This is a genomic window from Demequina ureilytica, from assembly GCF_048553575.1.
Classification (GTDB): Bacteria; Actinomycetota; Actinomycetes; order Actinomycetales; family Demequinaceae; genus Demequina.
Genome location: NZ_JBLZIE010000001.1, coordinates 1312250 through 1367662, shown reverse-complemented (window position 1 = coordinate 1367662; position 55413 = coordinate 1312250). Strand labels below are relative to the sequence as shown.

The following is a 55413-nucleotide window of genomic DNA, read 5'->3' as shown; positions in this document are numbered from 1 at the left end:
GCCCTCTGCATGCAGGCGGTCGGCTGCGAGGCGACCCGGCTCACATCGACACACAAACGCCAGAGCCGCGCGGCGTGGTGGTAGCGCTCACGCCGTGGAACGACCCCATTGCGATCGCGGCGGGACTCGTGGGCGCCGCGCTCGTCACCGGCAACACCGTGATCCACAAGCCCTCCGAGCGGTGTCCACATCTGGGCCGGCGGTGGGGCGAGCTCGTGTCTCAGGTGCTCCCTCCGCACGTATGCCAGACAGTCACCGGCGGGCCAGTGCTGGGCGACGCCCTCACCCGGGCACCGGGTGCGGACGTGATCGCGCACGTCGGCTCATCGCTCACCGGAGAACGCATCGCTCGTGCTGCGGCTCTCACGGGAGTGCACGTGGTCCGCGAGAACGGGGGCAACGACCCGCTGCTCATCGATGAGGACGTGGACCCCCGCTGGGCCGCTGCTCAGACGGCGCTCGGCGCGCTGATCAACGGCGGCCAACTCTGCACCGCCGTCGAGCGCGTGTTCGTCCATCAGGCCATCGAGGAGCCCTACCTCGACGCGCTCGCTGACGAGGCCGAGGCCTTCGCGCGCGGCGAGATGTGGGGGCCACTGGTCGATGAGCGCTTGCGTGACACGGTCCATGAGCATGTCGCTGATGCTCTCGCAGCCGGGGCGCGCGCACTCACAGGCGCAGAGGTGCCCGAGGGTGCGGGCACGTACTATCCGCCCACGGTCCTCGCCAACTGCGAGCCGAGCATGCGCGTCATGACCGAGGAGACATTTGGGCCCGTCGTTCCGGTCATGGCGGTGCACGACCTCGATCATGCCGTGGCGTTGGCCAATGACGACGAGTACGGCCTGGCGGCGACCATACTCAGCGGCTCCCTTCAGCGGACGCTGACCGCCGCGCATGCACTCGAGTTCGGCACGGTGAAGGTGAACGACGTGTTCGGCGGGGCGCCCGGCGGCTCCGCAGAGCCCCGACGGCGCAGCGGCACCGGGCTTGGATACGGCCCAGGCCTGCTCGAGGAGTTCACTGCCCAGAAGGTGCTGCACGTCGAGCCGCTGCCAGCCACCGGCACGCCCGGCCCGCGCGACACGAGCGGAGCGTGAGGATCATGACTCATACGCCCGCGCGCCCCGTATGGCCCACGGCGGGCAACGACCTTGCAGGAAGGATTCGCCGCCGCGCGCCGCTGGTCACCGTGATCGGCGACCCGATGATGGACGGTTGGGTGACCGGCACCAGCGACAGACTCGCGCGCGAGGCCCCGGCTCCCGTGGTCCGCGTGGGCGCTGAGCAGCGTTCCCCCGGCGGTGCGGCCAACACCGCGCTGAACCTTCGGGCTCTCGGCGCGCGGGTGAGGTTCGTGGGCGTCGCGGGCGACGACGACGCCGGTGCCGCGCTGCGCGCAGCTCTCGAGGACGCGGACATTGACGTCTCCGGCCTCATCCTTGACGCCGGCTCCACCACGGTCGTCAAGGACCGGGTAGTCGCAGGAGGGCAGATCCTGGTCCGACTTGACCGCGGAACCACGCAGGCCAGCGAGTCCATGGCGCGCCGTGTCCGCGAGGCAGCGGCCCGGGCGATCGAAGGCGCCGATGCGATGGTGGTGTGCGACTACGGTGGCGCAGCCATGGGCCCCGTGCGTGCCGGGCTGAAGCGGGCAGGCGCGCGCCCACCGCTCACGGTGGTCGATGCGCATCGACCTGAATCGTGGCGGGCTCTCCGGCCCGACATGGTCACGCCCAACCTTCGCGAAGCCGCGGCGCTGGTGCCCGAACTGGACCGTGAAGGCACGGATCCTGCTGAAGCCGTCAGCCGTGCTGCGCCTCGCCTGCTCGCCGCGATGGGTGCGAGGGCTGCAGTCGTCACGCTCGCCACCCGTGGGGCCATCCTCATCGAATCCGGTCGCCCCGTGCACCGCACTTTCGCGCATGCCGCGCCCGAACAGCACGCCTCGGGCGCAGGAGACACGTTCACCGCGGCCCTCACCGCCGCGCGCGCGACCGGCGTGCCGTGGGTCACCGCCATGGAGGCGGCGCAGTGTGCGGCCGAGGTGGCGGTGTCGCGGCCCGGGACCGCCATCTGCACCTCTGCTGAGCTGAGCGCTCGGATGGCCGGCACGGCTGCGCTATGCGTCACCCCGGAGGAACTCGCTGCGCGACTCCGGGACGAGCGGGCGGCCGGCCGGCGGATCGTGTTCACCAACGGCTGCTTCGACGTGCTCCACCCCGGGCACGCACGCTGCCTCCAACAGGCCTCCGCCCATGGAGATGTGCTGGTCGTCGCCCTCAACGGTGACGAGTCTGTGCGTCGTCTCAAGGGCGACGGCCGACCGGTGAACCCGCTGGCCGACCGCATCGGCGTCGTGGGGGCGCTGCACTACGTCGACTACGTCACGTCCTTCGAAGGCGACACTCCCCTGCCAATGATCGAGAGCCTGCAGCCCGATGTGTTTGTCCGGGGCACCCGGCTCGACGCCCGAGCCCGGATCGAAGCCCGCGCGGTTGAAGGCTTTGGCGGGGAGGTCGTGGTGCTTGACGAGGCTCCTCAGCACTCGACGACCGCAGTGGTCGAACGGATCCGCTCCTCGCCCGCGCCCGCCTCGGAGGCCTGATGCGGGGATCGCGACGGGAGAGCGCCGAGTGGGCGACTTCCCACCCACCGTCCGTCGCGGCAGTCGACGTCCTGATTCCCACCGCAGGACGACGAGCCGAGCTCGCCGCCACGCTCGCGGGGCTCGCGGCGCAGGACGATCCCGGCTTTCGCGTAGTGATCTCGGACCAGTCGCTCGCAGACAGCATCGAGGAGTGCGCTGCCGTGAACCAGATGGTGCGGCTGCTGCGAGCCCAGGGGCGCGAGGTGATCGTGGACCGTCACCTCCCGCGCCGCGGCCTCGCCGAACAGCGCCAGCACCTGCTCAGCATGGCGGTATCCCCGCGTGCGCTGTTCTTGGACGACGACGTTTGGCTCGAGCCTGGGTGCATCGCCCGGATGGCCGATGCGCTCGACACCTTGGGCTGTGGGTTCGTGGGTTCCGCGGTACAGGGTTTGTCATATCTCGACGACGAACGACCGGAACAGCGGCACGCATTCGAGCCGTGGGGCGACGCCGTGGAACCCGAGCGCCTGGGGCCCGACCACCCGGCAATGGCGCGCGTGCATCTGCATTCGGCGGCGAACGTGACTCACCTGGCGGCCGAAGTGACCGTCCCGTCGCGGGGATGGCTCGCCTACAAGGTCGCTTGGGTCGGGGCGTGCGTGATGTTCCGACGAGAGATGCTCGTCACGTGCGGCGGCTTCGACTTCTGGTCCGACCTGCCGCCGGTCCACAGCGGCGAGGATGTCGCCGCCCAGTGGCGCGTCATGGAGCGATACGGCGGAGCGGGCATCCTTCCCAGTGGTGCCGTGCACCTGGAATCCCCCACCACCGTGCCGGTACGCGACGTCGACGTGGCCACCCGCCTCAGAGGCGCCGAGCAGCGCGGGGAGCCGACGACCTAGACTCGCAGCATGTCCCGTCCGATCGTGGTCTTCGATGGCGATTGTGGCCTGTGCAACGGGTTCATCGCGTGGTTGATCCGGCACGACCGCGACCGCCGGTTCCTGATCACCGGTAGCGACGGACCTGTGGGACGCGCGGCGCTCGGGGCCATGGGGCTGCCGCCCGAGATCGCGGCATCGACTCTGGTGGTCGCCACCTGCGATGGAGCTCGGCTTCGGTCCGATGCGGTCGCTGAGGTGGCAGCCGGGCTCGGGTGGCCGTGGCGTGCCGCCGCGTCGATGCGGATCGTTCCGCGCGGACTGCGAGACGGCGTCTACCGCGCCATCGCGTCGCGCCGTCCCCGGCGCCCCGCCATCGACCCCTCGTGCGGCACTCCGCCGCCAGGACTGGTCGGGGAATGGCGTGCCCGTCTTGCCACTCGTGAGGACGTGGCGGCTCTCGTTGCAGCCTGACTAGGGCTTGCCGGCACTCTCCGGCTTGCCACCCTGGCCCGAAGCGCCCGGGGCCTCGGGCGTGCCCTTATCCGCAGGGGGCCCAGCGTTCTCGGGCGTGCCCTCTTCCCCAGGCTCGCCAGTGTCAGCTGGCTTGCCATCATCGGCGGGCTTGTCAGCATCGGCCGGCTGGCCCGCATCTGCCGGCTTGCCAGCGTCGGCCGGCTTGCCAGCGTCGGCCGGCTTGCCAGCGTCCGCCGGCTTGCCACCATCCGCGGGCCTCCCCGCATCGGCGGGCTTGTCAGCATCGGCCGGCTGGCCCGCCTCCGCAGGCTTGCCAGCATCGGCCGGCTTGCCTGCGCCGGCAGGCGGGCCGGTCAGGTCCGTCGCACGGACCTGACCGGTCGCGCCGTCGTGCCCCTCGCTGATCGCACGTGCACGTTCCGCAACACCCTGCCCAAACTCCCTACCTTCGAGCTCGGTCTGTGCCATCCAGGTCAGCATCGCGGCGACCCTCTCGCGCACCTCCACTGATTCCTGAGACCCGGCTGAGGCCACGGCCTCTGCAGCGCTTCTCAGGACATCCGTCGACTCGGGATCCAGCTCGTCCGTCGCCTCCTCGGCATGGGTGAGCGCCCCATCAACATCACCGCGGTCCAGCAGCGCGCTCACCTCATGCAAGCGCTCCCGAGCACCGCCATCGTTGACGCCCACCGCCTCGAGTGCTCGGTCGAGCCCGTAGAACGCGTCGCCAGGAGCGGAGTCGTCCGCCGCTGCGGCCCCGGCGAAGCCCACACCCAGGAGTCCAGCGCCAGCCACAATCGCGGCCAGTCGGCGCGTAAGCACCGCCGTGCGCGCCGGAACGGCCCGCGCTCCGGCGACGCCACCATCGGCCGTCGTCGGAACTGCGCGAGACATGGCGAGAGCCATCCCGGTCACCCGCTCATCTGATGGTGCCGCGTTGGCTGTTGCACGCAACGCCGCAAGCGCTGGGGCGAGCTCGGCCAGGCGGTCATCACGTACCGCACGGCCAGAGAACAGCGCGTCAAGGTCGCGGTCGGAGAACTTGTGTTCGGTAGTCATCTCACCCTGGTCATCGCTCCGCGAGCCCCACACGTTACGCACCATCGCGAGATTCTTCTGCGGGTCTTTCCGAGTGTTGCTGGCCAAGCGCTACTCGGAGGGCGCGAACGGCCCGGTTCTGGAGCACTCGGATGGCGCCCTCGGACTTGTGGAGGACCTGCGCAGTGTCCTTCACCGACATGTCGGCAACCACGCGAAGCATGAGTACTTCGCGCTGGTTTGCCGACAGGCCCCGGATCACCGCACGCAGCTCCATCATCGATAGATCGCTGAGCGCCTCGGACTCGACATCGCCAAGAAAGCGTTCGTCCGCGACAGTGGAGGGGTCGGCACCGTCAGCAATAGCCACGGTGCGGCCGCGAGCCCGCCATGCGTCCTGGATCCGTCGACGCGCAATGGTGAACGCCCACGCGCGGAACCTGTCCTCATCGCCTTCGAAGCGGTGGATGTCGCGGGCGATGTTCAGAAAGGTCTCCGACAGCAGGTCCTCGAGGTCGTCGCCGAGTCCAAATCCCCGTGCATAGCCGTGGAGGGGGCCGTAGAGGTCGCGATAGATCGACTCCCATGCCCAGGTGACTCCTTGGCGCGCCGCGGCGAGAGTCGCGGGGAAGTACTCTCCCAAGGTCATCGCCCCACCACCTCCCTGCACGTTGACTGATCACACGCGGGGGGACGCGGCATGCACTTCAGTGTGCACCCGCTGCACAACAAGAAAAACTCCCCACAACGTGTGTGAGGAGTATTCAGAGTAGCCCCGACGGGATTCGAACCCGCGCTACCGCCGTGAGAGGGCGGCGTGCTAGGCCGCTACACAACGGGGCCCTAGCGGTCCGCCGAACCTGCGGCGAACACGAGACACGATGATAGCGGATGATTCGGCGGTTGTGCTAATCGACGCCAGCCGCCATCTCTCGGTGCGGTGATCACGCCACCGGCGGGCCTGCGGGACTCGTGCGTCGCAGTTGTTCATCCCCTCGCCGCGCGCCAGGCCACCACGAGACATAGCCTGATCGATGAGGGGACAAATGGACGTGAAAGCCGCAATTCGAACGGAGCACGTGACGCATGTACTTTCACCGCCAAGAACTCCAGCATGACTCCACTCCCGAACGGCCCGATGCCGTATACGCCCGCAAGCTGCAGGAGGTGCTGGGGGGCCAGTACGGCGAGATCACCATCGCGATGCAGTACAACTTCCAGGCGTGGAACGCCCACATCCCCGGCAAGTATCGCGACCTCCTCTTTGGCATCGCTGCGGAGGAGTTCGGCCACGTCGAGATGCTCGCCACGATGATCTCGCAGCTGCTCGAGAAGCAGCCGCTCGGCATCACCGATGATGACGTCCAGAGCGACCCCACTATCGCCGCTGTCGTCGGCGGAACCGACGTGCAGGCCGCGATCGTCGCCGGCGCGGGTGCGCGCCCTGTCGACAGCATGGGCAACCCCTGGAGCGGCAGCTACATCACGGCCAGCGGCAACCTGCTTGCCGACTTCACCGCCAATGCTCACGCGGAGATGCAGGGTCGCCTGCAGGCAGCCCGGCTGTTCCACATGACCGACGACTCGGGAGTGCGCGATCTGCTCGGCTTCCTCATCGCGCGCGACACCATGCACCAGAACCAGTGGATCGCCGCCGCCAGAGAGCTGCAGGAGGAGGGACTCGAGGAGATGCCCGTGCCCAGCAACTTCCCGCAGCGCAAGGAGGATCAAGAGGTCTCGTACGAGTACATGAACTTCTCAGACGGAGCTCATGCGTCGGCGGGCAGCTGGGCCAGCGGGCCCGCCCCCGATGGCAACGGCGAGTTCAGCTACCGGAACGCGCCCGCCCCCGGGGATGGAGTGCCGATGCCCTCCCCCACTCGGCCGGATCCTCGCCTGTACGGCACCACCGACCTTCCGAACGCCGTGGAGAAGGCAGAGGGAACGGTGAAGGACAAGTTCAACAAGGAGTAGCCATTACGTAGCTTCCTGAGCGGTCGGGTGGCGGGTGACCTGCGTTTGCCGCAGGCGCCTGCCGCCCCTCCCGCGTCGCGCTGCCCACTTGTCCTTCTCGGAGTCATTATGTAAACTTGAGCGCAGGCGGCTCAACTCTGAGCCACAGCGACAAGACCGGGAGGTTTGCCATGACCGCCACGCCACACACCGAGCAGCACGAGCAGCAACCGAGCGCCCTCGAGCAGTTCGGCCAGGACTTCACCGCGCTCGCGGAATCGGGGGCACTTGACCCCGTCATCGGGCGCGACGAGGAGATTCGCCGCGTCATGCAGGTGCTGACGCGCCGCACCAAGAACAACGCCGTGCTCATCGGCGAGCCCGGAGTGGGCAAGACGGCGATCGTCGAGGGACTTGCCCAGCGCATCGTCGCCGGAGACGTCCCCTCCTCCCTCAAGGATCGACGCGTCATCGAGATCGCTATGAGCTCGGTGGTCGCGGGCGCGGCCTACCGCGGCCAGTTCGAGGAGCGCCTGAAGGCGATCCTCACCGAGGTCGAGCAAGCCGAGGGGCGCATCCTGCTGTTCGTCGACGAGTTGCACACGATCGTGGGGGCAGGCAAGGCGGACGGCAGCGTGGACGCCGGCAACATCCTCAAGCCGATGCTCGCTCGCGGCAAGCTGCGCATGATCGGTGCGACCACGCTGGGCGAGTACCGGGAGCACATCGAGACCGACTCGGCGCTCGAACGGCGCTTCCAGCCCGTCTACGTGGGCGAGCCGTCCATCGAGGACACCGTCGCGATCCTGCGCGGACTGCAGGAGAAGTACGAGGTGCACCACGGCGTGAAGATTACCGACGAGGCGATCGTGGCCTCGGCGCGGTTGTCCGATCGCTATATCTCGGACCGGTTCCTGCCGGACAAGGCTGTCGACCTGATCGACGAGGCGACCAGCGCGCTCAAGATGCAGCTCGACTCGATGCCCATCGAGCTCGACCGTGCGCGACGGCGCATCATGCAGCTCGAGATCGAGCGCACCCAGGTCGCCAAGGACAAGTCACCTGCCGCCCGCGCGCGCCGCGACGAGATCGACGCGGACATCGCGCGACTCAAGGCAGAGTCGGACGAGCTGAACATGCGCTGGGCGCGCGAGAAGGACCTCATCGTCCGCGTCTCCTCCGCGACCGAACGGCTCGAGTCGCTGCGCGGGGATCTGGATCGCGCGGAGCGCTACGGCGAGCTCGAACGGGCGGGCCGCATCCGCTACGGCGAGATCCCGGCGGCGGACAAGGAGATGGCCGATGCGCGGGCTGAGTTGGAGGCGATTCCCACCGAGGAGCGCATGCTCCGTGAGGAGGTGACCGGCGAGGACATCGCCGGCGTCGTCGCGAAGTGGACGGGCGTGCCCGTCGAGAAGCTGCTGACCGACGAGTCTGCCAAGCTCGGCCAGCTCGAGGACCGCTTGCACGAGCGGGTCGTCGGTCAGCACCGCGCCATTGCGAGCGTGGCCGATGCGATTCGACGCGCCCGCGCGGGCCTCGCCGACGAGCACCGACCCATCGGCTCGTTCCTGTTCCTGGGTCCCACCGGCGTGGGTAAGACCGAGCTGGCCCGGGCGCTCGCCGAGCAGCTGTTCGACGACGAGCGGGCGATGATCCGCATCGACATGTCGGAGTACATGGAGAGCCACGCGGTGTCGCGCCTGATCGGCGCTCCCCCCGGCTACGTGGGCTACGACCAGGGCGGACAGCTCACCGAGACCGTGAGGCGCCGCCCGTACAGCATCGTGCTGTTCGACGAGGTGGAGAAGGCGCACCCCGACGTGTGGAACGTGCTGCTCCAGGTGCTCGACGACGGACGCCTCACCGATGGTCGCGGCCGCACGGTCAACTTCACCAACACGATCTTGATCATGACGTCGAACCTCGGCTCCGACATCGTGCTCGGCTGGGATGGTGTTCACCGCGAGGCGCTCGAATCAGACCTGCAGACGGTGCTCCGCGCGGCCTTCCGGCCGGAGTTCCTGAACCGGCTCGACGACGTGGTGATCTTCGACCGGATCGACCCATCAGCGATGGGCGACATCGTCGAGTCCGAGCTCGCGAAGGCGGTCGCGCGAATCGCGACGCAGAAGGACATCGCGCTGACGGTCACGGACGCGCTGCGCGAGTCGCTGGCGCGGGACGGATTCGACCCTGCGTTCGGTGCCCGCCCCTTGCGCCGGCTCATTCAGACCCGCGTGCTGAATGCCCTCGCCAAGGAGATCGTCGACGGCACAGTCGGCGAGGGTGATCAGGTGAGCGCCGATTGGGACGGCGAGCAGGTGGTACTCGAGACGGCCTGATGTGGGGACTCGCCGCCCCGCCGGGCGAGCGCGCGGCGGCGGGCATAGGCTGAAAGAGGTCCCCCTGACACGAGGAGGCGCGCCATGACGAGGTCGTACGTGGTGACGGGATCGGCATCGGGCATTGGAGCATCCACCGCCCAGCTGTTGACGGAACGCGGGCACACGGTGATCGGTGTGGACCTGCACGATGCGGACATCACCGCAGACCTCACGCGGGCCGAGGATCGCGACGGCCTTGCCGATGCGGTCCGGGACAGGGCGAGCGACGGCATCGACGGGATCATCGCGGTAGCGGGCCTCGCCGAGCCAGTTCCCGCCACGGTTGGCGTGAACTACTTCGGCATGATCGCCACGCTCGAGAATCTCCGGCCGCTGCTGACCGGTTCTCCCGCGCCTCGGGCGGTCGGCGTGGGTTCGATGGCGAGCCTCATGGATCACGACGACGAGCTCGTGGATCACTTGCTCGCCTGGGACGAGGAGGCGGCGCTGCACAGGGCCCAGACGCTCGCGGCGGATGAGCAGACCGGGCAGCTCATCTACCCCTCCACGAAGGTGGCGTTCGCTCGGTGGATCCGGCGGCATGCCGCCACAGAGGAGTGGGCCGGGGCATCGATCCCGCTCAACGCGGTGGCACCGGGTGTGATCCTCACGCCGATGGTCGAGCCCTTCCTCGCGACAGAGCAGGGACGCGAGCAGATCGCCAAGGGCGTGCCCATGCCGCTCAATGGCTTCGCCGAGCCCATCGCGGTCGCGACCTTGCTCGCCTGGATGGCGGGCGAGGAGAACACGCACCTCTGCGGCCAGGTCGTGTTCGTCGACGGCGGCTCGGACGTGGTCATCCGCGGCGACTCGACGTTCTGACGGCGCCGGACATGAGAAAAGCCCGCCGTAGCGGGCCTTTTTCTCTGGCTGGGGTACCAGGACTCGAACCTAGACTAAATGAACCAGAATCACTCGTGCTGCCAATTACACCATACCCCAACGGCCTCGACCGGAGCCGAGACAAAGCCGAGCAAGAAGCCCGGCCGACGAACCACTCTACCGTGCCCCGGCCGCCGGGCAAAACCCGCTCTCGCATCGGCCCCACGCGGCCCCGTCAGTCAAAGTAGACGTCCGCGAGGCTCTCTCCGTCGACGATTCTCTCCCGGATCAACGCGTTGCACGCCGGACCCAGGGCGGCCATGATGTCCGCGAGCTCCTCGGCACTCCCCCACGGCTCCTTGACGCCCGCGCTAATCGTGACCGTACCGCATTGGATGGCGGCGGTGCGCGTCAGGTACGTGCCGCGGTTGAGCGCAGCCGATTCGTCGCCCACGCGCACGGCTACCGCACCCCCACTGTCGGTCAGCCCCACCTCCTGCGAGAACAGTTCCTGAGACTCGGTCACGACTGGCACCCACACGACGCCATCCTGCGCCGTCTCGACGACCACCTCTGCGGCGTCGCTCCATGACGGCGCGTCGTCGGCGCTCGCTTCGGCAGAGCGGTCGTGGCGCAGCAACGAGATCGCGTGCGTGACCTGCGCAGGATGCTGGTCCACCCATACCTGCTCGGCAACGGTCGCGAGGAATAGATCGTCGGCTCGCGCAGCCGCCACCATGCCCGCGACTGCCTCCTCGTCGCGCACCGGTACAGAGGTGCGCGGCATCGTGCATGCCGAGCCGCCGCGGGTGCGCTCGGCCATCGCCTCCCCGCCCCGCCCAAGGTAGAGGTCCGGCTGGCGCAGGAGCGGCACGGGGGCCTCGGAATCGACCGCCACGGGTTCGAGCTCGAGGAACTGCGCCACCGTCTCGAGGGACTCGGCGTGTTCCACGATCCGCACCTCGTAAGGGAAGCCGCGCTCAGTCATGCATTCCACGAGGACGGTGCGGTCGAGCCACTCCTGGTACACCGCAGCAGTCGTCCGCGCTGCGGTGGCCGGCAGGTCGTCCAGTTCGGGGGCAGGCTCGGGATCATCGTCTGGCCAAGCGAGCAACGCTGCGGCGCCCATGCAGGCCAACGCGGCGGCGACCACCGCGGTGCGGCGCAGGCGGGACCCGGCCGACGGCGGGCCGTGCTCCCCGCGCTCATGAGAGGCATGGGGGTCCTCGACGACGATGTATTCGTGGGTCACGGTTCACCTCGCCTCACTGCGCCCTCAGTTCGACGATACGCCTGGGAGGTGAGCACCGCTGGCGATCAAGGCTGGCAGCAGAGCCGGCCTCTCCCGCGCCTCAGTGGGACGGACTACTCCATCTGCGCGGCACTGCATGCGGCGGGCAGCGCGGAGGCATCGAAGGGGCCGTCTGCGCCGACGCTCACGGCGATCTCGCCGCACGACTGGTCCCAGTTGCGTCCCCAGGAGTTGGCGAGGTCCTCGCCTGGACCCGAGACTCGCACGATGATGACGCCGCCCCCAACTCCGAGCCCGGCTGCCTGCGCATATTGATCCGTCGTGGTGCTGGCCACGACCACCATCTGGTCCTCAAACGCGGCGGTCACCCGAGCGAGCCTGTCGGCCCATCGCTGTTGGCCGTCCGCATCGGTCGCAGTCACCTCGAAAGGGTCCTGCACCTCGGCCACCGCGAGCGCGACCGGAGCGGGGTTCTCTGCCACCCAGGCGTACTCCGCCAACGTGTCGAGGAACGCATCGTCGGTCCGGGCCTCGGCCACGAGGTCGCCCGCTGCCGAGCCGCCTGGCAGCTGCAGCGCGGGAGCATCCGGCAGGCAGCTGTCGGGCGAGCCAGGCTCGGTGAGCCGCCGGGCGGGCGGGGATTCGGGGCCCCCGGGTCCATGCTCGTCAGCCCATCGCAGGTCGGGGCTGGGCAGCGAGGGATCCTCGACGGCGGCCTCGACACCGAGGAAGGCCGCCACGCGCGGCACCCGTGCGAGCTCGTATCGCAGGAACGGCTCGCGGGGGAATCCGGCTGCGGTGAAGCACTCCGCGACGTGGCGCCATCGCAGCCAGTCGTAGTAGACCAAAGCCGTCTCCTGAGCGGCGGTGGGACCGGTGTCCTCGGAGACCGTTGGTGTGGGCGAAGGATCGGGTTCCTGATCGTCGTGCGGCGAGGCCCACCACGCGAATGCCACGATCGCCGTAAGGCCGACCGCGGCAATCACCACGATCGCCGTCGCACGCCCACGCCTGGACTGGCGCGGCGGCCCGACGTCGATACTCATAAGTTCACCGTAACGAGGCGAGCGTGCGGCTCAGGGCAGGAGTGCGATGTCCGCCGTCTCGACCAGCAGGAAATCCTTCGCTTCCGCAAACACGCTGATCATCGCGACCTTCTCGGCGTCCGGCGCGCCCGCCTCCTGAATTGCCAGCACCGCCTCGTAGCACGCGTGTGCCGTCGCGGAACCTAGATGCGTCTCGGGTCGGGAGATGATCGCCTGCACGGCCTCGTCGACTGTCATGCCGCCAACGTTAACGGCGCACTCCGACATCACCGCCGGGCTCAAACCCATACGTTCGGACCGCAGTCGATCTCCGTGCCCAGTACTCAACGCAGCGACGCGAGCACCTCGTCGAGCCCCGCGACGCTCACCACGTGCGGGTATGAGACCGAGCGCTCAGACTCAAGACCCCGCCGCGCACCAGGGCGGTCGAGCCATACCCCGGTGAGGCCCGCATCGGCCGCCGCTACCGCGTCGATGTCCGGCTCGTCGCCCACGTAGGCGACCTCGCCGGCCGCGAGGCCAAGGCGACGCACGCCCTCGTCAAAGACCCGGTGGTCCGGCTTGCCGATGCCAAAAAGATCGACTCCGACGAAGACCTCGACCCGCTCAAGACCGCAGGCCTCGAGCTTGAGCCGCTGGTACTCCGACTGGGCGTTGGTCACGGCGCCGTAGGGGATGCCGGCCTCGTCGAGCGCATCGAGGAAGGGCACAGCGTCGTCGAACGCCCGCCAACCCTCGCGGAAGTACCTCTCGAAGCCCGCGTCCCAGATGTCGTATGCCTCGTCATCCATGGGGTCGCCGCCGAACTCGGCATGCAGCTCGTTCGCGCGCCTCATGCGTTGCTCGCGATGAGTCATCTCGCCGCGCGTGTGAGCGCGGTACCAGCCTGAGCCGTCCGCACGCCAGAACTGCACGAGCACCTCGGGATCGATTCCTTCGCGCAGGTACTCCTGCGCGACGGCGATCAGCGCGTGCCGGAACGCTCCGCGCGTGTCGACCAGAGTGTCGTCGACGTCGAGCAGCAGGCCTCGGATTGGGCCGTCCGTCACAGCGTGGAGCGCAGGCGGCGCAGGCGTGCCAGCGCGTGGTCCTTGCCGAGTATCTCCATCGACTCGAACAGCGGAGGGGACACGAGCCGGCCAGTGATCGCGACGCGGAGCGGTCCATACGCAAAGCGCGGCTTGATCCCCATCTGCTCGACGAGCACCGCCTGCAGCGCCTCTTGCTGCTTCTCGGCGCTGAAGTCCTCAAGGCCCTCGAGAACGCCCATCGCGGCGTCGAGCACCTCGGCGGCGTTCTCCGGAAGCTTGGCCAGCGCGCCCTCGTCGTACGGCAGCTCGTCGTCGCCCACGAAGAGGAACCCGAGCATCCCGGGCGCCTCCCCGAGCAGCGTCATGCGAGTCTGCACCAGTGGCGCGGCCTCGGCGAGGATCTGCTCCTCGTGGGGCTGCAGCTCGCGTGTGTCCGCCGTGGACACGTGGCCGCTGGCGTGCAGGTACGGGACCATGCGCGCCACGAACTCGCCGACGGGGAGCATGCGGATGTGCTCCGCGTTGATCGCCTCCGCCTTCTTGAGGTCGAACCGCGCGGGGTTGGGGTTGACGTCGCGGATGTCGAACGCCTCCACCAGCTCGTCAGGTGTGAACACGTCACGGTCGGGCGCGATGCTCCAGCCCAGCAGCGACAGGTAGTTCAAGAGACCTTCGCGCGTGAAGCCGCGGTCGCGGTGCAGGAACAGGTTGGACTCGGGAGCGCGCTTGGACAGCTTCTTGTTGCCCTCGCCCGTCACCATGGGCATGTGGCCGTACTCGGGCACGCGCTCGGCGAGCCCCAGCGACACCATTGCGCGGAACAGCGCGATCTGGCGCGGGGTGGAGGACATGAGGTCCTCACCGCGCAACACGTGAGTGATGCGCATCAGGGCGTCGTCCACCGGGTTGACCAGCGTGTACAGCGGCTGGCCGTTGCCTCGCACGATCACGAAGTCGGGGATGCTCCCTGCCGGGAACGTCACGTCGCCGCGGATCAGGTCCGTGAAGGTGATGTCCTCGTCCGGCATGCGCACGCGGATCACGGGCTGACGGCCCTCGGCGCGGTACGCGGCCTTCTGCTCCTCGGTGAGGTCGCGGTCGAAGTTGTCGTAGCCGCGCTTGGGATCGCGGCCGGCCTCGCGGTGGCGCGCCTCCACCTCCTCGGGCGTCGAGAACGACTCGTACGCGAAGCCGCCCTCGAGCAGCTGGCGCGCGACGTCCATGTGCATGGCGTGCCGCTCCGACTGCCGGTACGGCGCGTACGGCCCACCGACGTCGGGGCCCTCGTCCCACGTCAGGCCCAGCCAGGTCAGCGCCTCGAGGAGCTGCTCGTAGGACTCCTGCGAGTCGCGCTCGGCATCCGTGTCCTCGATGCGGAACACGAACGTGCCGCCGTGGCGGCGCGCGTGCGCCCAGTTGAACAGCGCCGTGCGGATCAGGCCCACGTGAGGCGTACCCGTAGGCGACGGGCAGAACCGCACTCTGACCGCATCGGCCGTCGTGGCGCCTGTCGGCTGGAGAGTCGTGTCGGTCATCGGCGGATCACCGGGTTGCGCAGCACCCCGAGCCCTTCGATCTCGACCTCCACGATGTCCGCGTGGTTCAGCTTGGTCACTCCCGAGGGCGTGCCGGTGAGGATCACGTCGCCGGGCAGCAGAGTCGTCACCTCGGAGACCATCGCCACCGCCTGTGCGATGTTGCGGATCATGTCGCGGGTGTTGCCGTGCTGCGCGGTCTCGCCGTTGATGCGCGAGGTGATCTCCGCGCTATCCGTCGCGAGATCGGTCTCGATCCACGGGCCGAGCGGCAGCGAGGTGTCGAACGCCTTCGCGCGGAACCACTGGTCCTCCGCGCGCTGCAGGTCACGGGCAGTGACGTCGTTGGCGCACGTGTAGCCGTAGATGAAGTCCTCGGCGCGCTCCGCGGTCACGTCCTTGCAGACGCGCCCGATGACGACCGCGAGCTCTGCCTCGAGTTGCACGTCGTCGCTGTAGTGCGGCAGCACGATGGGATCGTCCGGGCCGATCACGGCGGTGTTGGGCTTGAGGAACAGGATCGGCACCTCGGAGGCGGGCCCGCGGTGCGGGATCTCCTTCGCATGGGCCTCGTAGTTCTTCCCTAGGCAGATCGCCTTCGAGCGCGGGATCACCGGGGCGAGCAGTCGTACGTCGTCGGTGAGCGGGATCCGCTCGTTGGTCACCTCCCCCGGCGTGTACATCGGGTCGCCGGTGAGGACGATCAGTTCTTCCTTGCCTGCCTCGCCATCGACGATCGCGTAACGCGGCTCGCCTCCGGTCGTAAATCTTGCAATACGCATGCGATCCAGCCTAGCCGGGCGTCACCGCGCCGCACGCGAGGCGCGGGGGCTTTGGCCGATGCGCTCTCTGGCCTGCGTACGATGCCAGGTATGCATCCGAGCACGGCCGATGCGATGGGCTCGGCAGACGCGGGCGAGCCACGCCGGCGCATCGACGGCCTCGACGTGGCGCGCGCCGTCGCGATCCTCGGAATGGTCGGCTCGCACACGGGCGACGAGGGCATCCGGGGTGCCGATAGTGACGGCTGGGGTTGGCTGGCGGTGACGCATGGTCACCCTTCGGCCCTGTTCGCGGTGCTGGCGGGCGTCTCCATGACACTCATGGTCACGCGCCGCGGCACTCTCCCCGTCACCGCACTCCCCCGCGACGACCTGTCGGGGGCGCGCGTGCGCATCGCCGTGCGCGCCGCCATCCTGATCATCCTCGGCTTCTTCATGTCAGCCCTCGGGACCCCGGTGGCGGTGATCCTTGGGAACTTGGGGCTCATGTTCCTGCTGGCGCTGCCCATGTTGCGATGGCGATCAGGAGTGCTGCTCGCGGGTGCCGGAGCATTCGCCGTCGGGGGCCGCTGGCTCGCCCGCATCGCCTCAGAGTGGGCGGGCGATTCCGGGATGGAGCTCGTTCCCGTGGTGGGAGCGCTGTGGTCAGAGCACTATCCGGCGCTGGCCTGGATGGCCTACATCATGGTGGGACTGGCGCTGGGACGGATGGACCTGAGGGCGACTGGTACTGCGGTGGGGCTGCTCGTCGGCGGCGGGGCCACCGCCGCTGCGGCGTGGACGGTCGGATGGGCACTCCGGATGGAGCTCAGCGGCGCGTCCGATAGCACCATCGAGAACTGGCTCACCGACGAGGACCACTCGTACACCCCGGTCGAGATGGTCCTGAACATTGGCGTCGCATGCGCCGTGATCGGACTCGCGCTGCTGCTCGCGGCGCGGTGGCCGCGAGCGCTGTGGCCTCTTGCCTCCGCCGGGTCGATGGCGCTCACTCTCTATGTGGCGCACCTGATCGTCATCGCGATCGTCGGCGCCGAGATGGTGTGGGAGCCCTCCAACGTCTCTTTCGTGGCGCTCGCGCTGGGTCTGGTGGCGTTTGCGTGCGTGTGGCGCGCCGCCGTGGGACAGGGTCCGCTCGAGCGCGTGCTGACGTCCACGTCCACTGCGCTGGCTGCGCCGCGTCCGTAGAGCCTCGACGCGCGCGTGCCTGGCGCGCCGCCTACGCTCGGCACATGAACTCATCGCGGGACGACGTCGTCACGTGGTTGCTCGACAGCGACCCGGCCATTCGCTGGCAGGTCATGCGCGACCTTGCCGGAGCCGATGCTGCGGCCGTCGCCTCCGAGCGCGCCCGCGTTGCGCACGAGGGCTGGGGCGCACGGCTGCTCGATCTCCAGTGGGAGGACGGCAGTTGGGATGGCGGCGCGTGCTTCCCCAATCCGGTCTCCGAGACCCCCTACGAGCGGGAGGGCCAGCCGTGGACGGCCACCTACCCCACCCTTTCGCTGCTGATCGAGCTCGGCGCGGACCCGGCCGACCCCAAGGTTGCGCAGGCATTCGCGCGGGCCGGTGAGGGCGTGCGTTGGGAGGAGGGCGGCCAGGCGTTCTTCGATGGCGAGGTCGAGCCGTGCATCAACGGCCGCACGCTCGCGATCGCCACCTACGCCGGGCACGACGCGTCCCCCATCGCCGAGCGCCTGCTCACTGAGCGCCTGACCGACGGGGGGTGGAACTGTGAGGCTCCGCACGCATCGGCCGTCTCCAGCTTCGACACCACCGTCAACGTGCTCGAGGGCCTCGCCGCGTATGCCGCGGCCGGCGGACACGTGCCGGTCGATGCCGCGCTGCGCGGGGGCGAGGAGTATCTGCTCGAGCGGCGGATGTTCCGGCGGCGCACCACCGGAGAGGTGGCCAATCCCGGCTACGTCCGGCTCGCGTTCCCTTTTCAATGGCACTACGACATCCTGCGCGGCCTCGACCACCTGCGCGTGGCCGGCAGGGCGCCCGATGCCCGTGCGGCCGAGGCGATCGACCTGCTGCGCTCCAAGCAACGCGAGGACGGACGCTGGAACCTGGACCGCGCGCACGCCGGCCGCGTGCACTTCTCGCTCGAGGAGGTGGGCGAGCCGAGCCGGTGGATTACTCTCCGGGCGTTGCGCGTTCTTGATTGGTGGGACTCGTCAACGAGGAGGCAGGGATGAACAGCACCGACAGTTCTGCGCTGGCAACCGAGTGGACCGATCCGCGCGACGAGATCGAAATCGGCGTGCTCATGGCGAACGGGCGCCTGGCGCCGCGCCGCTTCTCCTCTCATGCCGAGGCGCAGGCCTGGGCTCACGAGGACGAGGGTGAGCGCGTGGTCGAGATGAACGCCGTGTGCAGCTGCGACTCCTGAGCAGCATGCGGGGCTGAGACAATGGCTGTCATGCCCGCCGCCCTCGCCCACGACGCTGTTCGCGGCGACGCTGTTCAGAACACGGTGCTCGCTGCCGCGGATTGGCGTGAGCGTGCCGCGGCGCACCAAGAGCGGGCCGATGCGCTGACGGCGGACCACCGCGCTCGCCGCGCTCGGAACGAGCGGCATGCGATCGAGGACTTCCTGTTCGAGTACTACTCGACCAAGCCGGGGCGGTTGCGCCGATGGCACCCCGGCATCGGCGTGGCTCTTGCGGACGCCGACGAGCACGCGGGCTGGCGCTGGTACGGGACCGACGGCGCTGTGACAGCGCTCGACCTCGGTGCCTTCCGTAGCGAGCGAGGCGAGGCGGCCGGTCACATCCGGCGGCTGTTGGCCGCGACGGCCGGCCGCTCCGCAGTCCTGGGCTGCTTTGGGATGCACGAGTGGGCCATGGTCTACCGCGCCTCCGATGCCGGGCGTCGCCACGGACTGCCGCTGCGCCTGGGCGGCGACGGCACGGACGCCGTGGTCGAATCCCACCCGCTTCAATGCACACACTTCGACGCGTTCCGGTTCTTCACCGCCGAGGCGGCGCCGCGCAATGCGCACGCGCTGACCCGCGCGGGGCAGGTCGACTCGGAGCAGCCCGGTTGCCTCCACGCAACCATGGACCTGTACAAGTGGAGCCTCAAACTGGAGCCGGCCGTGCCCGGCGAGTTGGTGCTCGACTGCTTCGAGCTCGCGCGCGACGTGAGGCGTGTGGACATGCAGGCGTCCCCGTATGACGTCAGCTCATACGGGCTGGCGGCGATCCCCGTCGAGACTGCGGCCGGGAAGTCTGAGTACGCCCGCCGTCAGCGCGATTTCGCGGCGCGAGTGGCGCCGCTGCGCCAGCGGCTGATCGACATCTGCGACCAGATCCTCGCCGCCTGACCCCTACCCGCGCCCTTCTAGGAAGGTCATGCACACGCTTTGCGGTGGGCGAGCGCCCCGTAGGCAAGCCATGACTGACCGCGCGACATCGCGTGACAGAGACAGGAACGTCGAATGGCTACGTCTTCACCGATGTGTTGGGCGCGTCGCGACGAGACCGGCGGCCGGGCCCCCGGGTCCGATCCGCCGGTCTCGTCCGGTGGCGAAGAGCTCGACTACGAGCAGAAGAGCGCTTTGGCCGCCGAGTTCTTGCCCTGGCCACCCAAGGCCTTGACGAGATCCCCGACATTGGAGATTCCGTCTGCCGCCAAGGCTCCGCTGTTGACGGCCTTGTGGACCTGGCCAAAGCAGGCGGCATCCGCAGGCGCGGCATTCGCAGTCCCCGTGAGGCCGACCATGGCGATGGCGGTGATGAATCCTGTGGCGATGATGCGCTTCATTGAGCTTCCCTTCCACGGGCGGGCGCCCGATGCGACCGCTTCAACGACTACTTCCGGCGAAAGAGGTCGCGCGGATGCTGCGTCACGCGAATTTCGCTGTCAGCGAACAGGAGTCGCTCAGGAAGTGCGCTGCGACGCACGTGCCTCAACTCGCTCCTTGAAGACAAGGGGGCCGTTGCGACGCCGTCTTCGGCACCTCCCAATGAGCCCCTTTGTAGGAACGTCAGGACTCGTTGCGCGGGCTCACTCGGCCAGGATGTGCCACGCGACCAATTCGATGAGATAGCGGTCGGCGGAGGCGCTGTAGCCCACGAGAAGCAAAGTGGCGTCGTCACCAATCGGAATGCTCAATTGCATCGACGGTGTCCGCGCGCTTCCCGGTTCGGCGATCTCGGTGAGCGTCGCCCCTGTGATGGGCAGTTGCGTTTTGACCTGCACAGCGTCTGGCGACAGTGCCGCAGTCTCATCGCCGGGCACGATCCTCGCCGAGATCGACGGCAGGTCCTCGCCGATGGGATAGTCGGCAGGCACGAACACCAACGGGTCCGCGAGGTCGGCATCGGTCCCTATGACCGACGCCGAGGGGTCGATCTGAAAGCCATCCGGGGCGTCCGCTTCACTCGCCACCGCTGCGAACCGATCCTCCAGTGCAGCCGTGTCGCTGAGGAGCCGGTCGGAGATCGCCGTCGCACCTTCTTCGGCGGTGCCAAACGTCTCGGGGACCTCGTGAACCGAAAGGACCTCGCCCGAGCGCGCGTCGATCAGCACCAGGACGTTCTCAGGCCAGTCCGGGTCAGGATCCGGCACCTTGAAGTCCGGCCCCAGGTCTGAGTAGGGACCGAGCGCGTCGATGCTGGTGCGGTAGTACGCCTCGACCATCGTGTTGTCGCCCGTGTAGATGAGCACGGTGTCGGGATGATCGAGGATCTGCTGGTCCCACTCGCTGCACGGGGCAACCGGCGTTCCGTTGAACCACCCCTCCAGCCCTCCGAGGTTGCCCACCGGCTTGCCGGCGACGACCACCGCGTCCGAGCACCCGGCGAGGTCCGTCCCTTGCGAGACCCCCGCATCGGGCGTGGGTGTCGCCGTCGCGGTCACAGGGGCCTCGAGAGAGCTCGCCGGCAACGGCTCCGCCGCGCGCGTTGCGTTCGCCCCAACTGCCACGGCCGCCACCACCGCGATGCTCGCTGCGGACGTGACCGCCATGCGCACGCCGCGCCATCTGGCGACGCGCCGCTCCACTCGATCGGGACCGTGGGCGATCTCAGAGGCATCGAAGCCTCCCCCGGCGAGACCGTGGAGATCGTGGAACGCCTGCCGTGCATCGCTCATCGCGTCCCCCTCTCATGGGCATCGACGGGTACGGTTCCGGGCTCGCCGAAGTTCATCTCGGGCATTGCGATCCGGAGCCGCGCTAAACCGTCAGACACGTACCGCTTGACGGATCCCACCGCGATCCCGAGCGTCGCGGCGACATCTGCCGTGGGCATGTCCTCGAGGTACCGCAGCACCACGCATGCCCGCTCCCGCGGAGACAAGGTGAGCAAGGCTGCCCGCAGGTCGAGCGCATCGTCCATGCGAGCGGTGAGATCCGCCGAGCTTGGGTGCTGGCGGGCCCACGTCTCGAAGGCGTCGCCGCGCGGATCGTTCACCGGTCGCGCGGCCGCTCGCCGGCCGGAATCAACGAACGATGTCGCGATGGACCGCTTCACATAGACATGTGCCGCATCGAGCGATCGAGCGTGACGGCCACTGCGGAACGCCTTCACGAGGGCGTCTTGCAGCAGATCCTCGGCGGCTACAGCGTCGCCGGTCAGCATGTAGGCGTATCCGAACAGCGCGCGGCCGCGCAGGCGCACGAGCTCGTCGAGCGTCTCGCGCCAACCGCTCACTCGGTGGTCCCCCTGCCTCTCATGCCAGCAAGAACGTACCGCGCGCTGATCCGGTTGGGGGCGCGCTCTGTAGGAACGTCAGGACTCATCGGACGCCGCGCGAGACGCAGTGATGACGGCGGACACCCCCGACTGGGGCACCCGCCGCCATCTCTGGTGGCAGTCGTCAGGCCAGTTGCATGGTGGTGATGCAGGTGGCGTCCTCGGCGTCCGAGGTGGACAGCGTGGTGGTCGCGCTGAGCCCGTCCTGCTCGATGGTCACCTCGGCGTCGATGTCCCGCGGCAACCACACACCGACGAAGCCGTTGTCGAAGGTCGTCATCTCCTCGTCGACAATCACGTCACCGGTGGCAGCGTCAGTGATGCTCACCTGAATCTGCTCACCCTGCATCTCACCCACGCACGTGGTGAGCGAGTGGAAGTAGCACTCGTGAGTCGTCTCGATGAACGGCGCGAACGACACGTAGAACGCGTCATCGGGCATCGGCAGTGAGGCCTCGGTGCCGTCTGCATCGGTGAGCAGCAGCTCATCGGGGCGGACGGACGCCACGAAGGCATCGGTTCGGTCGCCGAGCGCCGTCGCATCGAGCGTGTCGACGACGGTGCGAGCGTCGACTCCGTCGAGGCCTTCAGGCGCGAGCATGGCGTCCGCCGTGGCGTTGGCGGGCGACGCGGAGGACGTGGCAGCGGGGGTCTCGGCCTGGGGAGTCGGCGCTTCCTCCGGTGTCGTAGAGCAGGCTGCGACGCCAAGAGAGATGGCCGCTGTCGCGGCGATGATTGCGACGGTGCGTCGCGCGGTGCGGGAAAGCGTGCGGTTCATGATGAGTCCTTCTGTCGTGATGAGAGTGAGAGAGGTGCGCGGCCCGAACCGTGACGAGCCACAGCGGTTGAGACGCGAGCGCGACTGCGGGTGACTTCCCGGCCTGCTCGCACACCCCTCACGTCCGACAGATACAGAGCACCTCAAGCCGCGGTGTGGAGGGTCGCTCAAGCAACCTCGGTGCCCATTGGTAGACGCGCGGAGGGACCCTGGTCTGCCACGAGGTGGGGGCGCTGCGGCGCACCGCCATCATCACGGCCACCACGAGCACCATGAGGCAGGCGGCTATCGCGCCCTCTTCGTGCCCCGCACAGGAGGGGCAACCCGCCTCGGAATGCGACGCATCCGCCACTGCGTGAACGCCTACGACCGCTATGGAGGCCTCCAGCGCGGAGGTGCCGGGGGCGGTGGTGTGCTGGGCCCCAAACCCGAGCGCGGCGGCAATCGCGAGGAGGCTGATGAGCGCGATCACCCGCGCCGTGACCGCGCTGTGGCGGCGGCGTGTGGAAGGCAGTCGTGGCATCATCACCACCAAGATTACGCCGCCTGCTGAGCGTGCTCTCCAGGACGATGGGCCTCTCGCTCCGCAGCCCTGCACGAAGGTTGTGTACACACTTCGCGTTGGGCACACGCCCTGGAGGAACGTCAGCGCGCGGGCCGGTCGACGATCGCCGTCTCCCCCACGGTCGTCACGATGCCTCCGCCGGTGAGCGCCGCGAGCTCCGCCCCCAGCACCGGCACGAGTTCGGGCGCTACGTGCACGGAGAGACTCACGGCCCTGCCGTAGCGGGGCTCGTCAAGCACCGCGCCATGTGTCTCGGACCACTGATGAAGGAACGCGACGATACGGCCCGCCTCAGCCTGGGGCGCATCGGCCGTGATCTGGGTGAGGCGCACGCGCTCGACCAACCGAGCGTGGTCCAGTGCCCCCGTCACCGCTCCGCTGTAAGCGCGGACCAGCCCCCCGGCTCCCAACAGCGTGCCGCCGAACCACCGCGTCACGACCGCGACGACATCCGTAACGCCGCGGTGCCGCAGCACCTCGAGCATCGGTGCGCCTGCGGTGCCAGCGGGCTCACCGTCATCATTCGAGCGCTGGCGATCCGCGTGTGGCCCGATCACCAGCGCAGTGCAATGGTGACGCGCATCCCAGTGGTCCTTGCGCACTTGGGCGACGACCGCATCGGCCGCCTCGATGGACTGTGCGGGTTCGAGCCGGGCGAGAAAGACGGACTTCTTGACCTCGATTCTGTGCTCGACCGGTGCCGCGATGGTCGACGGGAGCGGGTGGGTGGTCACTCGGGCAGGGTATCGGCGCGCCATGAGTCCTGGCGTTCCTACAGGAGACGGGCGGGGCCGAAAAGGAGTCCTGAGCTTCCTAGTTCGAGGGGGCGCGGCTGGTGCCCGGCGGGGGTGACGCGAGGCACTTGGACATGAGTTGCCTCCACAGCGCTTGTTGCGGCTCACCGTGAGCATGAGTTGCCTAGTTCGCGGGCGCGGGGCGGGAGTGCGCGAGGGCGGGGGGGCGGGAGTGTGTCAGGGGTCAGGCGCGGCGGGCCACTTCGACGCCCTTGTTCGCCAGCATGTCGGCGCGTTCGTTGCCCACGTCGCCCGTGTGGCCCCTGACCCATACCCACTTGATCTCGTGCCGCGCGACCTGCTCGTCGAGCGCGATCCACAGCTCCTTGTTCTTGACCGGCTTCTTGTCACCGGTCTTCCAGCCGTTGCGCTTCCAGCCGTGGATCCACTTGGTGACGCCGTTCATGACGTACTGCGAGTCGACGTGCAGCGTGACCACGCACGGGCGGTTGAGAGCCTTCAGGCCCTCGATCACCGCGGTGAGCTCCATGCGGTTGTTGGTGGTCTGCGCCTCGCCGCCGAACAGCTCGCGCTCCTTGCCGCCGGCGCGCATCCACGCACCCCAGCCGCCTACGCCCGGGTTGCCCTTGCAGGCGCCGTCGGTCCACATGTCCACGAGGGTCGGGCTGTCGCTGGTCACCCCGAGAGCGTAGGCCATCCGCGGCACTCGACACATGCGGCACACTGGTGCCCATGGCCAGCCAGGACAGCGCGAGCACGCCCGCCGTCGCCGCTCTCATCGCCGCAGATGTTCCGTACACGCTCCACCCCTACGAGCACGATCCGTCCTCGGAGCTCTCGTACGGCGAGGAGGCCGCAGCGGCTCTGCGCGCGGCTCCGGAGCGCGTCTTCAAGACGCTGTGCGTCAAAGCGGGCGATGAGCTGCTCATGGCGATCGTGCCCGTCGCCGGGTCGCTGGACCTGAAGGCGGTGGCCCGCACGATCGGCGTCAAGAGGGTCATCATGGCTGACCCCGAGGAGGCCGAGCGCGTCACCGGCTACGTGCTGGGCGGGATCTCGCCCGTGGGTGGCCGCAAGAAGCTGCGGGCGATCCTCGATGCGACCGCCTTCGACCATGATCAGATCTACATCTCGGGCGGGCAGCGCGGCCTCGACATCGAACTCGCGCCCGCCGACCTGGTGAGCGTCACCGACGCCACCACCGCGCCGATCGCCAAGCCCGCATGAGCGCGCTCACCGCGGCCCTCGAAGGCTGGGACTATGCCGGGCGTATCGCCGAGATCAAGGCACGCATGCACATCGCGCAGGCTCAGTGCGGCCGCGCGGGCGCAGGCGTCCAGCTGCTCGTGGCGACCAAGACCTGGGATGCCGATGCGGCGGTGGCGGTGGTCTCCGCCGGCGGCAGGCTCGTGGGCGAGTCGCGCATGCAGGAGCTCGCCGAGAAGGGCGACGCGCTGCGGAAGGCGGGGGCGCGCGTGCACGTGATCGGCCAACTGCAGCGCAACAAGGCCGCGATCGCGGTGGAGCATGCGACCTCCGTCCAGACTGTCGATTCGATGAAGCTTGCCGAGCGGCTGTCGCGACTGTGCGTCGAGGCGGAACGCGAGCTGGACGTGATGATCCAGGTCAACGTCTCGGGTGAGGAGTCCAAGGCGGGCGTCGACCCCGACCAGGCGCTGACGCTCGCGAGCAACGTGCAGGCCCTCCCGGCGCTCACGGTCACGGGGTTCATGACCATCGGCCTCAACTCTCGCGATGAAGAAAGAGTGCGTGCGGGCTACCGGCGCCTGCGCGAGATTCGCGACGCGGCGCTGATCCATTCGGAGAGTGGCTCGCTGCCGCTGACCGACGCTTGGCATCTGTCCATGGGCATGTCTCGGGATCTCGAGTGGGCCATCGCCGAGGGCTCCACGATGGTGCGAGTGGGCTCGGCAGTCATGGGCTCACGCCCCGGCCCATGAAGTAGGAACGTCGGGACTCGTTTCCCGGCTCCGCTGCATCCTGGAGGAACGCCAGGACTCATGTCGGCCACAATGGTCACGATGACCTCCTCCGACGCCCCGCTGCTGACCCGCCTGCCAGAGACCGCGCCTGGCGCTGAGCCCGACCCGGATGCCCTCTACGAAGCGTTCAGCGAGTGGGCCGTCGATCAGCACCTGCCGCTGTACCCGCACCAGGACGAGGCGCTGATCGAGATCGTCTCCGGCGCGCACGTGATCCTCGCGACGCCCACGGGATCCGGCAAGACGCTCGTGGCCGCCGGGGCGCACTTCGCCGCGCTCGCCGCGCACCGCGCCGGGACAGGTGGCCGGACGTACTACACGGCGCCGCTCAAGGCCCTGGTGAGCGAGAAGTTCTTCTCCCTGATCGAGATGTTCGGCACCGAGAATGTGGGAATGATGACCGGCGACTCGGCGGTCAACCCAGACGCGCCGATCATCTGCTGCACCGCCGAGATCCTGGCGAACCTCGCCCTCCGAGATGGCGCGGCCACCGATGCGTCGCTGGTGGTGATGGATGAGTTCCACTTCTACTCCGACCCGCAGCGCGGGTGGGCATGGCAAGTCCCGCTGATCGAACTGCCGGACACCCAGTTCGTGCTCATGTCCGCGACGCTCGGGGACACCACCTGGCTGGTCGAGGCGCTGAATGAACGCAGCGACCGCTCCGTGGCCGAAGTGACGACCCTCGAGCGCCCGGTTCCGCTCGCGTTCGACTACAGCGTGGAGCCGCTACCCGAGGTGGTCGAGCGGCTCGTGCAGACCGGCCGCGCGCCCGTCTACATCGTGCACTTCACGCAGAAGGACGCTGTCGACCGCGCGCAGGCGCTGCTGAGCACGCAGGTCGCGACCAAGACGGAGCGCCAGGCCATCGCCGATGCGCTTGGGGACACGCGCTTCTCCACCGGCTTTGGCAAGACGCTGAGCAAGTTCCTGCGCGCCGGGATCGGCGTGCACCACGCGGGCATGCTGCCCAAGTACCGGCGCACCGTCGAGCGGCTCACGCAACAGGGCCTACTCAAGGTCGTGTGCGGCACGGACACGCTCGGGGTGGGCATCAACGTGCCGATCCGCACGGTGCTGCTCACCTCGCTCGTGAAGTACGACGGCGAGCGCATGCGTCACCTCTCCGCGCGCGAGTTCCATCAGATCGCGGGGCGCGCGGGCCGTGCCGGGTTCGACACCGAGGGCGAGGTCCTCGTGATGGCTCCCGAGCACGTGATCGAGAACCGCAAGTCGCTGGCCAAGGCCGGCGACGATCCCAAGAAGCTCAAGAAGATCGTCCGCAAGGGCGCTCCCGCTGGGTCCGTGAACTGGACCGATGCGACCTTCGAGCGCCTGCGCGACGCACCTCCCGAGCCCCTCACCAGCCGCTTCGCGGTGACGCACGCGATGGTCCTCAACGTGCTGTCGCGCGGCGTGGCCAATCCCTCCCTGGGCCGTGACTCCGAAGATCCGGTGCTCGCGATGCGCAACCTGCTCGAGGCCGTCCATGACACCCCGGCGCAGCGCTCCGCTCATATGCGCCAGGCGCTCAGGATCTACCGCTCGCTCAGGATCGCCGGCGTGGTCGAGCACCTGCGCGTGCCAGACCCGACTCATCCCCGTGGAGAGCGCCCCACGGTGCGCCTGACAGTGGATGTGCCGCGCAACTTCGCGCTCAACCAGCCGCTGTCGCCTTTCGCCCTCGCCGCGATGGACCTCCTGAACGTCGACGCGCGGGACCACGCCTTGGACGTCGTGTCTGTCATCGAAGCGACGCTGTCCGACCCGCGCCAGATCCTCATGGCGCAGCAGCACGAGGCCAGGGGTGTCGCCGTCGCGGCAATGAAGGCCGACGGCATCGAGTACGACGAGCGCATGGAGCTGCTCGAGGAGGTCACGTGGCCCAAGCCCCTGGCTGACTTGCTCGAGCCCGCCTTCATCGCCTACCGCCGTACCAACCCGTGGATCCTCGGCGCCGAGCTCTCGCCCAAGTCCGTGGTGCGGGACATGCTCGAGAAGGCCATGTCGTTCGGAGACCTGGTGTCCGTCTATGGCCTCGAGCGCACCGAGGGCGTGGTACTGCGCTACTTGGCGGAGGGCTACCGGGCGCTGCGACAGACCGTTCCCGAGGAACACCGCACCGAAGAGGTCGAGGCGATCACCCGGTGGCTCGGCGAGATCGTCCGCAGCACGGACTCCTCGCTACTGGACGAGTGGGAGCGCCTGCTGAACCCCGAGGTCGTGCTCGGCGACGACGTGGACCCGGCCTCAGTTGCCACGTCGAGCACCGTCGCGGGACCGGCACGCCCAATGTCCGGCAACCCCCGCGTGCTGCGCCGCCTGGTGCGCAACGCGATGTTCCGCCGGGTGGAGCTCGCTGCGCGCGAGGACTACGCGGCACTCGGCGCGCTCGACGCGCCCGCAGGCTGGAACGCGCAAGCATGGCGGGACGCCCTGGACCCGTTGTTCGAGGCGCAGGGCAACGGTGCGATCGGCATCGGCCCGGATGCGCGGTCGGCAGCCCTGATCACGTTCGTCGAGCCCAGTGGCGACCACGACGAGGGCCATGCACGAGCGGCGCTTGCTGCGATCCCGGACGGGGCGCTCCCGGAAGGCTCCTGGGTGGTGCGGCAGGTGATCGACGACCCGGCGGGAGATCACGACTGGGCGATCACGGCGGCGGTGAACCTGGAGGCGTCCGACGAGGCGGGCTCGCCGGTGATCGAGCTGCTCGACGTCGGCGCGCAGCACTCGAGCCTGTAGCAAAGCCGCACCGAAAGGGCGACTTAACCGCACCCCTACCAGGGGTTTCGGTGCTCCCAAGTCAGGTTCACCTTGCTAGCGCTCTCCCGCATCGGCGCCTAATCTGGCCGCATGAGCACGCGCGCGGAGCCTGACGAGAATCGCATCACCGGTCGGTTGAACGGACTGCGCGCCGGCGTGCTCGGCGCCAACGACGGCATCGTGTCGATCGCCGCGCTCGTGGTGGGCGTCGCCGCCGCGACACCTGACAACCACGCAGCCATCCTCGCTGCCGGCGCGGCAGGCCTCGCGGCGGGTGCGTTGTCGATGGGGGTCGGCGAGTTCGTGTCCGTGTCCTCGCAAAAGGACGCCGAGAAGGCTCAGCTCGCGCGCGAGCAGCGCTGGCACGACGAGCGACCCGAGTGGGAGCTCGAACAGCTCGCGCGCCTCAACATGCGCACGGGCATGTCCGAGCCGACCGCCCACGTCGCGGCGAAGGAGCAGACGGCGCACGATGCGCTCGCCATTCACGCGCTCATGCACCTCGGCATCGACCCCAAGCAGCTGGTGAGCCCCATGCAGGCAGGGATCGCCTCTCTCGCCGCGTTCACGCTCGGCGGCATCATCCCGTTGCTCACCATCCTGCTCGCCTCGCCGCCTCTGCAGGTCCCCCTCACCTTCGCCGCGGTGATCATGGCGCTCGCGCTCACGGGCACCATGTCCGCGTGGATCGCCCACTCGCCGTACCCGCGCGCCATCCTGCGCAACGTCATCGGCGGCACGCTCGCCATGGCGATCACCTACGGCATCGGCCACTTGGTGGGCGTCGCCGTGTAGGCACCCGACCAGCAACTGCTCTCGCCGAGCCATTTCCACAGGTCGATCGAGTGTTGGTATGGTCCACCATGGCGACGATGCAGAAATCGATACCGCCACGGGTGCTCGCATTGGCTGCCGCAATCGCGGCGGTCACCGCAGGAATCGTGGCCGTGATCGCAATGACGACCGGCCAGCCGAGTGTAATTGCGGTTCTCGCGGCCGTCGCGATGATCGTCGCGCTGGTCATTGCCGCAGTATCGGCGCGTTCCGGCCGCGCGACCGCCGCCCTCTCCCCCGCTAGCGATACCGGAGCCTTTGGGGCTGTCGACACCGCAAACCCGTTGAGCAGAATCGGCACCTGGTCCTACGCGTACGACGACGGTCACATCGTTTGGTCGGATGAGGTCGCCGCGATCCACGGACGGCCTGCAGGACACCGCCCCCGGCTCGAAGAGGTTCTTTCCGACTTCGTCGGTGGGGACCGCCAGAGGTTGGATGACGCCATCGCGCACGCGGTCACTCTCGGTGAGCCATTCTTCGAGGAGTGCCAGATCGATGCTCCTGACGGGGTGCGACGATCGATCCTTATCATCGGCGAGCCACAGGTGGACGACGAGGGTCACCCGGTGCGCTTACACGGCACCATTCAGGACCTCACACCGTGGCGCGAAGCGGAACGGTCCGCCGAGGCACAACGGCGCAGGTTCACGCAGCTCACGAGTGCACTTCCCCTCGCTGTCTGGAGCGCGAACGCCGACGGCCAGATCGACTACATCAGCGAGGCGCTCGCAGAGTACTCAGGGAGAGAACTCGACGACCTCATGGGCGAAGGCTGGCTGACTCTCCTCCACCCCGACGATGTACCGATGATGACGGAGCGTTGGACGGCGGCGCTCGCGGGAGGCCTGCCGTACGAAGCGACCTTCCGTATAGGCCACCATTCTGGCGAGTACCGCTGGCACCGCGTGGGCGCGAAACCTGAGTACGACGACCAAGGCCACGCCACGCGTTGGTGGGGAAGTGCCATCGACGTCCACCACGCGCACACCGTAGAGGAGCGGGCCAAGCAGCTCGCCCACGATCGCGACGTGATTCTCGATAGCATCTCCGATGGTGTGCTCGCCATCGGTCGAGACTGGCGCATCGCCTACATGAACGACCGTGTCCAAGAAATGTCGGGGCGCCCCCGGGAGTCCCTGGTTGGCAAGGAGTGGTGGGCCGAGTACCCCGATGTTCTCGGCACGCCAGTACAGGAGGCCTATGAGACCGCGATGGCGAGCGGTGTATCGCAGTTCCTGACGTTCTACGACCAGGCACGTTCGCGATGGCTTGAGATCACCGCCACGCCCAGCTCGCTGGGCATCACGGTGTTCTTCCGCGACATCACAGACGCGCGAGAGCTGGGCGAACGGCTTGAGCAAGCGCAGCGGCTGGAATCCGTGGGGCGGCTCACCGGCGGGATCGCGCACGACTTCAACAACCTCCTCACGGTGGTAATCGGCGGCGCAGACGCGGTGTCGCGCGACGACGGAATCTCTGCCGGTTCTCGCGACATGATCGGGCTCGTCCGCCAGGCCGCCGGGCGGGGCGCGGAACTCACGGGCCGGTTGCTCGCCTTCGCACGGCGCCAGCCCCTCGCTCCCCAGCACACGGACGTCAACCGCCTGATCGAAGGCTTCGAGTCGCTACTTCATCGCACGCTCGGCGACGACATCACCGTCGAAACCGTGCTCACGCCGGACCTTCCTGCGGCCCATGTGGACCCGAGCCAGTTCGAGAGTGCCGTGCTGAACCTGGCGATCAACGCCCGGGACGCGATGCCCGATGGCGGCACGCTGACGGTGGAGACCGAGCTCAAGCACCTGGACGAGTCCTATGTGACGTCGCATGCAGAAGTGAAACCCGGATCTTACGTGGTCGTGACCGTCACCGATTCGGGTATGGGGATCGCACCCGAGGTGCTCGATCAACTCTTCGATCCCTTCTTCACTACCAAAGATGTAGGACACGGCTTCGGAATGGGCCTCGCGATGGTGTGGGGCTTCGCACGCCAGACCGGCGGGCATGTCACGGTGTACTCGGAGGTAGGCCACGGGTCCTCGTTCCGCCTGTACCTACCTTTGGCGCCTGATGGAGCGCGCCCGCAAGAAGCGAAGCCGTCGTCGGACTCCTTGCCCACCCAGGGATCTGGAGTGATTCTTCTCGCTGAGGACGATGCACTGGTGAGGGCTTTCGCGACGAAGCACCTGCGGTCGCTGGGCTACGACGTCACGCCCGCCGCGACCGGGCCGCAGGCCCTCGAGCAGCTTGCGCAGATGGACACCGTCGACCTCCTCTTCACCGACGTGATCATGCCCGGCGGAATGACTGGCAGGGACCTCGCTGAGCGCGTGGTGGCCTCCCGGCCGGGCACACCGGTCCTGTACGCTTCGGGCTACACCGAGAACGTGATCATGCACAACGGCAAGCTCGACGAAGGAGTCGCATTGCTCGCCAAGCCGTACTCCGCCAAAGAGTTGGCCATTCGCGTGCACGAGAAGATCTCCGAGTCGGTCCGCGCGGACACATGACCGAGTCGCCTGGCACCGGACGCGTGCTCATCATCGACGACGATCCTTTGGTCGGTCAGATGCTGCGAGCCCATGTCCAAGCCGCGGGATTCGCATGCGAGTTGACCGATGACCCGGACACGTTCTTCCAGACCGAACGCCAGTGGCGCCCCACACACGTGTTCGTCGACCTCGTCATGGACCAGATGGACGGTCTCGCCGTAGTCGCGCACCTGGCCGAGGTGGGGTCCGAGGCGGCCGTCGTGATCTCGAGCGGCATGGGTGCACGCGTCATCGACGCCGCGCACGAGGTCACCGCCGCGCACGGGCTCACCTATGCAGGGGCGCTTGCCAAGCCGTGCACCGCCGCGGACGTCGAGGCAGTGCTGCGAGGTCGAACGGGGGCTCGCCCTCAGCCCCCTCAGCCGGGCGACTACGAGCCCCTCTCCGAGTGGGACGACCAGGAGTTCGCGCAGCGCTTTCGCGAAGCGCTGGACAGCAACGCGGTGAGGTTCGCGCTCCAGCCGAAGGTATCGTGCCGCACCCGCGCCGTCGTCGGCTACGAGGTGCTCTCTCGCTGGCAGGTCGACGGAGTCGCGGTTCCGCCATCGACGTTCGTCACCCGCGCCGAGGACACCGGCTTGGCGGCCGCGCTGACTGATCGGGTGCTCTCGAACGCGCTCGAATGGTTCACGGACGTGGTGGGCCCGGGCGACGTGCACCTGTCGCTCAACATCTCCGCGAGCGAGTTCAGCACCCCCGGCCTGGACCAACGCCTGGTGAGTGCCTGCAAGGAGCGCGGCGTCGACCCAGGGCGCATCATCCTGGAGCTGACGGAGACGAGCCGGATCGAGGACGCTCGCCTGTCGCTGCAGCTCCTCACACGACTCCGGCTCCAGGGGTTCCGGTTGTCGATCGACGACTTTGGCGTGGGCTACTCATCGATGCGCCAATTGGCGGCGCTGCCGTTCAGCGAGGTCAAGATCGATCAGTCGTTCGTGATGGAGATCGCCGAGGCACGGGAAGCGGAGATCTTCGTCCGCTCGATGCTCGACCTCGCCAAGGCTCTCGGTCTCGAATGCACCGCCGAGGGGGTCGAGTGCTCCGGCGTGCTGGACCTGCTCACGGAGTTCGGGTGCGACTACGCGCAGGGGTATCACATCGCGCGGCCGATGTTCCCCGAGGACCTCGCCTCGTGGTCCCCCGCCACGCATAAGCCGTAGCCCGACCGCCGGTCAGCGCCGCTCGACGCCCGCCTTGAGAAGCCCGTAGACCAGCGAGTCGGCGAGCGCCTCCCACGAAGCCTCGATGACGTTCGGGCCCACTCCGACGGTGCGCCACATGGCGCCCGTCTCGCGATGCACCGTCGTGATCAGCACACGCGTCACCGCGTCCGTGCCGTGCGAGGCCTCCATGATGCGCACCTTGAAGTCCGTGAGCTCGAACTCCTCGATCTCCGGGTACACGCCGCACAGCGCGTCGCGCAGTGCGTGGTCGAGTGCGTTCACGGGTCCATTGCCCTCGCCCAGCGCGACGATCCGCTCCGACCCTGCGTGCAACTTCACCACGGCCTCGGCGTCCGCGTCCGTCGGGTCGCCTAGCTTGGAAGAGACCCGCACGCGCCATGTCTCGACGTCCCAGAAGGCCGGCGTCTCGCCCAGCTCGTTGCGCAGCAGCAGCTCGAAGGACGCATCGGCCGCATCGAACGTGTAGCCGGCGGCCTCCGCGTGCTTGACACGGTCCGTGACGCGGCCCAGCAGTTCATTCTGGCCGGCGAGGTCGAAGCCCAGTTCTTTGCCCTTGAGCTCGATCGAGGCGCGGCCCGCCATCTCCGACACCAGCATGCGCATGTCGTTGCCCACGAGCGCGGGGTCCAGGTGCTGGTACAGGTCGGGGTCCACGCGGATGGCCGATGCGTGCAGGCCGGCTTTGTGCGCGAAGGCCGAGGCACCGACGTAGGGCTGGCGCGCGAACGGTGCGATGTTGGTGATCTCCGCGACCGCGTGGGCAATCCTCGTGGCCTCGGCGAGCCCGTCGCGCTTGAGTGCGGTGATGCCGCGCTTGAGCTCGAGGTTCGCGACCACGGCGACGATGTCGGCATTGCCGGTGCGCTCGCCGTAGCCGTTGACGCAGCCCTGCACGTGAGTGGCGCCCGCGGCGACCGCGGCCATCGAGTTTGCGACCGCGCACCCCGAGTCGTTGTGCGCGTGCATGCCGAGCACGGCGTCCACGCGAGCGCCGACCGCAGCGACGATCTCGCTCACGTCGTCGGGCAGCATGCCGCCGTTGGTGTCGCACAGGCACAGCACATCCGCCCCGCCCGCGACCCCGGCCTGTAGCGCACGGATCGCGTACTCCGCGTCGTAGCGGTAGCCGTCGAAGAAGTGCTCGGCGTCGAGGATCACGCGGCGCCCCTCATCCGCCAGGAACGCGACGGTCTCCTCGATCATGCGCAAGTTCTCGTCCGGCTCGACGCGCAGCGCGCGCTCGGCGTGGCGGATGTCCGACTTCGCGACCAGCGTCACGATGGGCGCCTCGGAGTCCAGCAGCGCGCGCACCTGGGGGTCGCCTGCGGCGGTGGTGCCGGCCTTGCGCGTCATCCCGAATGCCGCGAGCTGGGCGTTCGTGAACGTCAGCTCCTTGGCCGCGAGCGCGAAGAACTCGGTGTCCTTGGGAACCGCACCGGGCCAGCCGCCTTCGATGACGCCCACGCCCAGTTCGTCGAGCAGCGGCGCGATTGCCATCTTGTCGCCGACCGACAGGTTCATGCCCTCCTGCTGCGCACCATCGCGCAGAGTGGTGTCGTAGACCTCGACGGTGAGATCCGTCATGGTGTTCTCCTCGGGTCGTGCCATCATGCCGCACCGGTGTGCGACCGCTCATCCAACAAAAAAGCCCCCCAGGGTTCGGGAGGCTGCGCGCTGGGAGGGTGGTCGCCGGCGCGCTACGGAATGATGATCGCGGTATACATCGGCATCAGTATGGCATAGGGGCCGCTCAGCGCGCCTCGGTACGCAAGCGCGCCGCGATGTCGCCCACCTCGCGCAGGTCGCCGCTCGCGACGGCCATGGTCAGGTCGAACAGCTCATCATTCGTCAGCACAAGCTCTCGCCCGTTGACGTAGAGGAACATCGCGGCCATGAGCGCGGCGAGGCGCTTGTTGCCGTCGACCAATGGGTGATTCAGGCACAGCGAGTGCAGGAGTGCGGCCGCCTTCAGTTCCAGACTCGGGTAGGCGTCGCGTCCCATGACTGTCGTGCTGGGGCGCGTGAGCGCTGAGTCCAGCAGGCCGTCGTCGCGTATGGGGCCGATTCTCTCCCGCTGAACCACCTTCACGGCGATGGCGAACGTGGGATAGACGAACGGCTCCGGCATCACACGCTGCCGAGGCGGTCAAGCGCGTCGCGGTACTTACCGCTCACGTGCTCGTAGGCGTCGGTGAAGGCGGCGTCAGTGCGGTCGTTGCTCGCCGATTCCTCGACCGCGCGCAGTATCGCCTCGTTCTTCGACACGCCCCACCGCTTCGCAAGCGCCGTCACCATCGCGTCCTGCTCCGCCGTCATTCGCACTGTCATCGCCATCCCCCGATGGTATCAAAGTGGTATCACGCAGCGCTGGAGACGCCGGCGACGCCGGAGGTCAGAGCGGACCGAGCCGCCTCCTGCGTTCGCGCCAGTCGGGCAGGTGATGATCCATGAGGGCGTAGAACCGCGGACCGTGGTTCAGCTCGAACAGGTGGCACAGCTCGTGCACGAGCACGTACTCCGCCAAGTCGTAGCCGCGCCGAGCGAGCTCGATGTTCAGCGTGATGCGGCGCGTCATCGCCCGGCAGCTCCCCCACTGCGACTTCATGATGCGCAACGAGACGTGCGGTGGCACGATGTCGAACCGCTCGCACCAGGCCGGCATGAGCTCGTCAAGCCACTCGTCGAGATCCATGCGGCACAGCTCGGCCTCGTACCCATGCTCAAGGCGGGGCGGGCGCCTTGCGATCTCGGCTCGACGCTTGGCGATCCAGTCGCGTTTGGAGGCCACGAAGGCGTCGATGCGCCACACGGGCGTGGAATGCGGTGCGCTCACCCGCAGCTCGCCGCTCGGTACGTCGACGCGGAGCCGGATGTTCCTCATCTTCTTGCGGATCAGCGTATAGACGGGCCGCGTCTCGGGGCGGTACTCGGCTTGGTCTCGTGACATGACGCTCACAGTATGCGCGACCTCTGTCGCGCGGCCGTTCACGGGCAGCCGTCAGTGGACGGCGCAGTCGCACCCAACCTGGGGACGCGCCGCTGCGTACTACCCACTATGAACCACGTCAGGATGGCCCTATGAGCGCCTGGTCACGCACGCTGGACGAGCTCATGCGCGAGCGTGCCGGGGCGCTGTTCGGCTACGCCTACGTCCTCACCGGCGACGCTGACGAAGCCGAGGACCTGCTACAGGACGCACTCGTGCGCACCTTCCGTTCCGGCCGGCGCATCGGCACCCTCGACTCCGCCCACGCCTACGTCAAGCGCGCGATCTCGACCGCGTTCATCGACCGGCACCGGCGCGCGTCCGCCCGGCCATCGCGAGACCGAGGCGACAACGGGGACTACTCCCTGGCCCGCGCATCGGCCGCCGGACCGGACCACTCAGGTCGCGTGGACTCCCAACTCGACCTGCACGCCGCCATCCTCACCCTCCCGCCACGCGAGCGCGCGTGCGTAGTCCTGCGCTATCTCGACGACCTGCCGGTGGCCGGTGTGGCGAGCGAGCTGGGCCTCGCGGTGGGCACGGTCAAGCGCTACCTGTCCGATGCGGTCGCACGATTGCGCGAGATCTGCGCCGACGTCGACTTCGACGATTCCGAATCCGTACCCGTGAACTCTCACGTTCCAGGAGGCCAATGATGAGCACCGCACACGAGCAGCTCGCCGCCATCCAGCACCGCGGCGCACACGTCTACGCCGGCACCGCACTGGCGGGCGATCACGGCACCGTCACCCGGCGCGTGCGGCGCGACCGCACGGTGCGCGCGGGTGTCGCAACCCTCGCCGGCGTCGGCCTTGCGGGAGCCGGCACCTTCGGCGCCTTGCAACTGCGCGGGGCCGATGCGCTCGGGCCTGCGGGCACCCCGTCGCCTTCCCCTTCTGGCTCAGTCAGTCCCACACCGGCGCCGAGCGACTCTCCTGCCGACGGGACGGTTATCGAAGTGGAGGAGGGCGAGCGTGCCGATGCGATCATCGAGCGACTGGCCGAGGCATACGACACAGATGTCGAGACGGCGCGAGAATTCGTCGTCCTCAAGCTGCCACCGGAGGCGGACGGCAACCCCGAGGGCTGGCTTGCAGCAGGCGAGCACGCCACTTGGACCGAGGACGGCTCCGCCTCAGTGGGCACCCTCACCGATCAGGCATCGTCGATGTTGGTCGGCACCGAAGTGGCGCTGCACGACGTGCCGCGCGAGCAGTGGCAGGAAGTTCTGACCATTGCGTCGCTCGTCGAGCGCGAGACCGCGCGCCCTGAGGACATGCCCCAGGTTGCCCGCGTGATCCGCAACCGCGTCGATGCGGACATGAGGCTCGAGCTCGACTCGACTGTGCAGTACGCCCTCGGCCAGGACGGAGCCGATTCGCCCTTCACCACTAGCGAGGACCGGGCGCTGGACTCGCCTTACAACAGCTACGCGAACCCCGGGCTGCCCCCGACGCCCATCGCGACGCCGTCGCGTGCCGCGATCGAGGCCGCGATCACTCCCGCGGACGGCCCATGGCTGTTCTTCGTGATGGTGAACCCGGACACGGGCGAGATGCGGTTCGCCGAGGACTTCGAGGAGCACCAGGAGAACGTGATGCTGCTCCAGGACTGGGCGCAGGACAACGGCAGCGAGGCTACGAGCTAGCCGACGCGAGAATCCCGGCCCGCGCCAGGATCCGCACATCGAGCGGCTGGGTGTCAGGTATCGATCAAGCCCTGACGTAGAGCGCTGGCCAACGTGGGAGACAACGGGAGCCGCGGCACCAGAGTGGCCTGAAGGGCGTGATAGATGTCGGGCTTGCCTTCCCACACGGTGGTCGCCGGGCGGTTCTGGGAATCGAGTTCGTGCACCCAGGAGCCGGTCCCATCGATGAAGTATGTCGCGGCGTGATCCCACCACTGGGCGTATCGCTGGGCGTAGCGCTCCTCGGACGTGGCATGCCACAGCGCGGCGGCGGCGCCGATCGCCTCAGTCACAACCCAGTGCATGCGTTCACGAACCACCGGGACGCCATCGAAGCCGACCGTGTACACAAAGCCGTCCGCACCGTCGACCGCCCAACTGTCGGTGACCGCCCTATCGAAGAGGGCGCGCGCCGCCTCCACCAGCCAGGCGACATGAGCCGGCGGCACTCCTGCCTCCACCTCCGCTGTGTGTGCGTGGAGGGCCAGTCTGGCCCACTCGAACGAGTGTCCCGCAGTGGCACCGAAGGGGCGGAACGGGTGCGCCTTGTCATCCTCGTTGTAGCGGGGCAGCGGTTCCCACTGCTCGGAGAAGTGCTCCGGAATCCTCCAATGCCACTTTGCCGCGTAGCCAAACACCCGCTCGAGGACCCTCAACGCGCGCGCACGCCACGCAGGGTCACCGGTCGCGTCGGACACCGCAAGATAGGCCTCTACCGTGTGCATGTTCGCGTTGACGCCGCGGTACGGCTCTGCCTCGGCCCAGGACTCGTCCCAGCCCTCCATCACCATGCCCTCGCCCTCGCGCCAGAAGCGTTCGAGATGCACCGCCATCGCACTATCCAGCAACTCGGCTGCGTCCGGACGTCCCGCGACGGCCGCAGACGACGCCGCGAGCAGCACGAAGGCATGCGCGTACGCCTGTTTGGTGCGATCCACCGGGCCGTCGACGTTGACGGAGCTGAACCATCCGCCATGAACCTTGTCCGCGAAGGCCCCGTGCAGACTCGCGAGGCCGTGGTCCGCCAGCGGCGCGCAGCCCGGACGACCCTGAAGCGCACCGAGGCTGAACGAGTGAGTCATCCGGCACGTCACATAGAGGTCGGAGTAGCCGTCGGGACTGGACGGCGAGACCTGCCCGTGCGCATCAAGATTTCCGAAACCGGTGCTGATGGCGCTGCCTGCGCCGAACCGCAACAGCTCGTCAAAGTGCTCGTCGAGCCACCGTGCATGGGCAGGATTCCCGAGCCATACCTTTGGCGTCATCTCCCGCAACGTTGACTCCTAGGCTCGTCTCCTCGCCTTTTCACAAGGGTCCTATGCCGGTCGCGGGCGATCCCGCCGTCAGTAGCGCGGTCAAAGCAGAGCGCACTCCGTGTTCGCGGATGCGGGTGCGGTGTTCCCAGTACGCCTCGCGAGCTTCGCTGTCGTGGCCGAGAGTTCCGAAGATGGACTCGATCTCCAGGAGAGCACCGGCCTCGCCGGACTCCTCTCGCGCGGCACCAGCGAGCAACACGTCGAGGCGGGCATCTGTGATGCCCACGCCCTTGGTTGGCAGGGCCTGTGCGAGCCAGACGCTCCACGCGGCCACGGCGAACAGCCCGTGGTGACTCAGCGCACCCGTGCGACGTCCGGCCAATACCGGCACTACAAACTTGGGAAGGCGATCGGAGGAGAAGGCGACCTGCCTCTCCAGGGTGTCGCGGACGGCCTCGGAGCCAAAACGCTCGATGAGGGTGGTGCAGTAGTCGTTCAAGTCAATCCCGGGCACCGGCGAGAGAGTGGCGCGCGCCTCGCGCATCCACCCATGCAGCAACGCCACGATCTGGGGGTCATGACATGCCTCGTCCACCCACGTGGAACCGGCAAGGAGCGCCGGATAGCTCATGACCTGGTGCGACGCGTTGAGCAGCCTGAGCTTCATTAGCTCGTACGGCTGTACGTCCTCGACGAGCTGAACTCCTGCGGCCTCCCAGTCGGGCCGGCCGGACCGGAAGTCGTCCTCGAGCACCCACTGCAGAAACGACTCGGCGCGAACCGGCCAACGGTCCTCCACGCCGAGGTCACGGGCAACGGCACGACGAGTGTCGTCCGTAGTACCCGGAGTGATCCGGTCCACCATCGAGTTGGGAAACGACACTTCACGCGCGATCCACCGTGCGAGTTCCGGGTCCCGGGCCTGCGCCACGGCGAGCAGCGCCGTCTTTGCCACGTTGCCGTTGTGCTGCACGTTGTCGCAGGACAAGACCGTGAACGGGACCGTGCCGTTGTCGCGCCTGCGCCGCAGAGCCTCGGCAATCAGCCCGAAAGCGCTCGTGGGCACGCTTGACCCTGCCATGTCCGCACGCGTGGCGTCGTCTGCCGGCGAGAACTCCCCCGTCACGTCGTCAATCCCGTAGCCCCCTTCAGTGATGGTGAGCGAGACGATACGTACCGCGGGGTCCTCCATCTGCGCGAGCACGGCCTCCGGATCGTCCGGCGCGTGAAGATGCCGCACAAGGCTGCCAATCACTCGCGCCTCCTCCGCTCCCGCTGGATCGACGGTCGTCAGCGTATAGAGCCCATCCTGGGCAACGAGCGCGTCACGGATGCCGGAATCGGCATCACGCACGCCCACACCGCAGATCCCCCATCGCGGGTCTGAGGCCAACAGGCGGTCCACGTACAGCGCCTCGTGAGACCGGTGGAATGCGCCAACTCCGATGTGGACGATGCCGACAGTCACCTTGCCTCGGTCATAGTCCGGGAGCAGCACGTGTGGTGCCAGGTAAGCAAGAGCGTGGGGTCCGAGCCTCGTCATCAGTTCTCCTTCAAAAGGTCATGCCTGGTGGTACCGGTATCCCCGGACGGAGTGGGAGCGAGGCGAATGATGAGGTCAGCACGTTCGCGCTGCTCGACGACGAAACGAGCGTTCGGTAGGTCGACCGACTCCACCCATTCCCGCGCGGCGCCGAGCGGGTGGCCATGGCCTATCCGGCGCTCCACGAGGCGGCGCCTCAACTCGTCGACGTCGACGTCGACGTACCAGACCTCGTCGAGCAACTGCCCTACCTCGGGCCATCCGTCAGTGGTCGACAGCAAGTAGTTCCCCTCGGTGACTACGAGCGGAACCGTTGAAGGCACCACTTGGGCGCTGCCGATGGACTGCTCGATCTCACGGTCGAATCGTGGCGCGTACACGTTCTCTTCGCGGCCACGAATACGGCGGAGCAACGAGACATAGCCCGCGACGTCGAACGTGTCCGGCGCCCCCTTGCGCTCCCTGCGCGACAAGGCCGTGAGAACTTCGTTCGAAAGGTGGAAGCCGTCCATCGGGACCACGACCGCCTCGGCACCCAAGGCAGCATCGACCAACTGGGTGATCGTCGACTTTCCCGCGCCGGGTGGTCCCGTGACCCCTAGCAAGGTACGGCCGGGCCTGTTCAGGAGTCCTCGCGCGCGCGAAATCAGGTCCTCGGCGGTGAGTTGAACCACGTGACCGCTCTGAAGTTCGGGCATCCTCGCCTCCGTTCAACAGTCGTAGCCTCCGTGGCGACGAGTGCTACGCTACGCATGGATGACACCGGTGTCAATCTTGGCGGAGCTGCCTGGCTGGCGGCACCGAGATCAACCGACAAATCGGTGCTCTCCCCCGCCCCGCACGCCAAGCGGACGTACCTACGAAAGGACCGAACATGACCGACTTCGAACAGCGACCCATCTTGGTGACAGGAGCCGCGGGCGGCATCGGCAGCGCTATCGTGCGCCACCTGGTCGCCGCGAACGCTGACGTGATTGCGAGCAGCCGCACCGCTGAGAGTCTCGAGGAGATCAGCGCCAGCACAGGCTGTCGGACGCTCCCATTCGACCTGACGTCGGAGGAAGAGATCGCGTCCGCACTTGAAGACGTCGACGTATGGGGAGTGGTGAACTGCGGCGGTTTCGGAGGTGAGATCGCGACACCAATGGAGACTGACATCGACGTCTTCGACAAGGTGATGGCGGTGAATGCGCGCGGCACGCTGTTGGTGACGAAGTACGCGGCGCGCACGATGATCCGGCGAAACCAAGGTGGATCAATTGTGAATATCTCTAGCCAGGCCTCGCTGGTCGCATTGGCAAATCACGTTTCCTACGGCTCTTCGAAGGCTGCGGTCGACAACATCACTCGGGTAAGTGCTCTTGAGCTCGGAAAGCACGGGATTCGCGTCAATAGCGTCCATCCCACCGTGGTCATGACCGAGATGTCTGAGTTCTATTGGGGACGTCCCGAGATTGGCGAGCCGTTTCTCGCACAGATGCCACTGGGACGCTGGGCAACCCAGGATGAGATCGCCGCACCGGTAGTATTCCTCCTTAGCGATGGAGCTTCAATGATCTCGGGTGCCCACCTGCCTATTGATGGCGGTTTCACAGCCACCTAAGTTCAGGCGCGTGGCTTTGGCCCATGTTGAATCTCTACCGTGGATCAGGGCCCAGTGCAGTTGAGGAGACGATCGTCGATGGTGAGCATGCGAGACGTCGCGCGCGCGGCACAGGTCTCCGTCAAGACCGTGTCGCGCGTCTACACGGGAGACCCGCACGTCGCTCCAAAGACCCGAGAACGAGTCGAGCGCGCCATCCAGGACCTCGGCTACGTTGCGAACGGACTTGCGTCGACCTTCCGCAAGGGCCGCTCGCCAGTGATCGGGATCGCGGTGCCGGACATCAGCGACCCGTTCTTCGCCTCGCTGGTGCAGGGCGTGGACTCGGTCGCAGCCGACAACAGCCTCATCACCGTCGTCGCGTCAGTCGCCGATGAGGAGTTCGAGAGGGAGCGGGTCGAGGCATTGCTCAGTCGACGGCTACAGGGGTTCGTGCTCGCTCCCACCAGCCACGATCACTCGTACCTGGAGGCATGGACCGCAGAGCTGCCGATCGTCTTCGTGGACCGACATCCCGTGCATCTCTCCGCAGACTGGATCGAATCCGACGATGACCGCGGCGCCCACGAAGCGGTCCGACACCTGATCGAACTCGGGCACCGCAGGGTGGCATTCCTCGGCGATGACATGGGCGTCTCCACTACCACCAGCCGCCTCGATGGATACCGCAGAGCACTGAGAGACGCAGGCCTGGCTCTCGACCCTTCGCTGGAACTATTCGTCGAGGCGAGCCCTCCTGCGGTGACGCCCGCTGTGAGCCGCCTGCTCGCGCTTCCCAAGCCACCCACGGCCATCTTCTCGTCAAACTCCCGGTCGACCATGGCACTGGTGCGGGTGCTGCGCGACCAACCCATGGCCATCGTCTCGTTTGGCGACTTCCCTCTCGCTGACGCGCTCCGGCCCACAATCTCCGCCATGGAGCAGAACCCGCGCCGCATCGGCATGCTCGCGGCGCAGCGCCTGCTAGACCGCATCGAGGACCCCGAGCGCGACTTCCCACGCCGGCTCGAGGTCCCCACGCGCCTGATCGTGCGCGAATCCAGTACGAGGGCTTCGCAGACCACGATTGAGGCCAGTTAGACCCGGTCGACTGCCTTCTCAAGTTCCCGAAGGCGCGGCAGCGCGCGGCTCGTCAGCAGGTCCTTGCGCACATCGTGGTCCACAGACAGGCTGTCCTTCCACAGCGAACGGCCAGCCATCGCACCGCTTGCACCGTTCGCGACTGCAGTGCGTACCTGCTCGATGAAGGTGGTGTGGTCGACGCCCGCAGACAGCACGGCCCACGGGACTCCTTGAGCGGCTTCGGTGACCGCAGCGCACGCCTCGGCCGATCCCGGGTACTGAAGCTTCAGCACCTTCGCGCCGCACTCGACGCTGATGCGTGCTGCCTCGGCGACGAGCGTCGGCAACTTCGCCTTGAACTCGTCCTCGCTCTCGTCTTCGAGACGGTAAGTGAGGATCTCGACGATCAGCAGGAGTCCGGCGCTCTCGCACGCGGCGACCAGTTCTCTGATCTCGCGAGCCACCCGCGAATCCGCATCCTGCCTATCAGCACGCATGTACCACAGCATCTTGGCCGCGTCGCCCCCGAGGTCCAGCACGGTCTGAGCCGTCACGCCGTCGGAGAACCGCGTGAACCGCAGCCCGTCGACCTCATCGAACCCAGAGGCATCCATGCCGACGACGAGCGCCGTGTCGCGCGTGAGTACCCCGTTGTCGGGGATCGCGGGCAGGGCCACCTCAGGATCCAGGAGGATCGCCGACGCCTCGTTGCCGAGGTAGCGAACGAGGTCGGCCTTCGCTTCGGCGAGCTCCTCCATCGTCACCGCACCATCAGGCCCGTCGGTCATGACGGCCTTCATCCCATTGCGCTGGTCGGCCGCGACAATCAGCATGTTTCCCGCGGCGGTGGAGATCGCCGCCATCGCGCGCTTCTCCCGGGTGTTGAGTTCATTTCTTGACATGTCTCTCTCCATTTTCTGTAGTGGTCGCTTGCTGGTGCTGTGCAACGACCGCACGGCCCGACTCGCGTGTGGTCGCATTTGCGAGCAGGCTCGCTGCCATCGCTGCCCCAAAGGCGGTGTCCTGCGTCTTGGTCGACGTACGTATGTTGGGAAGCACGCGAGAACGTGCCTGCCGAACGCTCTCCATCGCGGTCCAACCGCCCGAGAGCAGCGTTGAAGTCGCGGGGGGAACCTCTCTGCTCATGGCCTCGAGCAGGATCGCGATCTCGTCGTTCCCGTGGTGCAGAACCGCATGGAACGCCTCCGCGGGCGTCACGCCGTCTGCGGGAATGGTCAGTGACAGCACACCGTCGTCGTTGCGGGCGCCTCGGACGACGATGGCGCCCTCCGGGAGCCGCCCGCCAACGGGCAATGCGCAAACCGAGCGGTCGAGCCGCTCCCGGCCATCACGGTCCTCAATGCCAAAGAGCTGCAGGCTGCGGCGCATCAGGAGGCCGGACTTCACGCCTGCGACGAGCACATATTGTCCGTCCACAACGTGGCGCACGCAGTTGATCAAGTGCGCGGCGAGGCGTTCGCGCGCGGCTCGCGTCGGAGGCTGGTCGAGAACCCTGAGGATGACCTCCGCGGTGCCCATCGATACTTGATATTGCGACCCCGGGATCGTGCCGCCAGATACTGCGGCAACAAGGTGATCGTGACCCGCGACCGTGACTGCGGCTCCACGAACCGCGCTTGGCATCCATTCCTGCTCAGCGGTCCCGCGCATGGTGCCGGCTGCCACTAGGGGCGGCATGAACTCCTCGCCCACGCCGATGTACGCGAGCATCTCGGGCCACGCCTTGCCCGTATCTTGGTCCAGCATCCCCGTGCGCGAAGCAAGCGACAGATCCGCAGCTGGCGCGGTGCCGAGCGAGACTGCGACGAACTCCGGAAGGTTGAGCCACCGGAGCCCCGTGAGGTCGAGCCCGTGGTCGCGTAGATACAGAATCTTCGCCACGGACACCTGTGCACCGAGCGGCAGGCCAGTCCGGCCGGCGAACTCTGTTCGCAGGGCGCCTGGCATGGCGTTCACCTGTTCCACGCCACGCGGATCGAACCACGCGAATGCCCTCGCAACCGCTGAGCCGGAACGGTCGATCAGGTATCCCGTTTCGCCCATGCCAGCCACCGCGATGGAGGCGATGCGCGCATCGGGATCTCCGGTGCGCTGGACCACCCCTCGAGCTGCGGCCTCCAGCAACGAACGAACAACGTTCATCAGGTCGGAAGCCTCGAGTTCGGTGGTGCCCCCCGGGCCCGTGATCCATGGAGTCGGCCGCTGTTCGACGAGTAGCTCTCCGCCGTCCTGATCCAGTACCAGGATCTTGACGCCGGTGCTGCCCAGATCGATCCCGGCAACGAATTCTGTGGACACAGTGAGCCCTTTCCTGATGAGTGCGGGGTCGGGAATGGCCGGCATCATTCGCCGGCCAGACCGGTGGTTCTCCCGGCCTGGGCCGGGAGAACCACCGAGAGTGGCAAGGAGTTAGCAGGAGGACGCGTACAGCGCCGCCTGGCCTTCCTTGGTGTCGAGGGTCTCCGGGGTGATGATCGAGAATCCGGTCTGGATGCTCGCCTCTGTGGCCTCGCCGTTGATCGCGGCGACCGCCTGCTCCACTCCCTGATAGCCGATCTGGTACGGCTGCTGGGCGATGATTGCCTGAACCGTGCCGTCCTGGAGCGCCTCAACCTGTGCGGGGCCGGCGTCGAAGCCCACGACCTGCACCTCACCGGCGACGCCGGCCTGCTCGATGCCGGTGGCGGCACCTTCGGCGCTGTAGATGTTCGTCGCGAAGATCGCGGCGAGGTCGGGGTGGGCCTGGATCGTCGAGGTGACGATCTCGGCTGCGGTGCGGGGCTCGTTCTGTGCGTACTCCACACCGATGTACTCGTACGAGTCGTCTTCCGCGACGGCCTCTTCGAATCCCTGGACGCGATCGTCGGAGGTCGAGATTCCGGGCTGGTTGTCGATCACCAGCACCTTGCCGCCATCCGGCACCAGCTCCTTGATCGCATCGAACGCCGCGGCGCCGCCGCCGACGTTGTCTGAAGCGATGTGCGAAGCCGCGAACGACGGGTCCTCGACAGTCGTGTCGACCAGGACGACCTCGCTGTTCTCCGCAACCTGCTCAAGCGGACGCTGGAGCGCGGAAACGTCGTTGGGTGCGATGAGCATCGCGTCTGGCTCGCTGGCCATCACCGAGGACACGATGGGCTGCTGCAGGGCGGGGTCCCACCTCTGGGGGCCCTGCACGCTCACCTCGATGTTGCCCAGCTCCTCGGCTGCAGCGCGGACGCCGCACTCCATCGAGATGTAGAAGTTGTCTCCGATGACGCCCTGGACGAACGCGATGTTCAATGCTTCTTCCGCGTTGCCCGTCCCATCTGCCGTGGCGCCGTCGTTGGCGTCGGGCTCCTCACTTGCACTCGAGCACGCAGCGAGCGTCAGCGCCATTGCTGCGGCCACCGAGCCGGCCTTGAATGTGGTGATTCGACTCATTTCTTACTCTCCTTTTCTTGGGTCTTGCGTTTGCGGTGAAAGATGCGTCCCAGGAACGACTGTCCGGACGAACCGCCAGCGTTGGCAGCCCGCCGCGTCTGATCGACGTACACCGCCGCGACGAGGAACGCACCGACAACGACCTGCTGCCAGTACGGCTCGACGCCGAGGATCACGAACCCGTTGCGCAGCGTCGCCGGGATGGCGAGGCCGATGAGGGTGCCGAACACGGTGCCGATGCCGCCGAACAGGCTGGTGCCGCCGATCACGACTCCGGCGATCACGTCGAGGTTCGTGAGGCTGTGCCCCGCGATGGTGGTTGAACGGAAGAACGACAGGTTCAGGACTCCGGCAAGGCCGGCCAAGAGACCGGCGAATGCGTACACCTTGATGAGCTGGCGGTCCACGTTGATGCCCACACGGCGGCAGGCCTCCGCGTTCGAGCCCACTGCCGAGGTCCGGAGCCCGAACCGGGTGTAGTTCATCAGCACGATCCCGAAGAGCACCACGGCACCCGCGATGATGACGAGACTCGGCACCCCGAACACGTCTCCGAAGCCGACGGAATCGACGAGAACGTCGGGCGCCGCGCGCATGTCGATGCCTCCGGTCAGCACCTGAGCCAGCCCGAGCGCGGCCACGAAGGTGCCCAGGGTCACGATCATCGGGGGGACCTTGGCCTTAGCGACGAGGAACCCGTTGATCAGACCCCACGTCAGGCCCGAGAGCAGTGCGGCAAGAATGCCGGCGATCGCCGCCCCCCAGCCTTGGCCGTCGCCCATGGCCTCGACGACGATCGAAGCCATGACGCCGCTGAACACCAGCACCGACCCCATGGAGAGGTCAATGCCGCCTGTGACGATGATGAACGTCGTGCCGACACCCAGGATCGCGAGAATCGACATGCTGATTGCGGTGTTGCGGAAGTTCGCGATGTCGAGGAAGGCCCCCGGGCTCATGACCGAGAACACCACGACTATGCCTAGCCACACGAGCACAATCTGCATGGCCTGCGACTTCATGGTGTCGTTCAGACGTGCGACGAAGGGTCGACGTATGACGGCATCTTCTGCCGTGCGAGAGTTGACGCCGTCTTCAGTGGTGAGAGTCATGCCGCTTCCTTCCCGTCAAGGGCACCGGTCATGGCACCCACCAGCTCCTCGACGTTGGTCTTGCTGGATTCCATGACGGCGACTCGCTGTCCGTGGCGCAGAACATGGACGCGATCCGCGACGTCAAGCACCTGAGGCATCGAGTGACTGATGAGAACCACGGCGACGCCCTTGTCTCGAATTCTGCGGATGAGGTCCATCACGCCCTTGGTCTGTACGACGCCGAGCGCGGCCGTCGGCTCGTCGAAGAAGATCACTTCGCTGGCCCAAGCCGCAGCCCGTGCGACGGCGATCGCCTGCCGCTGTCCTCCAGACATGGCGGTCACTGGTCCCGTGAAATTGCGAACGGTCGCGCCCAGGTCCGTGAAGGCCGCCTTGCCTTGCTCCCTCATCAGCGAGCGCTCCATGAACCCGAGCTTTCCCAGGAGGCCCGGCTTCATCACCTCACGCCCGAGATACATGTTCTGAATCGGGTTGAGGTGGTTCGCCAGCGCGAGGTCCTGGAACACGGTCTCGATTCCACGGCGCCGAGCGTCGGTAGGGGTGCTGAGGTGAATGGGCTCCCCGTTGTAGAAGATCTGCCCCTCGTTGGGCTGATCCGCACCAGCGAGAATCCTTACCAGCGTCGACTTGCCGGCTCCGTTATCCCCAACGAGAGCGGAGATCTCGCCGGGATACACGTCGAAGTTGGCGCCCCTGAGCGCGTGAACCGCACCGAAGGACCGCACGATCCCACGGGCTTCGTAGATTGGTGTTGTCATCGTTGACTCCTTTCCAAGACACCTGCAGCACTAGCCATTTCCACCACTCCCCTACTTGATCGATTCGCGTGCACCCTCAGGCCGTGTCGACTGGCACAGCCACGCGTTTGTTGTCCGCCGTCGTGCACGGCGGAAGCTCTCCGGATCCTCGCGCGATCAGATCTGCAGGTACGACGATGGGATCTGTCTCCATGTGCGACCCGTCCCCCCGGAGGCGTTCCAACAGCGTGTCTGCCGCGATCTGGCCAAGCCGATGCGGCGAGTGGTCGATGACCGTCACTGCCGGGGTCAGGCTCTCCGCCATGGGAAAGTCACCAAAGGCCAGAAGCGCTGTTTCGGTCCGTCGAACGAGATGAAGGGCAGGCACCGCACCCAAGGACAGGCGGGTATTGGTTGCGATCAGCGCCGTTGGGGGCGTCTGCAGTGCGAACAACTCGCTCACGGCATTGCGCACGAAGCTCTCATCCAGGCACTCATCCCGCACGAGCGCCCTGTCGACGTCGTGCCCCGCGTCCGCCATCGCGCTTCGGAAACCCAAGTGACGATCGCGCGTGGTCGGGACCTTCTGGGAGTCGGAGAGGATGGCGATGCGCTGGTGCCCGTGATCGATGAGGTGCTGAGTACCGAGCCGCGCGAGGGCGAAGTCGTCAGAGACCACGGAACGAGACCCGGGGAACTCGCCCACCCGGTCCACGAAGACCACGGGCATGGTGCCAAGGCGCAGGCCTACGAGGCTTGTCTCCGTGCTCGGCATCACGATGACGCCTGCGCACCGCCGCTGCTGGAGGTCCTGCACGATCGCGCGCTCACGGATCGGATCGCGGTGGCTCGAGGTGATCAGCACTTGATACCCCGCGTCAGAGAGCCGCGCCTCGATTCGCGCGACGAGGGAGGCGACGAACACATCGCCGATGTCCTCGACGACGACACCCACGCTGAGATCTCTTCCCACTCGCAGTGAACGCGCGGCCGGATCGGGCCGATAACCAAGCTCGAGCATTGCGGCTCGCACGTTCTCGCGAGTCTTGGGAGCGACACTCGGATCGTCGTTGAGGACGCGGGAGGCGGTCTTGATCGAGACGGACGCCATGGCGGCGACGTCTCTCAGGATCGGCTCCTTGGCGGCCGTCACGATGCTGCTCCACAGAGGCACGCGACTGGGGCCATGCGGGCCGTTTCATCCAGCCGAATGTTCGGGGCAAGCATCCGTGCAGTCCTCCTCGTTGAGGCATGTCATCGTTGTCATGGGTGGTGCGGGTTCCATAGTGGGACGCCCATGACACCGTTGTCAAGCCGTAGTTGACATCGGTGTCATGTTTGTTGCACGACTGTGACATTCGGAACGGAGGACGTCCGCGAGGGTCACCTCAATGCGGCCAACGGCAGCGTGGAGAGAAGCGGACGTGTCACGCCGCTGGTCCGGCCGGGTATGGCTACTCGGCGCGCACCGAGAGCGACTCGAGTATTCGCGTGGCCTGATCGTTCGCACTCAGCGAGCCATCGACCTCGATATGCGGCGCGCGGGGCGGATCGAGATCGAGGGACGCGACGTAGCGAGGCAGGTCGTCGATCTTGCCCTGATCGCGCGGCGCTGCTCGCGCCACCAATCGGTCCACAAGTAATGCTGACTCGATACGGATCCACACAAGCCCCACGCGGCCGCCCGCCTCCGCGAGCTGGCTCGCGAGTCGATCCCATGCGTCAGGATCGTGGCGCTCGGTAGTGAAAGGCGCGATCATGATCACCGGCACTCCTGAGCGCAGACAGTCCGACGCGACACGCAACAGGCACGCGTACCGCGCCTCACGCGTCAGTGCGGCGAGCTGCGGATCGCCGTAGTCCGAAGTTCCCAATACCCCCGCGACGACATCCACGAGCGGGTTCGTCATCGAGTCCTGGTCGAGAAGCGCCGCGCCCATGCGCCGTGCGAGCTCAGCCGCAGTGGTCGATTTTCCGGACGCGGGCGCGCCCGTCATCACCAGGGCGAAAGGCTTGGGACTCACACGCGTACCCTAGCGGCACCGTCTGAGGCACGCGCCGCAAGGAACTCGCTAACGGCGAGGCAAACAGCGCCGCTCGGCGTCCTCGCGCGAGCTAGCCCACGCGGCGCATCCAGCCCATGAGGTCGTCTGCTCGCCCGTACTGGATGTCGGTCAGGCGCTGCCGCAGCGCCATCGTCACGACGCCGGGACCGCCGTCGCCCACCACCACGTCGTGGTCGGGCGACACAAGTCGAGCGATCGGCGTCACCACCGCGGCCGTGCCGCACGCGAAGGCCTCGACCACGGAGCCGTCAGCGATGCCCTCGCGCAGCTCCGTCAGGGAGATGTCGCGCTCGTTGACCTCACGGCCCTCGGCGCGCAGCAGCTCGATCACCGAGGAGCGCGTCACGCCCTCGAGGATCGTGCCGGTCACTCTCGGAGTCCAGATGGTGCCGTCGCGGCGCACGGCGAACACGTTCATGCCGCCAAGCTCCTCGATGTAGGTGTCGCGTGCGGCATCCAGGAACAGCACCTGGTCACAGCCGTGCTCCACGGCCTGCTGCTGCGGGAGCAGCGACGCCGCGTAGTTGCCGGCAGTCTTGGCCTGGCCGGTGCCTCCGTTCCCTGCACGGTGGAAACCTTGCGCGACCCAGATCGACACCGGCTTCACACCGAGGGGAAAGTACGCGCCGACGGGCGAGGCCATCAGCACGTACTCGACTGTCTGCGACGGCCGCACGCCCAGGCAGGGCTCGGTGCCGATCAGCATGGGCCGCAGGTACAGGCTGGTCTCCTCGGCGGACGGCACCCACTGTTCGTCGACAGCCAGCAGCGCCTCGACGGAGGCCATGAAGTCCGCCTCCGGCAGCGGCGCGAGCGCCATGCGATGCGCGGACGTCGCGAGCCTGGCCGCGTTAGCCTCGGGACGGAACAGCCGGATCGAGCCGTCCGCCCACCGGTAGGCCTTCAGCCCCTCAAACACCTGCTGTCCGTAATGCAGCACCGTCGCGCCGGGGTGCAGCACCAGGTCGCCGAACGGTTCCACCCGGTGGTGGTGCCATCCCTGCTCGGCCGTCCAGGAGGCCTTCGCGAGGTGGTCGGTGAAGACGGTGCCGAACGGCTGCGAGTCCATGCGGCGGGCGCGCTCACCGGCCGATGCGGGCGCCGGGTTGGGCGTCACCGCGAAGGTGGGCGAGGTGGCGGGCGTCGAGTCGTTCATGCGGTCACTTTAACCGCGCTTGGGGAAGGCGACGCGCCCGCCTCGCCGCGCACCGGAGCTTGCCGAGGGCTACCGTCGAAGGAGCGGGCCGACCGCGCCCGCGGACGGGAGGAAATCATGGCAGTCACACATCTCAACCCCGAGTCGATGCACAGCTCCCCCGCGTTCTCTGAGGGGGCGGTCGCCACGGGTTCGCGCACGGTCTACGTGGGCGGACAGAACGGCAACGACGCCTCGGGCGTCATCACCGGTGGCCTGATCCCGCAGACCGAGCAGGCGCTCCGCAACGTGCTCACCGTGCTCACCGATGCCGGCGCCTCTCAGGACAACGTGGTCAAACTCACCATCTACCTGCACGCCGACACGGACCCGCAAGAGGCGTTCGCCGCCTCCGAGGAGGTGTGGGGCGATCACCCGGTGCCGGTCACGGTGATGATGGTCGCGGGCTTCGCCCGACCCGAGGCCCTTGTCGAGATCGACGCGATCGCGGTGCTGGATTGAACGCGGTCGTGACATGACCGTGGGTGAGTCTCAGCCGCACCAGTCGCACACGCCGGTCGCGGGCAGGTTCGTGTAACAGGACGGACAGGTCGACACAGCGGTCACGCGAGTCGGCTCGGCTGCGGACCTGCGCCGCGGCGAGGCGCGACGAATGCCGGAGCCTGCCCGCGCATCGGCCGGCGGGGCCTGCACAGACTCCGGCTCCGCGATCTGGACCCAGTCGCTGGGGCCGTCCGGCGGGTGGATCGCCACGAACGTGCGGGTGATGTACGCGACAGGCGCGGTCTCGCCGGCCCTCTCAAGGGCGACGTGCTCGCGCGAGTGCGGGATGAACACGTGCTCGTACTCGAGGAACCGGAGGGCGGCACGTGCCTTGTCGACGGCGCCGAGCGGCAGTTCAAAGTCTGCCAGCGCGCCGTCGAGGGTGGAGAAGTAGGTGCGGGATTCGAGGTCGGTCGTCAAGCTCACCGAAGTATCATTCCTCATCTCGAGACCGACGATGTCGCCGTGCTCAAATAATTGCGATGTATCCAACTGACTACTTATGCGCAGTAGCCGCACTCGCCCGTCGCCGGAAGGTTGGTGTAGCAGGAGGGACACGTTGCGAGGACACGGTCTCGTCGCTCCTGCGCGATCTTGCGCGCGGACAGCGCTGCGCGCTTGGCCGTCGCCGCTGCCGCCTCTGAGTCGACCCCCATGGCGTCTGTCGATGCGTTCGCGTTCGCTGGGTTCTTGATCATGGCACTCTCGGTTTCTATGCTCTCGGGTTCCGCTTGGACCCAGTCACTGGGCTGATGAGGCGGGTAAAGAGCAACCACCGCGCGCAATGTACGTGTCGGGGTTCTTCTTGCCTGCTCGCTTGAACGCCACATGCTCGCCCGAATGTGGGACGAACACATGCTCGAAATCGAGCCTCCGCACCGCTACACCGGCCTCGTCGGCCGCCCCGAGGGGAAGCGAGAAGTTCGCGAGATCGGCGTCGACGGTGGAGAAGGAGTCGCAGAATTCGAGCTCAGCGCTGTTTGTTACACCCTCATCTTCCCGCACTCCGAGGGGTGGTGGTCACACCTATCGGGGATCGCGGTACTTCCACATCGTCAGCGCGCCGAATACCGCTACCAGAGCAGCCGACCATCCGAGCGTGAGCACCAGCTCGGAACCAGGGGTGACGCCGCCCATGACGTCCCGCACCGCGGTGACGAGGTGCGACACGGGGTTGACGTTCACCCATGCCTGCAGCCAGCCCGGCATGGTCGAGGGGTCCACGAAGATGTTGGAGCCGAACGTGAGCGGCATGATCACCATCATCGCGGCGCCCATGATGGCATTGGCGGAGCGCAGGATCAGGCTGAGGAACGTCCAGATCCATCCGAGCGAGAAGGCGAAGACCAGGATCAGCGCGATGCCGATGACCACTCCGACCAGGCCGCCCTCGGGCCGCCACCCCAGCAGGAACCCCACGGTGCCCGTGACGATCGCGGCGATGGTGAAACGCACCATGTCGCCGAGCAGCATTCCCACCAGGGGCGAGGGCCGCCACACCGGCAGCGACCGGAACCGGTCGAACACGCCCTTCTCGATGTCGCCCCGGAGCGTGTAGCCGGTGTACATGGTGATCATGATCAGCGACTGCACCATGATGCCGGGCAGCAGGAACTGGATGTAGGCCTCGGTGCTGCCCGCCAGTGCGCCGCCGAACAGGAACGTGAACAGCAGCGTGAAGATGATCGGGAACAGCGTCACGTCGAACAACTGCTCGGGCACGTGCTTGATCTTGAGCAGCGCGCGCCAGCCGAAGGTGAGCGAAGTGCTGATGCCTCCAGGACGGTCGGGACGGGTCCCGCCGGTGAGGGCATCGGCGATCGCGCCTGCGCTGGGCGCGGCCCCGGCCGGGCTCGTCGCGGACGGTGCCGGAGCGTCGGTGGCCTGGGTGCCGGTGCTCGGGTTGGCGTTGGTCGGTGCGGTCATGCCGCCTCCTCCTGGGTGTCGTCCTCAGCTGTGGCGACGTGCCCGGTCAGGGCGAGGAACACCTCGTCAAGCGAGGGCTGCCCCAGCGAGAACTGGGCGAGGTCGATGTCGGCTTCGCCCAGGGCGGCGAGCGCCCGGGTCACGCGCCGCGAGTCGTTGATGGTGGCGGTGAGGCCTTGCGGGTCGTTGGGCTCGATGACCTCGACGCCGAGCTCGCGCACCAGGATCGCCTTGGCGTCGGCACGGTCGCCGCGGTCCATGACTCGCACGTGCAGCGACCCCTCCCCCACGGAGGCCTTGAGCTCGCTCGAGGTGCCCTCGGCGATGACCTTGCCTTGGTCGATGACGCCGATGCGGTCGGCCAGTTGGTCGGCCTCGTCCAGGTACTGCGTGGTGAGCATGACGGTGGTGCCGTGCGCGACCATCGCGCGGATGATGTCCCACACCTCGTTGCGGCTGCGGGGATCCAGTCCGGTCGTGGGCTCGTCGAGGAACAGCAGTTCGGGAGTGACGACGATGGACGCGGCGATGTCGAGCCGGCGGCGCATGCCGCCCGAGTACTTCTTCACCTGCCGGTCGCGCGCATCGGCCAGGCCGAAGGCCTCGAGCAGTTCGGTGGAACGCTTGGTCGCGGCGGCGGGCCGGTAGCCGAACAGCTTGGCGATGAGCCGCAGGTTCTCGCCGCCCGTGAGGTCCTCGTCGACCGAGGCGAACTGACCGGTGAGACTCACCCGCGAGCGCACCTCGTCCGCGTGGCGTGCGACGTCGTGGCCCAGCACCGTGGCGGTGCCCTCGTCGGGGGCGATCAGCGTGGCGAGCATGCGGATCGTGGTGGTCTTGCCCGCGCCGTTGGGCCCCAGGAAGCCGTACACGCCCCCGCGTTCGATGGCGAGGTCCACGCCGTCGACGGCGCGCGTGTCCCCGTAGATCTTGGTGAGGCCGTGAGTCTCGATGGCGAGGTCGGTCATGGGTGGGTTCTCCCGGGGTGGAGTAACATGTTCACACTGTCCACATCGGACCAAAAATACGTTACACACCGATCCCCTAAGGTGCAAGAGATGGCGATCAAGGATGAGGCCTATCATCACGGCGACCTGCGCCCGGCGCTGATTCACGCCGTGCTCGACATCGCGCGCGACGGCGGACCCGAGCACCTGTCGCTGCGCGCCGTCACCCGCCTGGTGGGCGTAGCCCCCAATGCGGCCTATCGGCACTTCGAGGACTTTCGTGCCCTCACGGTCGCGGCCGCTCTCGTGGCACAGGAGCGGCTCGCGGCGGCCATGCGCGAGCAGGCCGATGCTCTGCTCACCGGGGCGGAAGGCGAGGGCGAGCTCTCCCCTGCTGGCG

The 55413-nt window shown here is 67.6% G+C and carries 56 protein-coding genes, 2 tRNA genes and 1 pseudogene (1 of these 59 running past the window's edge); 23 read left to right on the top strand and 36 right to left on the bottom strand.

Annotation, left to right across the window (positions count from 1 at the left end):
* The 4 genes in view from ACNI3K_RS06310 to ACNI3K_RS06295 are tightly spaced (at most 9 nt apart) and all read left to right on the top strand, a layout consistent with a single transcriptional unit that may run on beyond the window.
* Nucleotides 1-1100: the 3' portion of an aldehyde dehydrogenase family protein gene (locus ACNI3K_RS06310; RefSeq protein ID WP_419390990.1), read on the top strand. It extends 328 nt beyond the left edge of the window; the window shows 1100 of its 1428 coding nt (coding positions 329-1428); the start codon falls outside the window, past its left edge; it ends in the stop codon at nucleotides 1098-1100.
* A 5-nt stretch (nucleotides 1101-1105) separates the two neighbouring features.
* Complete coding sequence (locus ACNI3K_RS06305; RefSeq protein WP_419390989.1) at nucleotides 1106-2608, top strand: PfkB family carbohydrate kinase; 1503 nt, start codon at nucleotides 1106-1108, stop codon at nucleotides 2606-2608.
* A complete protein-coding gene (locus ACNI3K_RS06300) occupies nucleotides 2608-3495 on the top strand; it encodes a glycosyltransferase (RefSeq protein ID WP_419390988.1) in 888 nt (295 codons plus the stop codon). Before ACNI3K_RS06305 ends, ACNI3K_RS06300 begins: the two co-directional genes overlap by 1 nt.
* A gap of 9 nt (nucleotides 3496-3504) precedes the next feature.
* The gene (locus ACNI3K_RS06295) at nucleotides 3505-3948 is read left to right on the top strand and encodes a thiol-disulfide oxidoreductase DCC family protein (RefSeq protein ID WP_419390987.1); all 444 of its coding nucleotides are present in this window, start codon (nucleotides 3505-3507) and stop codon (nucleotides 3946-3948) included.
* Here ACNI3K_RS06295 and ACNI3K_RS06290 read toward each other — a convergent pair whose 3' ends face one another.
* The 3 genes from ACNI3K_RS06290 to ACNI3K_RS06280 all read right to left on the bottom strand — a co-directional run bounded on the left by ACNI3K_RS06290 (nucleotide 3949) and on the right by ACNI3K_RS06280 (nucleotide 5832).
* Entirely contained in the window at nucleotides 3949-5010 is a 1062-nt protein-coding gene (locus ACNI3K_RS06290; protein WP_419390986.1) for a collagen-like domain-containing protein, read from the bottom strand. It lies immediately after the preceding gene.
* Nucleotides 5011-5044: 34 nt separating this feature from the next.
* Nucleotides 5045-5638 carry an RNA polymerase sigma factor gene (locus tag ACNI3K_RS06285; RefSeq protein ID WP_419390985.1) on the bottom strand — a complete coding sequence of 198 codons (594 nt, stop codon included), beginning with the start codon at nucleotides 5636-5638 and terminating at the stop codon, nucleotides 5045-5047.
* 121 nt (nucleotides 5639-5759) lie between these two features.
* Nucleotides 5760-5832 (bottom strand) — tRNA-Glu (locus ACNI3K_RS06280).
* 243 nt (nucleotides 5833-6075) lie between these two features.
* Here ACNI3K_RS06280 and ACNI3K_RS06275 point away from each other — a divergent pair.
* The 3 genes from ACNI3K_RS06275 (at nucleotide 6076) to ACNI3K_RS06265 (ending at nucleotide 10151) form a co-directional block, all read left to right on the top strand.
* A complete protein-coding gene (locus ACNI3K_RS06275; protein ID WP_419390984.1) occupies nucleotides 6076-6963 on the top strand; it encodes a manganese catalase in 888 nt (295 codons plus the stop codon).
* A gap of 170 nt (nucleotides 6964-7133) precedes the next feature.
* A complete protein-coding gene (locus ACNI3K_RS06270) occupies nucleotides 7134-9287 on the top strand; it encodes an ATP-dependent Clp protease ATP-binding subunit (protein ID WP_419390983.1) in 2154 nt (717 codons plus the stop codon).
* An 84-nt stretch (nucleotides 9288-9371) separates the two neighbouring features.
* Complete coding sequence (locus tag ACNI3K_RS06265; protein ID WP_419390982.1) at nucleotides 9372-10151, top strand: SDR family oxidoreductase; 780 nt, start codon at nucleotides 9372-9374, stop codon at nucleotides 10149-10151.
* 45 nt (nucleotides 10152-10196) lie between these two features.
* On the opposite strand, the gene ACNI3K_RS06260 is transcribed toward ACNI3K_RS06265, so the two are convergent.
* From ACNI3K_RS06260 to ACNI3K_RS06230, 7 genes are all read right to left on the bottom strand, one after another.
* Nucleotides 10197-10271 (bottom strand) — tRNA-Gln (locus ACNI3K_RS06260).
* A 115-nt stretch (nucleotides 10272-10386) separates the two neighbouring features.
* A complete protein-coding gene (locus ACNI3K_RS06255) occupies nucleotides 10387-11403 on the bottom strand; it encodes a hypothetical protein (RefSeq protein WP_419390981.1) in 1017 nt (338 codons plus the stop codon).
* A gap of 113 nt (nucleotides 11404-11516) precedes the next feature.
* The gene (locus tag ACNI3K_RS06250; protein ID WP_419390980.1) at nucleotides 11517-12449 is read right to left on the bottom strand and encodes a hypothetical protein; all 933 of its coding nucleotides are present in this window, start codon (nucleotides 12447-12449) and stop codon (nucleotides 11517-11519) included.
* Nucleotides 12450-12479: 30 nt separating this feature from the next.
* Nucleotides 12480-12686, bottom strand: a complete 207-nt coding sequence (locus ACNI3K_RS06245; protein ID WP_419390979.1) for a hypothetical protein — start codon at nucleotides 12684-12686, stop codon at nucleotides 12480-12482.
* A gap of 86 nt (nucleotides 12687-12772) precedes the next feature.
* Complete coding sequence (locus tag ACNI3K_RS06240) at nucleotides 12773-13498, bottom strand: HAD family hydrolase (protein ID WP_419390978.1); 726 nt, start codon at nucleotides 13496-13498, stop codon at nucleotides 12773-12775.
* Nucleotides 13495-15015: a glutamate--tRNA ligase gene (gene gltX, locus ACNI3K_RS06235; protein ID WP_419390977.1), complete on the bottom strand. Its 1521-nt coding sequence runs from the start codon at nucleotides 15013-15015 to the stop codon at nucleotides 13495-13497. Before gltX ends, ACNI3K_RS06240 begins: the two co-directional genes overlap by 4 nt.
* Nucleotides 15012-15797 carry a fumarylacetoacetate hydrolase family protein gene (locus ACNI3K_RS06230; protein WP_419390976.1) on the bottom strand — a complete coding sequence of 262 codons (786 nt, stop codon included), beginning with the start codon at nucleotides 15795-15797 and terminating at the stop codon, nucleotides 15012-15014. The genes gltX and ACNI3K_RS06230 overlap by 4 nt, the downstream gene beginning before the upstream one ends.
* Nucleotides 15798-15887: 90 nt before the next feature.
* Between ACNI3K_RS06230 and ACNI3K_RS06225 the strand changes: the two genes are divergently transcribed.
* From ACNI3K_RS06225 to ACNI3K_RS06210, 4 genes are read left to right on the top strand one after another with little or no spacing between them, the layout of a single operon-like run.
* Nucleotides 15888-16985 (top strand): heparan-alpha-glucosaminide N-acetyltransferase domain-containing protein, encoded by a 1098-nt coding sequence (locus ACNI3K_RS06225; protein WP_419390975.1) that lies wholly within the window; start codon nucleotides 15888-15890, stop codon nucleotides 16983-16985.
* 44 nt (nucleotides 16986-17029) lie between these two features.
* Nucleotides 17030-17998, top strand: coding sequence for a hypothetical protein (locus ACNI3K_RS06220; RefSeq protein WP_419390974.1), 969 nt, complete (start codon nucleotides 17030-17032; stop codon nucleotides 17996-17998).
* A complete protein-coding gene (locus ACNI3K_RS06215) occupies nucleotides 17995-18192 on the top strand; it encodes a hypothetical protein (protein WP_419390973.1) in 198 nt (65 codons plus the stop codon). Before ACNI3K_RS06220 ends, ACNI3K_RS06215 begins: the two co-directional genes overlap by 4 nt.
* Nucleotides 18193-18222: 30 nt before the next feature.
* Nucleotides 18223-19128 carry a 3-methyladenine DNA glycosylase gene (locus tag ACNI3K_RS06210; RefSeq protein WP_419390972.1) on the top strand — a complete coding sequence of 302 codons (906 nt, stop codon included), beginning with the start codon at nucleotides 18223-18225 and terminating at the stop codon, nucleotides 19126-19128.
* A gap of 215 nt (nucleotides 19129-19343) precedes the next feature.
* Here ACNI3K_RS06210 and ACNI3K_RS06205 read toward each other — a convergent pair whose 3' ends face one another.
* From ACNI3K_RS06205 to rnhA, 6 genes are all read right to left on the bottom strand, one after another.
* Nucleotides 19344-19568 carry a hypothetical protein gene (locus tag ACNI3K_RS06205; protein ID WP_419390971.1) on the bottom strand — a complete coding sequence of 75 codons (225 nt, stop codon included), beginning with the start codon at nucleotides 19566-19568 and terminating at the stop codon, nucleotides 19344-19346.
* Between the two features lie 243 nt (nucleotides 19569-19811).
* The gene (locus ACNI3K_RS06200) at nucleotides 19812-20900 is read right to left on the bottom strand and encodes a hypothetical protein (RefSeq protein WP_419390970.1); all 1089 of its coding nucleotides are present in this window, start codon (nucleotides 20898-20900) and stop codon (nucleotides 19812-19814) included.
* Complete coding sequence (locus ACNI3K_RS06195) at nucleotides 20897-21460, bottom strand: sigma-70 family RNA polymerase sigma factor (RefSeq protein ID WP_419390969.1); 564 nt, start codon at nucleotides 21458-21460, stop codon at nucleotides 20897-20899. The genes ACNI3K_RS06200 and ACNI3K_RS06195 overlap by 4 nt, the downstream gene beginning before the upstream one ends.
* Nucleotides 21461-21626: 166 nt before the next feature.
* Nucleotides 21627-22280, bottom strand: a complete 654-nt coding sequence (locus tag ACNI3K_RS06190; protein ID WP_419390968.1) for a CueP family metal-binding protein — start codon at nucleotides 22278-22280, stop codon at nucleotides 21627-21629.
* Between the two features lie 645 nt (nucleotides 22281-22925).
* The gene (locus tag ACNI3K_RS06185; RefSeq protein ID WP_419390967.1) at nucleotides 22926-23579 is read right to left on the bottom strand and encodes an IMPACT family protein; all 654 of its coding nucleotides are present in this window, start codon (nucleotides 23577-23579) and stop codon (nucleotides 22926-22928) included.
* Nucleotides 23580-23823: 244 nt separating this feature from the next.
* Nucleotides 23824-24249: a ribonuclease HI gene (rnhA, locus tag ACNI3K_RS06180; protein WP_419391113.1), complete on the bottom strand. Its 426-nt coding sequence runs from the start codon at nucleotides 24247-24249 to the stop codon at nucleotides 23824-23826.
* 83 nt (nucleotides 24250-24332) lie between these two features.
* On the opposite strand from rnhA, the gene ybaK reads away from it, so the two are divergent.
* From ybaK to ACNI3K_RS06150, 6 genes are all read left to right on the top strand, one after another.
* Nucleotides 24333-24827 (top strand): Cys-tRNA(Pro) deacylase, encoded by a 495-nt coding sequence (gene ybaK, locus ACNI3K_RS06175; protein WP_419390966.1) that lies wholly within the window; start codon nucleotides 24333-24335, stop codon nucleotides 24825-24827.
* Nucleotides 24824-25561, top strand: coding sequence for a YggS family pyridoxal phosphate-dependent enzyme (locus tag ACNI3K_RS06170; RefSeq protein ID WP_419390965.1), 738 nt, complete (start codon nucleotides 24824-24826; stop codon nucleotides 25559-25561). Before ybaK ends, ACNI3K_RS06170 begins: the two co-directional genes overlap by 4 nt.
* A gap of 81 nt (nucleotides 25562-25642) precedes the next feature.
* A complete protein-coding gene (locus tag ACNI3K_RS06165; protein WP_518486593.1) occupies nucleotides 25643-28348 on the top strand; it encodes a DEAD/DEAH box helicase in 2706 nt (901 codons plus the stop codon).
* 111 nt (nucleotides 28349-28459) lie between these two features.
* Entirely contained in the window at nucleotides 28460-29164 is a 705-nt protein-coding gene (locus tag ACNI3K_RS06160; RefSeq protein ID WP_419390964.1) for a VIT1/CCC1 transporter family protein, read from the top strand.
* Between the two features lie 77 nt (nucleotides 29165-29241).
* Entirely contained in the window at nucleotides 29242-31716 is a 2475-nt protein-coding gene (locus tag ACNI3K_RS06155; RefSeq protein WP_419390963.1) for a PAS domain-containing protein, read from the top strand.
* Entirely contained in the window at nucleotides 31713-32918 is a 1206-nt protein-coding gene (locus tag ACNI3K_RS06150; protein ID WP_419390962.1) for an EAL domain-containing response regulator, read from the top strand. The genes ACNI3K_RS06155 and ACNI3K_RS06150 overlap by 4 nt, the downstream gene beginning before the upstream one ends.
* 12 nt (nucleotides 32919-32930) lie before the next feature.
* Here the strand turns inward: ACNI3K_RS06150 and cimA are convergent, their stop codons facing one another.
* From cimA to ACNI3K_RS06130, 4 genes are all read right to left on the bottom strand, one after another.
* The gene (gene cimA, locus ACNI3K_RS06145) at nucleotides 32931-34526 is read right to left on the bottom strand and encodes a citramalate synthase (protein WP_419390961.1); all 1596 of its coding nucleotides are present in this window, start codon (nucleotides 34524-34526) and stop codon (nucleotides 32931-32933) included.
* Between the two features lie 166 nt (nucleotides 34527-34692).
* The gene (locus tag ACNI3K_RS06140) at nucleotides 34693-35070 is read right to left on the bottom strand and encodes a type II toxin-antitoxin system death-on-curing family toxin (protein ID WP_419390960.1); all 378 of its coding nucleotides are present in this window, start codon (nucleotides 35068-35070) and stop codon (nucleotides 34693-34695) included.
* Nucleotides 35070-35276, bottom strand: coding sequence for a hypothetical protein (locus ACNI3K_RS06135; protein WP_419390959.1), 207 nt, complete (start codon nucleotides 35274-35276; stop codon nucleotides 35070-35072). The genes ACNI3K_RS06140 and ACNI3K_RS06135 overlap by 1 nt, the downstream gene beginning before the upstream one ends.
* 58 nt (nucleotides 35277-35334) lie before the next feature.
* A complete protein-coding gene (locus ACNI3K_RS06130; protein WP_419390958.1) occupies nucleotides 35335-35889 on the bottom strand; it encodes a M48 family metallopeptidase in 555 nt (184 codons plus the stop codon).
* Between the two features lie 131 nt (nucleotides 35890-36020).
* On the opposite strand from ACNI3K_RS06130, the gene ACNI3K_RS06125 reads away from it, so the two are divergent.
* Together ACNI3K_RS06125 and mltG are read left to right on the top strand one after the other, a co-directional pair.
* Entirely contained in the window at nucleotides 36021-36584 is a 564-nt protein-coding gene (locus ACNI3K_RS06125) for an RNA polymerase sigma factor (RefSeq protein ID WP_419390957.1), read from the top strand.
* Nucleotides 36584-37576 (top strand): endolytic transglycosylase MltG, encoded by a 993-nt coding sequence (mltG, locus tag ACNI3K_RS06120; RefSeq protein WP_419390956.1) that lies wholly within the window; start codon nucleotides 36584-36586, stop codon nucleotides 37574-37576. The genes ACNI3K_RS06125 and mltG overlap by 1 nt, the downstream gene beginning before the upstream one ends.
* A gap of 53 nt (nucleotides 37577-37629) precedes the next feature.
* Here the strand turns inward: mltG and ACNI3K_RS06115 are convergent, their stop codons facing one another.
* From ACNI3K_RS06115 to ACNI3K_RS06105, 3 genes are read right to left on the bottom strand one after another with little or no spacing between them, the layout of a single operon-like run.
* Nucleotides 37630-38880: an AGE family epimerase/isomerase gene (locus tag ACNI3K_RS06115; protein WP_419390955.1), complete on the bottom strand. Its 1251-nt coding sequence runs from the start codon at nucleotides 38878-38880 to the stop codon at nucleotides 37630-37632.
* Between the two features lie 40 nt (nucleotides 38881-38920).
* Nucleotides 38921-40414, bottom strand: coding sequence for a mannitol dehydrogenase family protein (locus ACNI3K_RS06110; protein WP_419390954.1), 1494 nt, complete (start codon nucleotides 40412-40414; stop codon nucleotides 38921-38923).
* The gene (locus tag ACNI3K_RS06105) at nucleotides 40414-41112 is read right to left on the bottom strand and encodes a nucleoside/nucleotide kinase family protein (protein WP_419390953.1); all 699 of its coding nucleotides are present in this window, start codon (nucleotides 41110-41112) and stop codon (nucleotides 40414-40416) included. Before ACNI3K_RS06105 ends, ACNI3K_RS06110 begins: the two co-directional genes overlap by 1 nt.
* 176 nt (nucleotides 41113-41288) lie before the next feature.
* Between ACNI3K_RS06105 and ACNI3K_RS06100 the strand changes: the two genes are divergently transcribed.
* Both ACNI3K_RS06100 and ACNI3K_RS06095 read left to right on the top strand, forming a co-directional pair.
* Nucleotides 41289-42017, top strand: coding sequence for an SDR family oxidoreductase (locus ACNI3K_RS06100; protein ID WP_419390952.1), 729 nt, complete (start codon nucleotides 41289-41291; stop codon nucleotides 42015-42017).
* Nucleotides 42018-42095: 78 nt separating this feature from the next.
* Nucleotides 42096-43097, top strand: coding sequence for a LacI family DNA-binding transcriptional regulator (locus ACNI3K_RS06095; RefSeq protein WP_419390951.1), 1002 nt, complete (start codon nucleotides 42096-42098; stop codon nucleotides 43095-43097).
* On the opposite strand, the gene ACNI3K_RS06090 is transcribed toward ACNI3K_RS06095, so the two are convergent.
* The 8 genes from ACNI3K_RS06090 to ACNI3K_RS06055 all read right to left on the bottom strand — a co-directional run bounded on the left by ACNI3K_RS06090 (nucleotide 43094) and on the right by ACNI3K_RS06055 (nucleotide 51597).
* Nucleotides 43094-43981, bottom strand: a complete 888-nt coding sequence (locus ACNI3K_RS06090; protein WP_419390950.1) for a hypothetical protein — start codon at nucleotides 43979-43981, stop codon at nucleotides 43094-43096. The genes ACNI3K_RS06095 and ACNI3K_RS06090 overlap by 4 nt on opposite strands.
* A complete protein-coding gene (locus ACNI3K_RS06085) occupies nucleotides 43968-45398 on the bottom strand; it encodes an FGGY-family carbohydrate kinase (RefSeq protein WP_419390949.1) in 1431 nt (476 codons plus the stop codon). The genes ACNI3K_RS06090 and ACNI3K_RS06085 overlap by 14 nt, the downstream gene beginning before the upstream one ends.
* Nucleotides 45399-45509: 111 nt before the next feature.
* Nucleotides 45510-46523, bottom strand: coding sequence for an ABC transporter substrate-binding protein (locus ACNI3K_RS06080; protein WP_419390948.1), 1014 nt, complete (start codon nucleotides 46521-46523; stop codon nucleotides 45510-45512).
* Nucleotides 46520-47635: an ABC transporter permease gene (locus tag ACNI3K_RS06075; protein ID WP_419390947.1), complete on the bottom strand. Its 1116-nt coding sequence runs from the start codon at nucleotides 47633-47635 to the stop codon at nucleotides 46520-46522. The genes ACNI3K_RS06080 and ACNI3K_RS06075 overlap by 4 nt, the downstream gene beginning before the upstream one ends.
* The gene (locus ACNI3K_RS06070; protein WP_419390946.1) at nucleotides 47632-48396 is read right to left on the bottom strand and encodes an ATP-binding cassette domain-containing protein; all 765 of its coding nucleotides are present in this window, start codon (nucleotides 48394-48396) and stop codon (nucleotides 47632-47634) included. The genes ACNI3K_RS06075 and ACNI3K_RS06070 overlap by 4 nt, the downstream gene beginning before the upstream one ends.
* A gap of 76 nt (nucleotides 48397-48472) precedes the next feature.
* Nucleotides 48473-49528, bottom strand: coding sequence for a LacI family DNA-binding transcriptional regulator (locus ACNI3K_RS06065; protein ID WP_419390945.1), 1056 nt, complete (start codon nucleotides 49526-49528; stop codon nucleotides 48473-48475).
* A 301-nt stretch (nucleotides 49529-49829) separates the two neighbouring features.
* The gene (locus tag ACNI3K_RS06060; protein ID WP_419390944.1) at nucleotides 49830-50399 is read right to left on the bottom strand and encodes a P-loop nucleotide/nucleoside kinase family protein; all 570 of its coding nucleotides are present in this window, start codon (nucleotides 50397-50399) and stop codon (nucleotides 49830-49832) included.
* A gap of 91 nt (nucleotides 50400-50490) precedes the next feature.
* A complete protein-coding gene (locus ACNI3K_RS06055) occupies nucleotides 50491-51597 on the bottom strand; it encodes a branched-chain amino acid aminotransferase (RefSeq protein WP_419390943.1) in 1107 nt (368 codons plus the stop codon).
* Between the two features lie 117 nt (nucleotides 51598-51714).
* On the opposite strand from ACNI3K_RS06055, the gene ACNI3K_RS06050 reads away from it, so the two are divergent.
* Nucleotides 51715-52098 carry a RidA family protein gene (locus tag ACNI3K_RS06050; RefSeq protein ID WP_419390942.1) on the top strand — a complete coding sequence of 128 codons (384 nt, stop codon included), beginning with the start codon at nucleotides 51715-51717 and terminating at the stop codon, nucleotides 52096-52098.
* Nucleotides 52099-52128: 30 nt separating this feature from the next.
* Here ACNI3K_RS06050 and ACNI3K_RS06045 read toward each other — a convergent pair whose 3' ends face one another.
* The 5 genes from ACNI3K_RS06045 to ACNI3K_RS06025 all read right to left on the bottom strand — a co-directional run bounded on the left by ACNI3K_RS06045 (nucleotide 52129) and on the right by ACNI3K_RS06025 (nucleotide 55034).
* Nucleotides 52129-52566 (bottom strand): hypothetical protein, encoded by a 438-nt coding sequence (locus ACNI3K_RS06045; protein ID WP_419390941.1) that lies wholly within the window; start codon nucleotides 52564-52566, stop codon nucleotides 52129-52131.
* Between the two features lie 74 nt (nucleotides 52567-52640).
* On the bottom strand, nucleotides 52641-52838 hold the full coding sequence (locus ACNI3K_RS06040) for a hypothetical protein (RefSeq protein WP_419390940.1): 198 nt from the start codon (nucleotides 52836-52838) through the stop codon (nucleotides 52641-52643).
* Between the two features lie 43 nt (nucleotides 52839-52881).
* On the bottom strand, nucleotides 52882-53145 hold the full coding sequence (locus ACNI3K_RS06035; RefSeq protein ID WP_419390939.1) for a hypothetical protein: 264 nt from the start codon (nucleotides 53143-53145) through the stop codon (nucleotides 52882-52884).
* A 21-nt stretch (nucleotides 53146-53166) separates the two neighbouring features.
* The gene (locus ACNI3K_RS06030) at nucleotides 53167-54066 is read right to left on the bottom strand and encodes an ABC transporter permease (protein WP_419390938.1); all 900 of its coding nucleotides are present in this window, start codon (nucleotides 54064-54066) and stop codon (nucleotides 53167-53169) included.
* A complete protein-coding gene (locus ACNI3K_RS06025; RefSeq protein ID WP_419390937.1) occupies nucleotides 54063-55034 on the bottom strand; it encodes an efflux ABC transporter ATPase subunit, DrrA-related in 972 nt (323 codons plus the stop codon). The genes ACNI3K_RS06030 and ACNI3K_RS06025 overlap by 4 nt, the downstream gene beginning before the upstream one ends.
* Nucleotides 55035-55124: 90 nt before the next feature.
* On the opposite strand from ACNI3K_RS06025, the pseudogene ACNI3K_RS06020 reads away from it, so the two are divergent.
* A pseudogene (locus ACNI3K_RS06020) lies at nucleotides 55125-55413 on the top strand (TetR family transcriptional regulator); the annotation flags it as partial.

Coding starts and splice junctions, on each gene's coding strand:
- ACNI3K_RS06305 (WP_419390989.1), top strand. CDS start 1,106: ATGACTCATACGCCCGCGCGCCCCGTATGGCCCACGGCGGGCAACGAC.
- ACNI3K_RS06300 (WP_419390988.1), top strand. CDS start 2,608: ATGCGGGGATCGCGACGGGAGAGCGCCGAGTGGGCGACTTCCCACCCA.
- ACNI3K_RS06295 (WP_419390987.1), top strand. CDS start 3,505: ATGTCCCGTCCGATCGTGGTCTTCGATGGCGATTGTGGCCTGTGCAAC.
- ACNI3K_RS06290 (WP_419390986.1), bottom strand. CDS start 5,010: ATGACTACCGAACACAAGTTCTCCGACCGCGACCTTGACGCGCTGTTC.
- ACNI3K_RS06285 (WP_419390985.1), bottom strand. CDS start 5,638: ATGACCTTGGGAGAGTACTTCCCCGCGACTCTCGCCGCGGCGCGCCAA.
- ACNI3K_RS06275 (WP_419390984.1), top strand. CDS start 6,076: ATGTACTTTCACCGCCAAGAACTCCAGCATGACTCCACTCCCGAACGG.
- ACNI3K_RS06270 (WP_419390983.1), top strand. CDS start 7,134: ATGACCGCCACGCCACACACCGAGCAGCACGAGCAGCAACCGAGCGCC.
- ACNI3K_RS06265 (WP_419390982.1), top strand. CDS start 9,372: ATGACGAGGTCGTACGTGGTGACGGGATCGGCATCGGGCATTGGAGCA.
- ACNI3K_RS06250 (WP_419390980.1), bottom strand. CDS start 12,449: ATGAGTATCGACGTCGGGCCGCCGCGCCAGTCCAGGCGTGGGCGTGCG.
- ACNI3K_RS06245 (WP_419390979.1), bottom strand. CDS start 12,686: ATGACAGTCGACGAGGCCGTGCAGGCGATCATCTCCCGACCCGAGACG.
- gltX (WP_419390977.1), bottom strand. CDS start 15,015: ATGACCGACACGACTCTCCAGCCGACAGGCGCCACGACGGCCGATGCG.
- ACNI3K_RS06230 (WP_419390976.1), bottom strand. CDS start 15,797: ATGCGTATTGCAAGATTTACGACCGGAGGCGAGCCGCGTTACGCGATC.
- ACNI3K_RS06225 (WP_419390975.1), top strand. CDS start 15,888: ATGCATCCGAGCACGGCCGATGCGATGGGCTCGGCAGACGCGGGCGAG.
- ACNI3K_RS06220 (WP_419390974.1), top strand. CDS start 17,030: ATGAACTCATCGCGGGACGACGTCGTCACGTGGTTGCTCGACAGCGAC.
- ACNI3K_RS06215 (WP_419390973.1), top strand. CDS start 17,995: ATGAACAGCACCGACAGTTCTGCGCTGGCAACCGAGTGGACCGATCCG.
- ACNI3K_RS06210 (WP_419390972.1), top strand. CDS start 18,223: ATGCCCGCCGCCCTCGCCCACGACGCTGTTCGCGGCGACGCTGTTCAG.
- ACNI3K_RS06205 (WP_419390971.1), bottom strand. CDS start 19,568: ATGAAGCGCATCATCGCCACAGGATTCATCACCGCCATCGCCATGGTC.
- ACNI3K_RS06200 (WP_419390970.1), bottom strand. CDS start 20,900: ATGAGCGATGCACGGCAGGCGTTCCACGATCTCCACGGTCTCGCCGGG.
- ACNI3K_RS06190 (WP_419390968.1), bottom strand. CDS start 22,280: ATGAACCGCACGCTTTCCCGCACCGCGCGACGCACCGTCGCAATCATC.
- rnhA (WP_419391113.1), bottom strand. CDS start 24,249: ATGTGGACCGACGGCGCCTGCAAGGGCAACCCGGGCGTAGGCGGCTGG.
- ybaK (WP_419390966.1), top strand. CDS start 24,333: ATGGCCAGCCAGGACAGCGCGAGCACGCCCGCCGTCGCCGCTCTCATC.
- ACNI3K_RS06170 (WP_419390965.1), top strand. CDS start 24,824: ATGAGCGCGCTCACCGCGGCCCTCGAAGGCTGGGACTATGCCGGGCGT.
- ACNI3K_RS06165 (WP_518486593.1), top strand. CDS start 25,643: ATGACCTCCTCCGACGCCCCGCTGCTGACCCGCCTGCCAGAGACCGCG.
- ACNI3K_RS06160 (WP_419390964.1), top strand. CDS start 28,460: ATGAGCACGCGCGCGGAGCCTGACGAGAATCGCATCACCGGTCGGTTG.
- ACNI3K_RS06155 (WP_419390963.1), top strand. CDS start 29,242: ATGCAGAAATCGATACCGCCACGGGTGCTCGCATTGGCTGCCGCAATC.
- ACNI3K_RS06150 (WP_419390962.1), top strand. CDS start 31,713: ATGACCGAGTCGCCTGGCACCGGACGCGTGCTCATCATCGACGACGAT.
- cimA (WP_419390961.1), bottom strand. CDS start 34,526: ATGACGGATCTCACCGTCGAGGTCTACGACACCACTCTGCGCGATGGT.
- ACNI3K_RS06140 (WP_419390960.1), bottom strand. CDS start 35,070: ATGCCGGAGCCGTTCGTCTATCCCACGTTCGCCATCGCCGTGAAGGTG.
- ACNI3K_RS06135 (WP_419390959.1), bottom strand. CDS start 35,276: ATGGCGATGACAGTGCGAATGACGGCGGAGCAGGACGCGATGGTGACG.
- ACNI3K_RS06130 (WP_419390958.1), bottom strand. CDS start 35,889: ATGTCACGAGACCAAGCCGAGTACCGCCCCGAGACGCGGCCCGTCTAT.
- ACNI3K_RS06125 (WP_419390957.1), top strand. CDS start 36,021: ATGAGCGCCTGGTCACGCACGCTGGACGAGCTCATGCGCGAGCGTGCC.
- mltG (WP_419390956.1), top strand. CDS start 36,584: ATGAGCACCGCACACGAGCAGCTCGCCGCCATCCAGCACCGCGGCGCA.
- ACNI3K_RS06115 (WP_419390955.1), bottom strand. CDS start 38,880: ATGACGCCAAAGGTATGGCTCGGGAATCCTGCCCATGCACGGTGGCTC.
- ACNI3K_RS06110 (WP_419390954.1), bottom strand. CDS start 40,414: ATGACGAGGCTCGGACCCCACGCTCTTGCTTACCTGGCACCACACGTG.
- ACNI3K_RS06105 (WP_419390953.1), bottom strand. CDS start 41,112: ATGCCCGAACTTCAGAGCGGTCACGTGGTTCAACTCACCGCCGAGGAC.
- ACNI3K_RS06100 (WP_419390952.1), top strand. CDS start 41,289: ATGACCGACTTCGAACAGCGACCCATCTTGGTGACAGGAGCCGCGGGC.
- ACNI3K_RS06095 (WP_419390951.1), top strand. CDS start 42,096: ATGGTGAGCATGCGAGACGTCGCGCGCGCGGCACAGGTCTCCGTCAAG.
- ACNI3K_RS06090 (WP_419390950.1), bottom strand. CDS start 43,981: ATGTCAAGAAATGAACTCAACACCCGGGAGAAGCGCGCGATGGCGGCG.
- ACNI3K_RS06080 (WP_419390948.1), bottom strand. CDS start 46,523: ATGAGTCGAATCACCACATTCAAGGCCGGCTCGGTGGCCGCAGCAATG.
- ACNI3K_RS06075 (WP_419390947.1), bottom strand. CDS start 47,635: ATGACTCTCACCACTGAAGACGGCGTCAACTCTCGCACGGCAGAAGAT.
- ACNI3K_RS06070 (WP_419390946.1), bottom strand. CDS start 48,396: ATGACAACACCAATCTACGAAGCCCGTGGGATCGTGCGGTCCTTCGGT.
- ACNI3K_RS06055 (WP_419390943.1), bottom strand. CDS start 51,597: ATGAACGACTCGACGCCCGCCACCTCGCCCACCTTCGCGGTGACGCCC.
- ACNI3K_RS06050 (WP_419390942.1), top strand. CDS start 51,715: ATGGCAGTCACACATCTCAACCCCGAGTCGATGCACAGCTCCCCCGCG.
- ACNI3K_RS06040 (WP_419390940.1), bottom strand. CDS start 52,838: ATGATCAAGAACCCAGCGAACGCGAACGCATCGACAGACGCCATGGGG.
- ACNI3K_RS06030 (WP_419390938.1), bottom strand. CDS start 54,066: ATGACCGCACCGACCAACGCCAACCCGAGCACCGGCACCCAGGCCACC.
- ACNI3K_RS06025 (WP_419390937.1), bottom strand. CDS start 55,034: ATGACCGACCTCGCCATCGAGACTCACGGCCTCACCAAGATCTACGGG.